Origin of the sequence: Rhizobium sp. BK060, assembly GCF_014193145.1 — a bacterium.
GTDB lineage: Bacteria > Pseudomonadota > Alphaproteobacteria > Rhizobiales > Rhizobiaceae > Rhizobium.
Window position 1 is genome coordinate 55,129 of sequence record NZ_JACHYW010000014.1, and the last position, 53,750, is coordinate 108,878.

Annotated in this window: 65 protein-coding genes, 2 tRNA genes and 1 pseudogene (2 of these 68 only partly in view); 36 read left to right on the plus strand and 32 right to left on the minus strand. The window is 60.9% G+C overall.

Annotated features, from left to right (window positions below; all coding sequences use genetic code 11):
• Positions 1-917: the 3' portion of a putative zinc-binding metallopeptidase gene (locus FHT71_RS16710; protein ID WP_132588485.1), read on the plus strand. Its footprint begins 148 nt before the window's first position; 917 of the gene's 1,065 nt are visible here — the last part of the coding sequence; its start codon lies beyond the left edge, outside the window; its stop codon occupies positions 915-917.
• Positions 918-931: 14 nt separating this feature from the next.
• On the opposite strand, the gene FHT71_RS16715 is transcribed toward FHT71_RS16710, so the two are convergent.
• From FHT71_RS16715 to thrC, 4 genes and pseudogenes are all read right to left on the minus strand, one after another.
• On the minus strand, positions 932-3,844 hold the full coding sequence (locus FHT71_RS16715; protein WP_007793064.1) for a sensor domain-containing phosphodiesterase: 2,913 nt from the start codon (positions 3,842-3,844) through the stop codon (positions 932-934).
• On the minus strand, positions 3,841-4,455 hold the full coding sequence (locus FHT71_RS16720; RefSeq protein ID WP_007793062.1) for a GNAT family protein: 615 nt from the start codon (positions 4,453-4,455) through the stop codon (positions 3,841-3,843). The genes FHT71_RS16715 and FHT71_RS16720 overlap by 4 nt, the downstream gene beginning before the upstream one ends.
• A gap of 28 nt (positions 4,456-4,483) precedes the next feature.
• On the minus strand, positions 4,484-5,782 hold the full coding sequence (locus FHT71_RS16725; RefSeq protein ID WP_007793060.1) for a pitrilysin family protein: 1,299 nt from the start codon (positions 5,780-5,782) through the stop codon (positions 4,484-4,486).
• Positions 5,783-5,785: 3 nt separating this feature from the next.
• A pseudogene (gene thrC / locus FHT71_RS16730) lies at positions 5,786-7,209 on the minus strand (threonine synthase).
• Between the two features lie 228 nt (positions 7,210-7,437).
• Here thrC and FHT71_RS16735 point away from each other — a divergent pair.
• A complete protein-coding gene (locus FHT71_RS16735; RefSeq protein ID WP_183721180.1) occupies positions 7,438-8,085 on the plus strand; it encodes a hypothetical protein in 648 nt (215 codons plus the stop codon).
• Positions 8,086-8,140: 55 nt separating this feature from the next.
• Entirely contained in the window at positions 8,141-9,061 is a 921-nt protein-coding gene (locus FHT71_RS16740) for a diacylglycerol kinase family protein (protein ID WP_132588487.1), read from the plus strand.
• Positions 9,062-9,088: 27 nt separating this feature from the next.
• Here FHT71_RS16740 and FHT71_RS16745 read toward each other — a convergent pair whose 3' ends face one another.
• From FHT71_RS16745 to FHT71_RS16755, 3 genes are all read right to left on the minus strand, one after another.
• Positions 9,089-9,985 (minus strand): MBL fold metallo-hydrolase, encoded by an 897-nt coding sequence (locus tag FHT71_RS16745; protein WP_132588488.1) that lies wholly within the window; start codon positions 9,983-9,985, stop codon positions 9,089-9,091.
• 203 nt (positions 9,986-10,188) lie between these two features.
• Positions 10,189-10,878: an HAD family hydrolase gene (locus FHT71_RS16750; RefSeq protein ID WP_007793046.1), complete on the minus strand. Its 690-nt coding sequence runs from the start codon at positions 10,876-10,878 to the stop codon at positions 10,189-10,191.
• A 120-nt stretch (positions 10,879-10,998) separates the two neighbouring features.
• Complete coding sequence (locus FHT71_RS16755) at positions 10,999-11,685, minus strand: helix-turn-helix transcriptional regulator (RefSeq protein ID WP_183720978.1); 687 nt, start codon at positions 11,683-11,685, stop codon at positions 10,999-11,001.
• Between the two features lie 73 nt (positions 11,686-11,758).
• Between FHT71_RS16755 and FHT71_RS16760 the strand changes: the two genes are divergently transcribed.
• The 4 genes from FHT71_RS16760 to FHT71_RS16775 all read left to right on the plus strand — a co-directional run bounded on the left by FHT71_RS16760 (position 11,759) and on the right by FHT71_RS16775 (position 14,386).
• Positions 11,759-12,088, plus strand: coding sequence for an NIPSNAP family protein (locus FHT71_RS16760; protein WP_183720981.1), 330 nt, complete (start codon positions 11,759-11,761; stop codon positions 12,086-12,088).
• A complete protein-coding gene (locus tag FHT71_RS16765) occupies positions 12,085-12,438 on the plus strand; it encodes an antibiotic biosynthesis monooxygenase (RefSeq protein ID WP_132588490.1) in 354 nt (117 codons plus the stop codon). Before FHT71_RS16760 ends, FHT71_RS16765 begins: the two co-directional genes overlap by 4 nt.
• Positions 12,439-12,610: 172 nt before the next feature.
• A complete protein-coding gene (locus FHT71_RS16770; protein ID WP_132588491.1) occupies positions 12,611-13,741 on the plus strand; it encodes a site-specific DNA-methyltransferase in 1,131 nt (376 codons plus the stop codon).
• Positions 13,742-13,918: 177 nt separating this feature from the next.
• On the plus strand, positions 13,919-14,386 hold the full coding sequence (locus tag FHT71_RS16775; RefSeq protein ID WP_007793030.1) for a DUF6790 family protein: 468 nt from the start codon (positions 13,919-13,921) through the stop codon (positions 14,384-14,386).
• On the opposite strand, the gene FHT71_RS16780 is transcribed toward FHT71_RS16775, so the two are convergent.
• Genes FHT71_RS16780 through mutY form a run of 3 tightly spaced genes read right to left on the minus strand, consistent with a single transcriptional unit; the run spans position 14,374 to position 16,445 of the window.
• Positions 14,374-14,739 (minus strand): nuclear transport factor 2 family protein, encoded by a 366-nt coding sequence (locus tag FHT71_RS16780; protein WP_132588492.1) that lies wholly within the window; start codon positions 14,737-14,739, stop codon positions 14,374-14,376. The two genes, FHT71_RS16775 and FHT71_RS16780, sit on opposite strands and share 13 nt — an antisense overlap.
• Positions 14,740-14,741: 2 nt before the next feature.
• The gene (locus tag FHT71_RS16785; RefSeq protein ID WP_007793024.1) at positions 14,742-15,350 is read right to left on the minus strand and encodes an HAD family phosphatase; all 609 of its coding nucleotides are present in this window, start codon (positions 15,348-15,350) and stop codon (positions 14,742-14,744) included.
• A gap of 3 nt (positions 15,351-15,353) precedes the next feature.
• The gene (mutY, locus tag FHT71_RS16790; protein ID WP_165933040.1) at positions 15,354-16,445 is read right to left on the minus strand and encodes an A/G-specific adenine glycosylase; all 1,092 of its coding nucleotides are present in this window, start codon (positions 16,443-16,445) and stop codon (positions 15,354-15,356) included.
• A 97-nt stretch (positions 16,446-16,542) separates the two neighbouring features.
• Here mutY and FHT71_RS16795 point away from each other — a divergent pair, with 97 nt between their 5' ends.
• The 4 genes from FHT71_RS16795 (at position 16,543) to ppdK (ending at position 24,532) form a co-directional block, all read left to right on the plus strand.
• The gene (locus FHT71_RS16795) at positions 16,543-17,031 is read left to right on the plus strand and encodes a DUF721 domain-containing protein (RefSeq protein ID WP_132588494.1); all 489 of its coding nucleotides are present in this window, start codon (positions 16,543-16,545) and stop codon (positions 17,029-17,031) included.
• 160 nt (positions 17,032-17,191) lie between these two features.
• Positions 17,192-17,884, plus strand: coding sequence for a DsbA family protein (locus FHT71_RS16800; RefSeq protein ID WP_183720984.1), 693 nt, complete (start codon positions 17,192-17,194; stop codon positions 17,882-17,884).
• A 78-nt stretch (positions 17,885-17,962) separates the two neighbouring features.
• Positions 17,963-21,424, plus strand: coding sequence for a chromosome segregation SMC family protein (locus FHT71_RS16805; RefSeq protein ID WP_183720987.1), 3,462 nt, complete (start codon positions 17,963-17,965; stop codon positions 21,422-21,424).
• Positions 21,425-21,808: 384 nt separating this feature from the next.
• The gene (gene ppdK / locus FHT71_RS16810) at positions 21,809-24,532 is read left to right on the plus strand and encodes a pyruvate, phosphate dikinase (RefSeq protein ID WP_132588497.1); all 2,724 of its coding nucleotides are present in this window, start codon (positions 21,809-21,811) and stop codon (positions 24,530-24,532) included.
• On the opposite strand, the gene FHT71_RS16815 is transcribed toward ppdK, so the two are convergent.
• Positions 24,459-24,740, minus strand: coding sequence for a hypothetical protein (locus FHT71_RS16815; RefSeq protein ID WP_007793005.1), 282 nt, complete (start codon positions 24,738-24,740; stop codon positions 24,459-24,461). The genes ppdK and FHT71_RS16815 overlap by 74 nt on opposite strands.
• A gap of 194 nt (positions 24,741-24,934) precedes the next feature.
• On the opposite strand from FHT71_RS16815, the gene FHT71_RS16820 reads away from it, so the two are divergent.
• Positions 24,935-25,180 (plus strand): hypothetical protein, encoded by a 246-nt coding sequence (locus FHT71_RS16820; RefSeq protein WP_007793001.1) that lies wholly within the window; start codon positions 24,935-24,937, stop codon positions 25,178-25,180.
• Position 25,181: 1 nt separating this feature from the next.
• Here the strand turns inward: FHT71_RS16820 and FHT71_RS16825 are convergent, their stop codons facing one another.
• Positions 25,182-25,568: a hypothetical protein gene (locus tag FHT71_RS16825; RefSeq protein WP_132588498.1), complete on the minus strand. Its 387-nt coding sequence runs from the start codon at positions 25,566-25,568 to the stop codon at positions 25,182-25,184.
• Positions 25,569-25,787: 219 nt separating this feature from the next.
• On the opposite strand from FHT71_RS16825, the gene FHT71_RS16830 reads away from it, so the two are divergent.
• Positions 25,788-26,696: a DUF1499 domain-containing protein gene (locus FHT71_RS16830; protein WP_132588499.1), complete on the plus strand. Its 909-nt coding sequence runs from the start codon at positions 25,788-25,790 to the stop codon at positions 26,694-26,696.
• 48 nt (positions 26,697-26,744) lie between these two features.
• Here the strand turns inward: FHT71_RS16830 and FHT71_RS16835 are convergent, their stop codons facing one another.
• The 3 genes from FHT71_RS16835 to FHT71_RS16845 are packed head-to-tail and all read right to left on the minus strand — an operon-like array spanning position 26,745 to position 28,413.
• Entirely contained in the window at positions 26,745-27,194 is a 450-nt protein-coding gene (locus FHT71_RS16835) for a DCC1-like thiol-disulfide oxidoreductase family protein (protein WP_183720990.1), read from the minus strand.
• A gap of 4 nt (positions 27,195-27,198) precedes the next feature.
• Positions 27,199-28,116 (minus strand): MBL fold metallo-hydrolase, encoded by a 918-nt coding sequence (locus FHT71_RS16840; RefSeq protein WP_132588501.1) that lies wholly within the window; start codon positions 28,114-28,116, stop codon positions 27,199-27,201.
• Entirely contained in the window at positions 28,117-28,413 is a 297-nt protein-coding gene (locus FHT71_RS16845) for a cupin domain-containing protein (RefSeq protein WP_132588502.1), read from the minus strand.
• Between the two features lie 162 nt (positions 28,414-28,575).
• On the opposite strand from FHT71_RS16845, the gene FHT71_RS16850 reads away from it, so the two are divergent.
• Positions 28,576-28,650, plus strand: a tRNA-Gln gene (locus FHT71_RS16850).
• A gap of 366 nt (positions 28,651-29,016) precedes the next feature.
• Here the strand turns inward: FHT71_RS16850 and FHT71_RS16855 are convergent.
• On the minus strand, positions 29,017-29,430 hold the full coding sequence (locus tag FHT71_RS16855; RefSeq protein ID WP_132588503.1) for a hypothetical protein: 414 nt from the start codon (positions 29,428-29,430) through the stop codon (positions 29,017-29,019).
• Positions 29,431-29,698: 268 nt separating this feature from the next.
• On the opposite strand from FHT71_RS16855, the gene FHT71_RS16860 reads away from it, so the two are divergent.
• A tRNA-Pro gene (locus FHT71_RS16860) sits at positions 29,699-29,775 on the plus strand.
• Positions 29,776-29,843: 68 nt separating this feature from the next.
• On the opposite strand, the gene FHT71_RS16865 is transcribed toward FHT71_RS16860, so the two are convergent.
• The 16 genes from FHT71_RS16865 to FHT71_RS16940 form a co-directional block, all read right to left on the minus strand.
• Positions 29,844-30,722 (minus strand): site-specific integrase, encoded by an 879-nt coding sequence (locus tag FHT71_RS16865; protein WP_348649308.1) that lies wholly within the window; start codon positions 30,720-30,722, stop codon positions 29,844-29,846.
• Complete coding sequence (locus FHT71_RS31705) at positions 30,719-31,105, minus strand: hypothetical protein (protein ID WP_246718016.1); 387 nt, start codon at positions 31,103-31,105, stop codon at positions 30,719-30,721. The genes FHT71_RS16865 and FHT71_RS31705 overlap by 4 nt, the downstream gene beginning before the upstream one ends.
• On the minus strand, positions 31,102-31,467 hold the full coding sequence (locus FHT71_RS16875) for an HNH endonuclease signature motif containing protein (RefSeq protein WP_183721183.1): 366 nt from the start codon (positions 31,465-31,467) through the stop codon (positions 31,102-31,104). The genes FHT71_RS31705 and FHT71_RS16875 overlap by 4 nt, the downstream gene beginning before the upstream one ends.
• 314 nt (positions 31,468-31,781) lie before the next feature.
• A complete protein-coding gene (locus tag FHT71_RS16880) occupies positions 31,782-32,063 on the minus strand; it encodes a hypothetical protein (RefSeq protein WP_183720999.1) in 282 nt (93 codons plus the stop codon).
• Positions 32,060-32,371, minus strand: coding sequence for a hypothetical protein (locus FHT71_RS16885; protein WP_183721002.1), 312 nt, complete (start codon positions 32,369-32,371; stop codon positions 32,060-32,062). The genes FHT71_RS16880 and FHT71_RS16885 overlap by 4 nt, the downstream gene beginning before the upstream one ends.
• Positions 32,364-32,921 (minus strand): hypothetical protein, encoded by a 558-nt coding sequence (locus FHT71_RS16890; RefSeq protein WP_183721005.1) that lies wholly within the window; start codon positions 32,919-32,921, stop codon positions 32,364-32,366. The genes FHT71_RS16885 and FHT71_RS16890 overlap by 8 nt, the downstream gene beginning before the upstream one ends.
• An 86-nt stretch (positions 32,922-33,007) precedes the next feature.
• Positions 33,008-33,541, minus strand: coding sequence for a hypothetical protein (locus tag FHT71_RS16895; protein WP_183721008.1), 534 nt, complete (start codon positions 33,539-33,541; stop codon positions 33,008-33,010).
• Positions 33,541-33,792, minus strand: a complete 252-nt coding sequence (locus FHT71_RS16900) for a hypothetical protein (RefSeq protein WP_183721011.1) — start codon at positions 33,790-33,792, stop codon at positions 33,541-33,543. Before FHT71_RS16900 ends, FHT71_RS16895 begins: the two co-directional genes overlap by 1 nt.
• Positions 33,789-34,124, minus strand: coding sequence for a helix-turn-helix domain-containing protein (locus FHT71_RS16905; protein WP_183721014.1), 336 nt, complete (start codon positions 34,122-34,124; stop codon positions 33,789-33,791). The genes FHT71_RS16900 and FHT71_RS16905 overlap by 4 nt, the downstream gene beginning before the upstream one ends.
• Before the next feature lie 4 nt (positions 34,125-34,128).
• Positions 34,129-35,184, minus strand: a complete 1,056-nt coding sequence (locus FHT71_RS16910) for a phage Gp37/Gp68 family protein (RefSeq protein WP_183721017.1) — start codon at positions 35,182-35,184, stop codon at positions 34,129-34,131.
• Entirely contained in the window at positions 35,177-35,731 is a 555-nt protein-coding gene (locus FHT71_RS16915) for a hypothetical protein (protein ID WP_183721020.1), read from the minus strand. Before FHT71_RS16915 ends, FHT71_RS16910 begins: the two co-directional genes overlap by 8 nt.
• On the minus strand, positions 35,721-36,065 hold the full coding sequence (locus FHT71_RS16920) for a hypothetical protein (protein WP_183721023.1): 345 nt from the start codon (positions 36,063-36,065) through the stop codon (positions 35,721-35,723). Before FHT71_RS16920 ends, FHT71_RS16915 begins: the two co-directional genes overlap by 11 nt.
• Positions 36,065-36,247 carry a hypothetical protein gene (locus FHT71_RS16925; RefSeq protein WP_183721026.1) on the minus strand — a complete coding sequence of 61 codons (183 nt, stop codon included), beginning with the start codon at positions 36,245-36,247 and terminating at the stop codon, positions 36,065-36,067. The genes FHT71_RS16920 and FHT71_RS16925 overlap by 1 nt, the downstream gene beginning before the upstream one ends.
• Positions 36,244-36,417 (minus strand): hypothetical protein, encoded by a 174-nt coding sequence (locus FHT71_RS16930; protein ID WP_183721029.1) that lies wholly within the window; start codon positions 36,415-36,417, stop codon positions 36,244-36,246. Before FHT71_RS16930 ends, FHT71_RS16925 begins: the two co-directional genes overlap by 4 nt.
• A gap of 74 nt (positions 36,418-36,491) precedes the next feature.
• Positions 36,492-36,689 carry a hypothetical protein gene (locus FHT71_RS16935; RefSeq protein ID WP_183721032.1) on the minus strand — a complete coding sequence of 66 codons (198 nt, stop codon included), beginning with the start codon at positions 36,687-36,689 and terminating at the stop codon, positions 36,492-36,494.
• Between the two features lie 265 nt (positions 36,690-36,954).
• Positions 36,955-37,641, minus strand: a complete 687-nt coding sequence (locus tag FHT71_RS16940; protein WP_183721035.1) for a S24 family peptidase — start codon at positions 37,639-37,641, stop codon at positions 36,955-36,957.
• 169 nt (positions 37,642-37,810) lie between these two features.
• Between FHT71_RS16940 and FHT71_RS16945 the strand changes: the two genes are divergently transcribed.
• From FHT71_RS16945 to FHT71_RS17045, 21 genes are all read left to right on the plus strand, one after another.
• Positions 37,811-37,990, plus strand: a complete 180-nt coding sequence (locus tag FHT71_RS16945; protein ID WP_246718017.1) for a hypothetical protein — start codon at positions 37,811-37,813, stop codon at positions 37,988-37,990.
• A gap of 205 nt (positions 37,991-38,195) precedes the next feature.
• Positions 38,196-38,687: a hypothetical protein gene (locus tag FHT71_RS16950; RefSeq protein WP_183721041.1), complete on the plus strand. Its 492-nt coding sequence runs from the start codon at positions 38,196-38,198 to the stop codon at positions 38,685-38,687.
• Entirely contained in the window at positions 38,684-38,917 is a 234-nt protein-coding gene (locus FHT71_RS16955) for a hypothetical protein (protein WP_183721044.1), read from the plus strand. The genes FHT71_RS16950 and FHT71_RS16955 overlap by 4 nt, the downstream gene beginning before the upstream one ends.
• Positions 38,917-40,269, plus strand: a complete 1,353-nt coding sequence (locus tag FHT71_RS16960) for an SAM-dependent methyltransferase (protein WP_183721047.1) — start codon at positions 38,917-38,919, stop codon at positions 40,267-40,269. Before FHT71_RS16955 ends, FHT71_RS16960 begins: the two co-directional genes overlap by 1 nt.
• Before the next feature lie 5 nt (positions 40,270-40,274).
• The gene (locus FHT71_RS16965) at positions 40,275-40,565 is read left to right on the plus strand and encodes a hypothetical protein (protein WP_183721186.1); all 291 of its coding nucleotides are present in this window, start codon (positions 40,275-40,277) and stop codon (positions 40,563-40,565) included.
• The gene (locus FHT71_RS16970) at positions 40,562-42,331 is read left to right on the plus strand and encodes a DNA cytosine methyltransferase (protein ID WP_183721050.1); all 1,770 of its coding nucleotides are present in this window, start codon (positions 40,562-40,564) and stop codon (positions 42,329-42,331) included. Before FHT71_RS16965 ends, FHT71_RS16970 begins: the two co-directional genes overlap by 4 nt.
• Positions 42,328-43,575 (plus strand): helix-turn-helix domain-containing protein, encoded by a 1,248-nt coding sequence (locus FHT71_RS16975; RefSeq protein WP_183721053.1) that lies wholly within the window; start codon positions 42,328-42,330, stop codon positions 43,573-43,575. Before FHT71_RS16970 ends, FHT71_RS16975 begins: the two co-directional genes overlap by 4 nt.
• The gene (locus FHT71_RS16980) at positions 43,565-44,230 is read left to right on the plus strand and encodes a transcription termination/antitermination NusG family protein (protein ID WP_246718018.1); all 666 of its coding nucleotides are present in this window, start codon (positions 43,565-43,567) and stop codon (positions 44,228-44,230) included. Before FHT71_RS16975 ends, FHT71_RS16980 begins: the two co-directional genes overlap by 11 nt.
• Before the next feature lie 702 nt (positions 44,231-44,932).
• Positions 44,933-45,142 (plus strand): hypothetical protein, encoded by a 210-nt coding sequence (locus FHT71_RS31710; protein WP_246718019.1) that lies wholly within the window; start codon positions 44,933-44,935, stop codon positions 45,140-45,142.
• A 61-nt stretch (positions 45,143-45,203) separates the two neighbouring features.
• Entirely contained in the window at positions 45,204-45,407 is a 204-nt protein-coding gene (locus FHT71_RS16990) for a hypothetical protein (protein WP_183721061.1), read from the plus strand.
• An 86-nt stretch (positions 45,408-45,493) separates the two neighbouring features.
• Positions 45,494-45,982: a hypothetical protein gene (locus tag FHT71_RS16995; RefSeq protein ID WP_183721063.1), complete on the plus strand. Its 489-nt coding sequence runs from the start codon at positions 45,494-45,496 to the stop codon at positions 45,980-45,982.
• Positions 45,969-47,675, plus strand: coding sequence for a terminase TerL endonuclease subunit (locus FHT71_RS17000; protein WP_183721066.1), 1,707 nt, complete (start codon positions 45,969-45,971; stop codon positions 47,673-47,675). Before FHT71_RS16995 ends, FHT71_RS17000 begins: the two co-directional genes overlap by 14 nt.
• Before the next feature lie 9 nt (positions 47,676-47,684).
• Positions 47,685-48,974, plus strand: coding sequence for a phage portal protein (locus FHT71_RS17005; RefSeq protein ID WP_183721069.1), 1,290 nt, complete (start codon positions 47,685-47,687; stop codon positions 48,972-48,974).
• Positions 48,952-49,806 carry a head maturation protease, ClpP-related gene (locus FHT71_RS17010; RefSeq protein WP_183721072.1) on the plus strand — a complete coding sequence of 285 codons (855 nt, stop codon included), beginning with the start codon at positions 48,952-48,954 and terminating at the stop codon, positions 49,804-49,806. The genes FHT71_RS17005 and FHT71_RS17010 overlap by 23 nt, the downstream gene beginning before the upstream one ends.
• Before the next feature lie 13 nt (positions 49,807-49,819).
• Entirely contained in the window at positions 49,820-51,241 is a 1,422-nt protein-coding gene (locus tag FHT71_RS17015; RefSeq protein ID WP_246718020.1) for a phage major capsid protein, read from the plus strand.
• An 80-nt stretch (positions 51,242-51,321) separates the two neighbouring features.
• Positions 51,322-51,762, plus strand: coding sequence for a hypothetical protein (locus FHT71_RS17020; RefSeq protein ID WP_183721075.1), 441 nt, complete (start codon positions 51,322-51,324; stop codon positions 51,760-51,762).
• A gap of 70 nt (positions 51,763-51,832) precedes the next feature.
• Complete coding sequence (locus FHT71_RS17025; RefSeq protein ID WP_183721078.1) at positions 51,833-52,360, plus strand: hypothetical protein; 528 nt, start codon at positions 51,833-51,835, stop codon at positions 52,358-52,360.
• Positions 52,361-52,371: 11 nt separating this feature from the next.
• A complete protein-coding gene (locus tag FHT71_RS17030; RefSeq protein WP_183721081.1) occupies positions 52,372-52,668 on the plus strand; it encodes a head-tail connector protein in 297 nt (98 codons plus the stop codon).
• Positions 52,668-53,054, plus strand: a complete 387-nt coding sequence (locus FHT71_RS17035; RefSeq protein ID WP_183721084.1) for a head-tail adaptor protein — start codon at positions 52,668-52,670, stop codon at positions 53,052-53,054. The genes FHT71_RS17030 and FHT71_RS17035 overlap by 1 nt, the downstream gene beginning before the upstream one ends.
• A gap of 37 nt (positions 53,055-53,091) precedes the next feature.
• Entirely contained in the window at positions 53,092-53,517 is a 426-nt protein-coding gene (locus FHT71_RS17040; protein WP_183721087.1) for a hypothetical protein, read from the plus strand.
• A 1-nt stretch (position 53,518) separates the two neighbouring features.
• On the plus strand, positions 53,519-53,750 hold the 5' end (the start) of the coding sequence (locus FHT71_RS17045; protein WP_183721090.1) for an HK97-gp10 family putative phage morphogenesis protein. It continues 236 nt past the right edge of the window; the window shows 232 of its 468 coding nt (coding positions 1-232); its start codon is at positions 53,519-53,521; its stop codon lies off the right edge, out of view.

Consider the following 53,750-nt stretch of genomic DNA (forward strand, 5'->3'; position numbering starts at 1 on the left):
CAGGCCGCCGGGATGGGCAGGTTCGCTTTTGCGCCAACGCCGGGCTCGACATCTGCAACTGGCTGATCGGTGCGGGGGATGACGGCGATTTCTGCCTCGCCTGCCGCCACAATCGACTGGTGCCGAACACCAATACGCTGGACGGCGTAGACCGCTGGCGAAACATCGGTCAAGCGCAACGGCATTTGTTTTATTCCCTCCTGCGGTTGAAGCTTCCGCATCCAGATCGGCAGCAGGATCCAGACGGCGGCATGGTCTTCGATTTCCTCGAGGACACTGTGCAGAGCGACGGCAACGTCGTTGCCGCGATGACGGGCCACAAGGAAGGGGTGATTGCGATCCGCGCGGCGGAGGCGGACGGCGTCACCCGCGAACTGGCGCGCACGTCGATGAACGAGCCCTATCGCACGCTGCTTGGCCATTTCAGACATGAAACCGGGCATTTCATCTGGAACAAACTGGTTCGCGACCGCAACGCCTTCGACGGCTTTCGCGCGATCTTCGGCGATGAGCGCCAGGACTACGCCGCCGCGCTGCAGAACCACTATGCGAATGGCGCGCCATCAGGATGGCAGGACAACTTTATCAGCGCCTATGCGGCTGCCCATCCCTGGGAGGACTTCGCAGAATGTTTCGCCCACTATCTCCACATTGTCGACGCCCTGGAGACGGCACACACCTTCGGCATTGCGATCGATCCACGTGGGCACGAGGAAATGGCGGCGGAGGTCGATTTCAATCCGTATCGGGCGCGCAGCGCCGAGCAGCTTGTCAGCGCCTGGATTCCGCTAAGCGTAGCGATCAACGCCATCCAGCGCAGCATGGGCCAGCCGTACTCCTATCCGTTCGTCTTGTCACCGCCTGTGGTGGCCAAGCTGGAATATGTGCATCAGCTTGTCCAGCAACGTGGCATCTGACGGCTGCGGGCAGCTTAGGCGCGCTTCGTCAGCGGGAACCGCTCCTTCAGCAGGCGCAAGACGGACTCCGATGCCATCGGCGGTCCGAAGAGGTAGCTTTGCCCAAAGGTGCAGCCCATCTTGGCGAGCTCGATCGCATCCTCGTTGGACTCGATCCCCTCGGCGACGACCTTCATGTCAAGCTCGCGGGCCATGGCGATCACCGAGCGGAGCACGGTCGCCTTCTTGTCGCTCGCATCGCACACCATCGTCTTGTCGAGCTTGATCGTGTCGAACGGGAAGCGCGTCAGATAGGCAAGGGAGGAATAGCCGGTTCCGAAATCGTCAAGCGCAAGGCCGAGCCCCATTTCTCGCAGCTTCTCGAGCACAAGGCGCGCCTGTTCCGGGTTCTCCATGACCATGGATTCCGTCAGCTCGAGCTTCAAACGCGAAGGATCGCAATGGGTCTTCGCCAGCACCGAGCGGACATCTTCATAAAGCTCGTTGTTCAGCAGCTGTGCGCTGGAGAGGTTGATCGAGACGAAGATCGGCAGCTCGCCGGTCTGGTTCTCCCAACCCATCAGGTCGTTCGTCGCCTGCTCCAGGGCAAAGATGCCCAGCATGTCGATGATATCGGATGTCTCCGCAATCGGAATGAACTCCGAAGGCGGGATGCTGCCGCGCTTCGGATGCTCCCATCGCATAAGGGCTTCGAAGCCAGCGATCTCCACGTCCTCCAGCCCGGCGATCGGCTGGTAGACCATCGACAGTTCCTTGCGCTCGATGGCGCGGCGCAGATCGGATTCGAGCTGCAGCCTGTCGGCGCCGAAATCGCGGAAGGCGGGCTGGAACGGCTCAACGCGATTGCCGCCGGCGCGCTTGGCCCGGTACATCGCGAGCTCCGCATCGCTGAGCATTCCAGCGGCGCTTTCCTGCTGATCGACGAAGGAGGCAAGGCCGATCGACGCCGTCAGGATGATCTCGCGATTGGCGAAGTTGATCGGCACCATGATCGCCTTGCTGATCGCGTCGGCGAAGTCTGCCACCTTCGTCGGGTCACGCTCGGAAGTCAGGATAAGGCCGAACTGGTCGCCGGAAAGGCGTGCGAGCGTGTCCTGCGGTTTGAGAAGACGACGCAGACGGCGCGTGAGTGCGATCAGGATGTTGTCGCCGGCGGCGATCCCGAGCGTATCGTTCACCAGCTTGTAGCGATCGATATCGATCACCATCACCGTCGGGCGCAGCGTTTCGCCGCCGGGTGCCAATGCAAGCACGGCCTGCAGGCGATCGAGGAACAACTGGCGGTTCGGCAAACCGGTCAGGTTGTCGTGCAGCGCGTCGTGCAGCAGTCGTTCGACTGAGTTCTTCTGTTCGGTGACGTCGACGATGGTGCCGACGCAGCGGATGATCTCGCCGTTGGAGCCGAGCACCGGCCGCGCGCGGATAAGCAGCCAGTGGAAATGACCATCTTCGGCACGGATGCGGAATTCGTGGTTCAGTCGGCCGCGGCGATGTTCGAGCAGGACGTCGAGGGTTGCCCGGAAGCGGTCGCGATCGTCGGGATGGAGCCGCGGCAGCCAGTTGCGGGCAGCGCCATGCATCGCGCCGGGCGGTAAGCCGAGCTTGACGGAAACATCCGGGATCGTGACGACGCGGTCGCGCGCCACATCCCAGTCCCAAACCATATCGCCCGAGCCTGTCAAAGCCAGCGATTGACGCTCCAGATCGGAAAACAGACCCTGCTGGAACGCGCCGCCGGCAAAGGCATGCTGCATAACGGTAAAGCCGATCAGCAAGACGATGAGAACAAGGCCACCGCCTAGAGCCGGCTGGATGATGTCGTTGTCGAGCCGGCCGGTGATCGTCAGCCAGGCTCCGAAGATCCAGACGAGGATCAGCGCCCAGGCCGGCACCAGAAGAATAGCGCGGTCATACCGGTTGAGGCCGAGATAGACGATCAGCAGAAGACCCATCGTCGCCGTCAGCGCAAACGACAGGCGCGCGATGCCGGCGGCGATTGCCGGGTCATAGATCGCGACGCCGAAGAGCAGCGCCAGGCCGAGCACCCAGGCGAGCGTGAGGTAGCCGAGATGCGTGTGCCAGCGGTTTAGGTTGAGGTACGTGAACAGGAAGATGACGAAGCTGGAGGCGAGGGCGACTTCGGCGCAGGCGCGCCATATTCGCTGGTCGGCTGAAGCGATGCTGATCAGCTTGCCGAGAAAGCCGAAGTCGACGCAGATATAGCCGAGCACCGCCCAGGCTAGCGCGGCCGTCGCCGGCAGCATGGACGTGCCCTTGACCACGAAAAGGATTGTCAGGAACACAGCGAGCAGGCCGGCAATGCCGAGCACGATGCCGCGATAAAGCGTAAACGCGTTGATCGTGTCCTTGTAGGCGTCCGGTTCCCAGAGATAGATCTGCGGCAGTTCCGGCGTCGTCAGTTCGGCAACGAAGGTGATCACCGCACCGGGGTTGAGCGTGATGCGGAACACGTCGGCCTCGTCGCTCGGCTGCCGATCGAGCGCGAAACCTTCGCTCGGCGTAATGGCGATGATGCGTTGCGAACCGAGGTCGGGCCAGAACAGCTTCGAATTCACCAGGCGGAAATGGGGCGCCACGATCACGCGCTCAAGCTGCTCGTCGGAGACGTTGGCGAGCGCGAAGACGGCCCAGTCGCCCTGGTGGTTGTCGGAGCTGGCACGTACCTCAATACGGCGGCGGATACCATCGGCACCGGCAGCCGTCGAGACTTGAAAGGCTTCCCCTTGGTTGGCGTAGATTTCCGTCGTGGCAGTCAGATCGAGCGCTGTATCGTCACGGGAGATCTTGACCGGTTCGGCTGCCTGAACATGGCCTGCCGCTAGCATGAAGGCTGACAGCAAGAGAGCTGCGATCACCGCGATCAATCGTCCGGCCGGTGATGAGAGCAGCATGCGATTGTTAGTCATCGGCTGTCGGTTATCCTGCCTTTATCGGTGTCGGTGGCGAGCAATGAGAACATCACATGGTCGTGCCACTGACCGTTGATTTTCAAGTATCCGCGCAGATAACCTTCCCGCTGAAACCCGGCTTTTTCAAGCAGGCGGATGCTCCGAGCATTGTCTGGAATACAGGCTGCTTCGATACGGTGCAACTCAAGCCCTGCGAAGATATAGGGTATAACCAATTGAAGTGCGGCGAACATGTGGCCCTGGCCGGCGTATGCCTCGCCCATCCAGTAGCCAATCATGCAGCTTTGTGCTGCACCGCGCCTGATGTAGCCGATCGTGATGCCGCCGAGCAGCGTCATATTCTGCTTGTGAAAGAGGAAGAGCGGGATGGCCTGGCCGGAGGCGTATTCCTGCTTGCCGCGGATGACGCGGGCGCGGTAGGCGCCCTCGGTCAACTCGTCGCGGCGCCATGTCGGCTCCCAGGGTTCCAGAAACTGCCGGCTGGCCGCCCGCAGCTTATGCCACTGGTTGAAATCCTGGTAGCGCGGTAGGCGCAGCACATAGTGCTCGTTCTCGAGTTCCACTGAATCCGGTTGCCGCGACAGGAACCGAAAAACCGATTTTGCCATCGATCACCCCCGGCACATGGATATCAGGTCAGACGAGGGCCTGTTTGCTCTGAGGAGCGGGCGAGGAAAGAGATGCGGCGATGTCTTCCATTGGAGCCAAATGTTCGAGCGGGCCGATGGCCGAGAGCGTCGGCACGGTGTCGAAGAACAGGCGTCCAGCAAGATCCGTCAGTCGCCCGACCGTGATGCCTTCCAACCGTTCCATCATCTCCTGGTTGGAGATCGGGCGGCCGTAAAGCATCATCTGCCTTGCGATCTGACCGGCGCGGGCGGCTGGACTTTCCTGACCCATCAGCAGCTGGGCGCGGATCTGGGCGCGGGCGCGTTCGATTTCCTTCTGCTCGATGGTTGCTGCCGACTTGTGAAGCTCGTCAATGATAACGGGCACCAGTTCCGGCAGGTTCTCGCCGCCGGTGGCGGCATGGATGCCGAAGATACCGGTATCGGAAAAGCCCCAGTGGAAGGCATAGATGGAGTAGCAGAGACCGCGGATCTCGCGCACTTCCTGGAACAGGCGGGACGACATGCCACCGCCGAGGATGTTGGCGAGAATCTGCGAACAGTAGAAGTCGCGGGCGTGATAGGCCTTGCCTTCGAAGCCGAGCAAAATCTGCGCATCCATCAGGTCGCGCGTCTCGCGGATGTTGCCGCCGATATATTTTGCCGGCTCCATCACGGGCGTTGCCGATGGAGAGGTGGGAAGGCTGGCGAAGCGATCCTCGACCATGCGAACAAACTCGTCGTGCTGGACGGCGCCGGTCGCGACGACGAACATCCGGTCGGTCGTGTAATTGCGGCTGAGATAGCCACGGATCTGCTGCGGCGTGAACGACACCACGGTTTGCGGCGTACCGAGGATCGCCCGGCCGAGCGTCTGGTCGCGATAAGCGGTTTCTGAGAACTTGTCGAAAACGACGTCGTCAGGCGTGTCGTTTGCGGCGTTGATTTCCTGCAGGATGACCTGCTTTTCGCGCTCGAGTTCTTCCTCCTCGAAGGCTGATTCCGTCAGGATATCGGCAAGGATGTCGACGGCAAGCGGCACATGGTCCTTGAGAACGCGGGCATAGTAGGAGGTCGTTTCCGTGGAGGTCGCGGCATTGACCTCGCCGCCGACATCCTCGATCTCTTCGGCGATTTCACGCGCGCTGCGGCGCGCCGTGCCCTTGAAGGCCATGTGCTCGAGCAGGTGGGCAATGCCATGCTCGTCTGTCGTCTCGTTGCGCGATCCTGATTTGATCCAAACTCCCAGCGCAACGCTTTCCAGATGCGGCATGGTCTGTGTGACTACTGTCAGCCCGGATTTGAGCCGGGTGCACTCAACTGTCATTGGTTATCTTTCTGCGCCTGCTTTACTTAGGCCCGACTATGCTCGCCGATGAAGGTCTCAATGGCTTTGAGCTCAGGCTTCACGATCTGAAAGCGCTCCTCCTTGTGCATCAGATCAGCAAGCCACGTCGGAAGCGCGGGGTCAATACCGGAGGCGGATTTTACGGCGGCCGGGAATTTCGCCGGGTGCGCGGTGGCAAGCGTAACCATCGGCGTGTTCGGTTTCTCGTGCTTTGCCGCAACGAAGACGCCGATCGCCGAATGCGGATCGAGGAGATAGCCGGTTTCGGCATGGGTTTTCTTGATCGTTTGGGCGACCTGTTTCTCGCTGGCGCGGCCGGCGCGGAAGTCCTTCTTGATGAAGGCAAGGGCCTCCTTCGCAATCTCGAAGCCGTTGGATTGCTTCAGACTATTCATCGCCGCGCGGACCTTGGAAGCGTCGCGATCATAGGCCTCGAACAGCAGACGCTCGAAGTTCGAGGAGATCTGGATGTCCATCGAGGGCGAGGTTGTGGCCTTCACCGCCTTCATCTCGTAGCGGCCGGTCTTCAGCGTGCGCTCCAGGATATCGTTCTCGTTGGTGGCAACGACAAGTTTGCCGATCGGCAGGCCCATGCGCTTTGCGCAGTAACCGGCAAAGATGTCGCCGAAATTGCCGGTCGGCACGGTAAACGAAATCTTACGGTCCGGGCCGCCGAGCGCGATTGCCGTCGTGAAGTAGTAGACAATCTGGGCCATGATGCGGGCCCAGTTGATCGAGTTGACGCCAGAGAGTTTGACACGATCGCGGAACGGCGCGTCGTTGAACATCGCTTTGACGAGGTTCTGGCAATCGTCGAAATTGCCTTCGACGGCAAGCGCGTGAACGTTGGAGGCGGTGGAGGTTGTCATCTGACGCTGCTGCACCGGCGACACCTTGCCGTTCGGGAAGAGAATGAAGATGTCGGTGCGTTCGCGGCCGGCAAAGGCGTCGATGGCGGCGCCCCCGGTATCGCCGGAGGTTGCGCCGACGATGGTCGCACGCTCGCCGCGCTTTTCCAGCGCGTAGTCCATCAGCCGGGCGAGCAGCTGCATGGCGACATCCTTGAAAGCCAGCGTCGTGCCGTGGAAGAGTTCCATGACGAAGCTGTTCGGACCGGCCTGCACAAGCGGGGCGATCGCCGGGTGGCGGAAAGTCCCATACGCCTCGTCGATCATCGAACGGAAGGTCTCGCCCGGAATCTCGCCATTGGTGAAGGGCAACAGGATGGCGAAGGCAATCTCCTGATAGCTCTTGCCGCGAAGCGCCCGAATTTCCTTTTTTGAGAAATGCGGCCACTTGCGCGGCACATAAAGGCCGCCATCGCGCGCCAGACCCGCCAGCAATGCATCGCAGAAACCGAGGGAAGGGGCTTCGCCGCGGGTCGAGATATAATCCACTGTCGTCATCCTTGATGTGCCGGCCGGAGAAAGTCCGGGTTGGAGGGAAAGTATGCCTCGCGCCGCATCTCGCTTGCCCTGCCGGCCATCGCCTGCAATCCCGAAATGTGCATCAAAACGGTTCTTACCCAATCGATTTTTGTTTGCGCCGCTGATATAGACCATCGCAAACTGTCACGAAAGGCCTGCCATCAAGTGATTGGGCCTGCCAAAAAACTTTGTGGAGAGGGTGGAATAATCGTGCTTGGCAAGGTCTCGCGTCTCATCGTTTCAGCTTCGCTTGCGGCAATTCTTGCCGGTTGCAACTCCCTTGGCGTCGGCGGTGGCTCGGACAGCGCAACGGCACCGGCCCAGTCGAATAGCAATGGGCAGATCATGCCGCTGGCGCCAGCCAACCCGTCGTCCAACGATCCTTCGATCGGTACCGCCAAGACCGCGTCGGGCGCCACTGCCCCGGTTGTCCAGGGCGCGTGCCCGCAGATGTTCATGAAGGACAGCGACGCAATCTTCCGGACTTATGCCGGCGGAGCCAGGACCGGTGATGCGGAGAAACTCGCCTACCAGGCATCGATCGGCGACTACAGCCGCCAGTGCAGCCTCAACGACACGAACCTGACGATGACGGTGGTTGCCCAACTTCGCGTTCTCGCTGGTCCGAGCGGTTCGTCTGGCAAAGTCACGCTTCCGGTCCGTATCACGGTCTACGACGGCGAGGATGCGCTCTATTCGGAAGTGACGAACTTCCCGGTCGAGGTCGGCTCCGGCGCCACGCAGGCCCTGTTCCGCAAGGACGGCATCAAGCTTCCTGTCGGCTCTGGCGCGCTGGTGCGCGTAAACATTGGTTTCGATCAGGGACCGGTGTCGACGAAAAAGAAGAAGGCCTGAAAAACGTCCTTATTTCCGCTTCGCTATGCTGGCTGGCGCGGGGAGCGCAGACCGCTTGAAAATCGGTATCGTTTTGAACCCGGCGTCCGGCCGGCGCGGAAAGAAATTGTTCTGGTCGACGCTGCGGCGCGCCATCGAGGCGAGATTCACCGATCTGAGCCTGCGTGAAACCAAGGGCTTCGGCGATGCCGAGCGCTTCGGGCGCGAACTGGCGGATGATGGCGCCGACCTTGTGATCGCCGTCGGCGGCGACGGGACGATCGGCGAGGTGGCCGGCGGCATTCTGAAATCGCAGCGGCCGGCTACGGCCTTCTCGTTCATCGCCACCGGGACCGGCTGCGACTTCGCCCGCAATTTCCCGATATCGCGCGACCCTGCCAAGATCGCCGAAGGGCTGATGTCTCCGTCCGTGCGGCAGATCGATGCCGGGCTGCTGACCTGCGACGATGAGGACGGCGACACGGTGACGCGCCACTTTGCCAATATCGCAAGCTTTGGCGTGTCTGGTCATATCGTGCGTGCCGTCAACGAGGCGCGCCCGGGCCAACGCCTGCCGGGACCGATGGTCTTCCTCTTCCACAGCCTATTGCAGATCCTGCGCTACAAGCCGCGCAATATCCGCCTTCGGCTGGATGGCGAGGATGTCTATGACGGTCCGATCACGGCGGTCGCCGTTGCCAACGGCGCCTGGTTCGGTGGTGGCATGAAAGTGGCTCCCGACGCGGATGTCGCCGATGGCCTGTTCGACGTAGTCATCATCCGCGGCGCCGGCAGGCTGAAGGTGCTGTCGCTGATGAACGGCATCTATGGCGGCGGCCACGTCAGGAGCCCGCTTGTCAGCATCCATCGCGCCAGGCTCGTCGAGGCATGGCCGATCTGCAAGGAGCCGATTCCCATCGACAGCGACGGCGAGGCACCCGGGAAACTTCCGGCGCGCTTTGAGATGCTCGCCGGCGTCCTCGGCCTGAAAATCTAGCGATTGCGAGGGCTAGCGAGGGAGTGATCATGAGACCTGTGGTGCTTGCGAGAAACAACCCACTATGCGTGCTTGAACTGTCGCCCCGAGGTTGGTTCCGTGACACCTTTCATAGAATTCCACCACCCGCGGCGGCATGTCGGCCGGGATCGCCACGAAATCCTGAAGTCGAAGGTCCATCAATTTGGCCAGCTCGGGGTTGGATAGTTCCCGCTCGTTTAGGTTTTCGACGCGGGCAGCCAATTCTCGGAAGTATGACAAGTTGTCGTTCACAGTGGAAGGCGAGAGCGTCCTTCCGTGGGCAGGGATGACAAATCTAGCGTCCAAGTCACGTATTCGTTCGAGGGATGAGCAGATCAGCCGGAGATCACTGGCGGTTTTGCTCCAGACCTCCGGAATAGGGTATTCCACCGCGTCGACAGCCAGGCAGACACGGATTTCCGGAATCCACACCGCAATATGGTCAGGCGTGTGCCCCGGTGTGTGAATTAGCTCGAGCGTGAGATCGCCGCCATGAAGGGTCATCGAACCTGAAAAGGTGATGTCAGGCGCTATGAGCTCGACGTTTTGAAACCGCGAATCCTCGCCTATCTTCTCGTTCAGAACTTGGAGGGAGGAGGGGTCGTTCAGACGTTCACGTGCAGCAGCATGGGCGACAATAGGGGCTTTCCCGGCAATCGCAGCGTTGCCCCAGAAATGATCCCAGTCCATGTGCGAATTTACGACGATCAGAGGACGAGCGCGCACGTCCTCATCAAGGAGATCCAATGCCATCCGACATAGCTCAGGCGTTCCGAGAGTGTCGATCAGGACGTTAAATCTCTCGGTGCGCACGAAGATGGCGTCAACCTCGTCTCCCGCCCTGACGATGGTGATCCGATCGTCAAGCTCGGGATAGGAACATAATTCCACGGAAATAGTCATGCGAGACGGCCTCCATCAGACAGAGATCACTCCGATAGCTGAATGGTTCCGATCTGTCTCGGTGCAGAGAGCGAAATTCTACTGTCCGATAAGGCACCCCATCCCATAGCAAAATCGGTGGCAGCGTTTCGACGCTGCAACCGACTTTGGAGTTGGACGCCGGATAGGGCCGGGCGAGCGCCTGCGCTCGAGAGCAACCGACGTTACAGAACGCCTTCCCACTCGGCGAGCGCGGCAACGACGCCGGGCAGGTCGCTCATGCGGGAGATGGCTGTTTCGGCGCCCGCATCGGTCAGCCTGTCGGCATGCGCCGGATAGGTGTGTGATGCGCCGGTAAAGCCGATGACGCGCATGCCTGCTGCACGCGCGGCGTGGACGCCGTGAACGGAGTCTTCGACGACAACGGCGCGGTCAGGCGAAACGCCCATCTGCTTGGCGCCATGCAGGAAGACGTCCGGCTTCGGCTTCACGCGATCGGGACCAAGGTCCTTGGCCGAGAAGATATGCGGCGCAAACAGCGGCTTCAGGCCCACCTTGCCGAGCATCATGTCGAGCCGCGTGCTGCTGGAGTTGGAGCAGATGCAGCGCTTCAGCTGCAGACGCGAAAGGGCGGCTTCAACACCCGATATCGCTTGCACGTCCTGCTCCAGACGCAGGTCGAGCAGCTTCTCGGACTTGTCAAGCAGAGACGCGGGGATCGGAATGCTGGCCTCGCGCTCGACCTGGAAGAGAATGTTCTGCCAGGTCATGCCCGCGAAGCGCTCGCCCATTTCCTCGATGCTGATTGGGTAGCCCGCTTCGGTGAGAAGCTTGGATTCCACATCCGCAGCGATGATTTCCGAATCGACCAGAACGCCGTCGCAGTCGAAGATGATGAGGTCGAAGCCGTCCATTTATTCGCGCCTTGTTTGGGATGATGCCCCTTTACACGATGCCTGGGCGAAGCTCAACCGATAGCAAGGCATGGCTGGATTGCGCGCCGCGGGCGGCTTGGATTTTGCGGTCGTTCGCGGCTATTTGGTGGCAGTAAACAGCGCGAGAAACTGCCGTTCGCCTTCTGGAGAAAAAACGACGGAGCGGCTTTCGGCGGTGCGGCGGGCCCAGCCTTTGTCGAGAAAATTGGAAAGCAGGGCCTTGCCGAGGCCGCCGGCGAGATGCGCCCGTCGCTCACTCCAGTCCAGGCAGGAGCGACAAAGCGGCCTTCGCGACGATTTCAGAGCCTGCACGTCTATGCCGATGCACGTCAGCTCGCTTTCACCGGTCTCCGTCAATGCAAGGCCATCGCCGAATGCGTCGATCGCGCCTCGAGCGATCAGGCTGTCGAGCATTCGCACGCCGTAATCGCCGGCGAGGTGATCGTAGCAAATACGCGCCTTGCGCAATGCCGGCTCCTTTGGCCCCGGCTTGTGGCGCAGATGGCCGCGCCCGGCGGCAAAGCCCATGATGCTTTCCAAGAACTTGCCAACGCTGTCATCCGCCAATGTGAAGTAGCGATGGCGGCCCTGCTTGCGCTGCACCAGCAGGTTGCCGGCCTCCAGCTTGGCGAGATGCGTGCTCGCCGTCTGCACAGTAATGCCACCGGCGGCAGCGAGCTCTGTCGCCGTCAGCGCTTTACCGCCCATCAGTGCGGTCAGCATGTTGGCACGGGCGGGGTCGCCGATCAGCGCGCCGATCTGGGATATGTCAGGTCCTTCCTTCATACTTCGATCCTAACCGAAGCATTGTCGTCCCGCAATGTGCGAAAACTGTCTCCAGACAACATTGGAGACGACGATGATTACCTGCTTCATCCGCTATGAGATCGATCCCTTCAAGAAGGAGGCCTTTGCCGAATATGCCCGCAATTGGGGCCAGGCGATCCCGCGCAACGGTGCCGATCTCGTCGGCTATTTCGCCCCGCATGAAGGCTCGGCAACGACCGCCTACGGCGTCTATAATATCGATAGCCTCGCCGCGTATGAAGCCTATCGCGCCCGCCTTGCTGCCGATCCGCTCGGCAAGGAAAATTACGAACTCGCCAAGCGCGAACGTTTCATCCTGAAGGAAGATCGCATCTTCCTCAAAAACGCTTCCCTTCCTCACGCAAAGCTGGTGATGCCATGATCGCTGTCATCTTCGAAGTCTTGCCCTTCATGGGCGAACGCCACACCTATCTCGATCTCGCCGGTGAACTTCGCGGTGAACTGGAAAAGATCGACGGCTTTATCTCGATCGAGCGCTTCGAAAGCCTCACCAATCGCGGCAAGCTGCTTTCGCTCTCCTTCTGGCGTGACGAGGAGGCGGTAAAGACGTGGCGAAACCTCGAGGCGCACCGCGCTGCCCAGCACGCCGGCCGCAACGGCGTCTTTGCGGACTATCGGCTGCGGATCGGCCACATCGTCCGCGACTACGGCATGAACGAGCGCGCCGAGGCACCGGCCGACAGCCGCAAGGTGCATGACGTCGCGGCTTAGCTGCGCCAGTCGGAAAGGGTGGGCAGGCATCGTTTGGCGGCCGACCCTTTCTACCGCCGAACCGGCGCTGCGACTTATTTTCCCGAAATCGCTCATCCCTTCAGGCTTTGGTAACCAAACTGAGTAACCATAACGGACAGTAAAAGCGTAATGTGTATGAGCGAGTTTCCAGATGGCGTCAGTATTTCCGCTTGCCGATCTCAAGGCCTCCGCAAAGCCGGACTCCTGGATCGACACGATCATCAAGGGCGATTGCGTTGCTGCCCTTGAAGCCCTGCCGAACCACTCCGTAGACGTCATTTTCGCTGATCCACCGTACAACCTCCAACTTGGCGGCACGCTGCATCGCCCCGATCAGTCGCTGGTCGATGCTGTCGATGACGCGTGGGATCAATTCGCTTCCTTCGAGGCCTATGATGCCTTCACCCGCGCCTGGCTGCTCGCCTGCCGCCGCGTCCTGAAGCCGACGGGCACGATTTGGGTTATCGGCTCCTATCACAACATCTTCCGCGTCGGCGCCACGCTGCAGGATCTGAACTTCTGGATCCTCAACGACATCGTCTGGCGCAAGACCAATCCGATGCCGAACTTCAAGGGCCGTCGCTTCCAGAACGCGCATGAGACGATGATCTGGGCGAGCCCGAACGCCAAGGCCAAGGGCTACACCTTCAACTACGATGCCATGAAGGCGGCCAACGACGACGTGCAGATGCGCTCCGACTGGCTGTTCCCGATCTGCAGCGGCAATGAGCGCCTGAAGGGCGACGACGGCAAGAAAGTGCACCCGACGCAGAAGCCGGAAGCATTGCTCGCCCGCGTCATCATGGCCTCCTCGAAGCCGGGCGACGTCATCCTCGATCCGTTCTTCGGCTCGGGCACGACGGGTGCCGTCGCCAAGCGTCTTGGCCGCCACTTCGTCGGCATCGAGCGCGAGCAGGATTACATCGATGCGGCCTCCGCCCGCATCGAAGCGGTCGAGCCGCTCGGCAAGGCCGAGCTCACCGTCATGACCGGCAAGAAGCAGGAAGTCCGCGTGGCTTTCAACGTGCTAGTCGAAAGCGGCCTGATCAAGCCCGGCCAGGTGCTGACCGATGCGCGCCGTCGCTACAGCGCAATCGTTCGCGCCGACGGTACGGTGGCCTCCCGTGGCGAGGCCGGTTCCATTCATCGCCTCGGGGCAAAGGTCCAGGGCCTTGATGCATGCAACGGATGGACATTCTGGCACTTCGACGACGGGCAATCCCTGCGCCCGATCGACGAATTGCGGTCCGTGATCCGCAGTGATCTGGCAAAGGCGGAATGATGCGCGCCTTCACCTGATCGAGACTTCCTTCTTCCGGTGTTTTGTACCTCCAGTTACGGAAGAAGGCCTGGCGCCCGGGGATCAACACCCCGGGCGCTCTTCATTTTGGCTCGCGCAGCAGCGCAATTCCGTGCCATGTATCGGTGACTGATGATCCGAACAGGCAGGGAACTGGCCATGTATCTTGCGATCATACTGTTGCTGATGTTTGTTTCGCCGCTGGGCTCGGTGGTCGCCGAAGCGCAGTGGGGCACAGACGCCAACCTCGTCTTCATGATCGGAAAATGGTTCGTCTTCTGGGGCGTCGGCCTGCGATTGCTTGTGGCCAGCCTGAAGCAGATCGTCAATCCGGCCTTTACGGCCGAGACGATCTTTGGCGTCACCGATCACAAGGCCCAGCCACTGGTCCAGGAGATTGGCTTCGGCAACCTGTCGATCGGCATGCTTGGCCTGCTCAGTTTCTTCGAGCCGCAGTGGATCGTCCCTGCCGCGATCACCGGTTGCCTGTTCTTCGGCCTTGCCGGTCTCAAGCATCTTCTCGAACCAGGGAGGAACAGGTCGAGGACCATCGCGATGGTTTCCGACCTGTGGCTCTTTTTCGTGCTCGCCTTCTACCTTTCGGCAGCGTTCTTTCAGAACGCCTGATAGTCGGTTACCTCGACGTGAGTGATACGACCATCTTCATTGAAGGTGATCGTCTCTTCGCCCTCCCGCACCAGCGGTTTGCCCGTCTTGCTGTGCGTCGCACGAACCGACCAGACGGCGCGGCCGGCATTCGGGCTGACCTTCTCGACCAGCGTGTCGATTGCCGTCTGGTCCGGGTAGTCGTCGAAATACCTGCGAAAGGCGACCATGATATCGGCTCGCCCGGACAGGCTGCCGACACCGTTGGAGACATAGGTCGCATCTTGCGCGAAGCAGTTCTCGATCGTATCGAAATCGAGCGCATTGATGGCGCCGTGGAAGCGCTTGATTTCTTCAGCCGGATCGAATGCCATGATCAGACCCTCACGCCACGCGCTGCAAGATCGGCACGCAGCTGGTCGGCGCCGGTGAAGAGAACCGCATCCCAGCCGGCGGCTTTGGCGCCCTCGACGTTGGGGGCGGAGTCGTCGATGAAGATCGTCGCCGCCGGATTGAGGCCGAAGCTCTTCGCATGCGTTTCGTAGATCGCGATATCGGGCTTGATCAGGCCGACGTCGCCGGACACCGTGACGCCGCGCGGCTTAGTAAGGAACGGGAAGCGGACCTGCGCCTCGCGGAAGGTGTCGGATGCGAAGTTGGTCAGCATCGTCACATCCTGGCCATCGGCAATCAGGCCTTCCATGATCGCGACGCTGTCGTCGTAGGAGTGCGGGACCATCTCGTGCCAGTGGTTCCGGAACGCGCGGATATGCTCCTCACGATCCGGATGAACTTCGATCAGCAGGGCTTCGGCATCGGCCCAGGTGCGGCCGCGGTCCTGCTCGACGTTCCAATCATGGGTGCAGACATTTTCGAAGAACCACTTGCGCTCGCCCTCATCGGGAATGAGGCGGCTGAACGGAATATTCGGATCGTAATGGACGAGAACTTTTCCGATGTCGAAAACAATATGATCAATGGGCATCGATTAATCCTTGGCATGTTTGAACGCGAGCGGAATAGCTGCGGTGATTGCTTTTTTCATGACAGTCGGCAACGCCTGCGAGTCAAGATTTGTAACCGCTTCCCACCAACCGTTATCCGTTTGAATTCGCGAGGGGATCGCGACGCGGTAGATGGAAAGCCTGAGCTCGAAATGGGTGAAGACGTGGGTCACGGTCCCGCAGGGCTCCCAAGCCGCCGGGAACGGTGCAGCACTGGCCGACGTTTCTCCGTTCTGCCTCGCCGTCCAGTCGGTCGTCGGCACTTCGGTCATGCCGCCGAGCAGGCCGCTCTCGATGCGCCGCCGCAACAGAACGTCGCCATCCGGCGTAACGGCGATGAAGGCTGCGCCTCGCCGTATAGGCTTTTCCCTCTTGGCGGCCTTGACCGGAAAGTGTTCGGGATCATGCAGACGCAGCGCCTCGCAGGATCCCCTGAGGGGACAGAGTGAACAGGCGGGCCGCTTCGGTGTGCAGATCGTCGCGCCGAGATCCATCATCGCCTGGGCGAAGTCGCCGGGCCGATCTTTCGGGGTTAGCAGAGCCACCTTCTGCTTCATCAGTGGTTTGGCAGCAGGCAGTGGGGTGGCGATCGCGTAGAGGCGCGAAATCACCCGCTCGACATTGCCGTCCATGACGGCTGCCTGCCGGTTGAAGGCGATCGCCGCCACTGCAGCGGCCGTGTAGTCGCCGATGCCGGGAAGCGATCTCAGTCCTTCCTCGGTGTCTGGAAAGACGCCGTCGTGTTCGCGCGTCACGGCCTCGGCGCACTTCTTGAGGTTGCGGGCGCGGGCGTAATATCCGAGTCCGGCCCAAGCAGCCATCACGTCTTCGCTAGCGGCGTCGGCAAGATCGCGCACCGTCGGCCAGCGCGCCAGGAAATTGGTAAAGTAGGGCTTTACCGCCGACACCGTGGTCTGCTGCAGCATCACTTCGGAAAGCCAGACATGGTACGGATCGGCCTTGACGCCGCGCGCCGCCATCGGCGGGGAAACGCGCCATGGCAGGTCGCGATGGTGGCGGTCATACCAATCGAGAAGGGGCTTGGCGGCGGGCGCGTCCAGTGTTGTCGATGTCATCATTTGCCGTCGTCAGGGGAAGTGCCCTATACTTGGCGAAGCAATGCCGCGCGATCAAGGCAGTGGTGCCGGATGGCAGCGCGATGTGAAGGTTTCGATGAGTTATCCACGCAAAGGTGAAAAGCAAATCTCCGAATTGGCGAACGGGCTGATCGATCCGGTGCTTGCAAAGCGCGCCGGCATCAATACGGCGCTGCTCGGCTCGTGGAATGAAATCGCCGGTGAGGAATTTGCCGATTGCACCCGGCCGGAAAAGATTGCCTGGGCGCGCGGCAATGATGACGGAGGCTTCCGTCCGGGCGTGCTCACGATCGCCTGCGAGGGCGCCCGAGCACTGTTTTTGACCCATGCGCAGGGTGAGCTGATCCAGCGCGTCAACAGTTTCTTCGGCTTCGCCGCTGTTCATCAGATCCGTATCGTCCAGAAGCCTGTCTATCAGGCGGTCAAGCGCTCCCGCACTCCGCCGCCATTGAAGGGCGCGGCAGCCGCAAAGTTGGAGGACATGATGGAAGGCATCGAGGGCGACAAGCTGCGCGAAGCGGTAAAGCGTCTCGGCACGGCCGTGCTGGGGAAGCGCGGCCGCTAGTGCCTTACAAGTATTGCCGCGGCAATTCTGTCCGCAATTTAATCTGGCGGTCCAACCAAGGTCACAATTCTTTGAAGAAAGTTGGCGAAGCGTGCCTTGTTCAGGGCTTCGAGCCGTTATATCGCACTGTCAGCCACTACTCTCATTCATGGGGAACTTCATGCCGATTTCCGAAATGCAACTGACGAAACGCCAGCTTCTGGGCGGCGTGGCTGCCGCGACGGCGACCCTGGCGGTTTTCAGCACCGCGCATGCCGCGACCGAAATGCCCAAGCCCGACGGCGACGTCGACATGGCTGCCGTGCTGAAGCCAGGCGAGCTGCCGGAAATGGCACTCGGCAAGGAAGACGCCCTGGTCACGATCGTCGAATACATGTCGATGACCTGCCCGCACTGCGCCCACTTCCACACGGCGACCTTCGACGAGATCAAGAAGAAGTACGTCGATACGGGCAAGGTGCGGTTCATCATCCGCGAATTCCCGTTTGATCCGCGTGCGGCCGCTGCCTTCATGCTGGCACGCTGCAATCCTTCCAAGCCGGAAGAATTGAGCACCGCCGAACAGTATTTTCCGATGGTGGCCATGCTGTTCAAGCAGCAGCAGACCTGGGCCGCTGCAGACGATGGCCGCGCTGCACTGCTTCAGATGTCCAAACTTGCCGGATTTACTGAGGATAGCTTCACGAAGTGCTTGACGAACCAGAAGCTGCTGGATGAAGTGAACGCAACGCGGGAAAGGGGTTCCAAAGAGTTTGGCGTCAATGCCACGCCGACTTTCCTCATCAACGGCAAGCGCTATTCTGGAGACATGACGGTTGACACCATGTCGGCCCTTATCGACAGCCTGCTCTAAACTGAACCGTATCCGATCGACGGGCGACGGCAGAGGCCGTTCGCCCGTTGTTTGCCTTGTGCGGCGCGGGGGCGCTGCATGAAGTTCAACAAGCTTCGCGTCGTCGGCTTCAAGTCCTTCGTCGAACCCGCCGAATTCATCATCGAGCGCGGATTGACCGGTGTCGTCGGCCCGAACGGTTGCGGCAAGTCGAACCTCGTCGAAGCGCTCCGCTGGGTGATGGGCGAGAATTCCTACAAGAACATGCGTGCGTCCGGCATGGACGACGTCATCTTTTCCGGCTCGGGGAACCGTCCCGCCCGCAACACCGCCGAAGTCGCGCTCTATCTTGACAATGCCGAGCGCACGGCGCCTGCCGCCTTCAACGATAGCGACGAGATCCAGGTCACGCGCCGCATCGAGCGCGAGCAGGGATCGATCTATCGCATCAACGGCAAGGAAAGCCGCGCCAAGGATGTGCAGTTGCTCTTCGCCGACGCCTCCACCGGCGCCCGTTCGCCGTCGATGGTGGGGCAGGGGCGGATCGGTGAGCTGATCTCGGCAAAGCCGCAGGCCCGCCGCCAGCTGCTGGAAGAAGCAGCCGGCATATCAGGCCTGCATTCGCGCCGCCACGAAGCCGAGCTTCGCCTGCGTGCCGCCGAAGGCAATCTCGAACGTCTCGACGACGTAACCTCGCAGCTTGAGAGCCAGATCGAGAGCTTGAAGCGTCAGGCGCGTCAGGCAAGTCGCTTCAAGTCGCTGTCCGCCGATATCCGCGCCCGCGAGGCAATGCTCCTGCATATCCGCTGGGTTCAGGCCAAAGAGGCGGAAGCGGAAGCCGACAGTGCGCTCAATCAGGCAACCGTCGTCGTCGCCGAAAAGGCGCAGATGCAGATGGAGGCCGCCAAGGCCCAGGGCATTGCGAGCCTCAAGCTGCCGGAACTGCGCGAGGGCGAAGCGCGTGCCGCCGCCGCGGTGCAGCGTCTGCAGATCGCCAAGACTCAGCTTGAGGAGGACGCTAACCGCATCCTGCGCCGTCGCGACGAACTGACCCGCCGCCTTGCACAGCTCGGCGAAGACATCCGCCGCGAGGAGCGGCTGGTGGCAGACAACGCGGCAATCCTGGCGCGGTTGGATACCGAAGAAGCCGAGATCGCCGAGATCCTTGCCGACTCCGGCCGTTTTGCCGAAGAGACCCGCGAGGCCTTCGAGGAGGCAGCCGCAAAGCTTGCCGACAGCGAGCGTATTTTTACCGCGCTGACGGCCGAACGTGCCGAGGCTGCAGCCGGACGCAACCAGCTTGAGCGCGCCATTCGCGACCTTGCCGATCGCAAGATGCGCCTTGAACGGCATATGGATGAGGCCAATCGCGAGCTCTCCGCAATCGGCGAGACGATTGCTAGCCTGCCCGATCCGGACGAGAAGCGGGCCGTGGTGGAGGTAGGCGAGCAGGCTGTTGCCGAGGCGGAAGCCGCGATCCAAAGCGTCGAGCAGGCCTTGGTCGCTGCCCGCCAGGCAGAAGCTCTCTCCCGATCGCCGGTCGATCAGGCGCGTGGGAAGCTGAACGCCATCGAAACCGAAGCCCGGACCATTGCACGCATGCTCGCTGCCGGCGCCGCCGCAGGCGAATTTGCGCCGGCCGCCGATCAGCTGCGCGTCGACCGCGGCTTTGAAACGGCGCTCGGCGCAGCGTTGGGTGACGACATCGAATCCCCGCTTGATTCCAAGGCGCCGGCTCATTGGTCTGGCAATGGCGACGGTGTCGCGGACCCGGCGCTGCCGGCCGGCGTGACTCCGTTGGTTGACTACGTTCGCGCCCCTGCCGCGCTGATGCGTCGCCTGAAACAAATCGGCCTCGTCTCCGCTTCGGATGCTGCGGCGCTGATGAAGGATCTCAAGCCCGGCCAACGTCTGGTGACCAAGGAAGGCTCCGTCTACCGTTGGGACGGCCACGTCACCGGTGCCGATGCACCGAGCGCGGCCGCGCTGCGGCTGGCGCAGAAGAACCGGCTCGCCGAACTGGAAAGCGAAGCCGCGCTTGCCCGCGACATACTCGCTGAAGCAGAGGAACGCCTGGCTGGTGCGGCCGATGCCATTCGCCTGCAAGAGCGCCGCCTTGCCGAGGCGCGCGAGAAGAGCCGTATGTCTGCGCGGCAACTCGCCGAGGCGCGTGAAGCACTGGCAGTGGCCGAACGAGCCTCCGGCGATCTCATCCGTCGCCGCGATGTCGTTGCCGAGGCTGTCAGTCAACTCCAGATCCAGCTTGAAGACATCTCAGTCCAGGACGAAAACGCCCGAATCGAGCTGGAAGATGCCCCTGATTTGACGGCGATGGACGAACGGCTTCGGTCGCAGCAGGCCGAGGTCGCGACTGATCGTGGTGCGCTCGCCGAAGCGCGGGCACGCCACGAAAGCCTCAACCGCGAAAACGAGGCCCGACAGCGCCGAATCGTGGTCATCGGGCAGGAACGCGCGACCTGGCGTCAGCGCGCTGCGAGCGCCGAGGATCACATCGCTACGCTTCGCGATCGCGAAGAAGAGGCGCGCGAGGAGGCCGCCGAGCTCGAGATGGCTCCCGATGAGTTCGACGACAAGCGACGCGCGCTGTTGAACGAACTCCAGAAGGCCGAGGAAGCGCGCCGCCATGCGGCCGACGTGCTTGCCGAAGCCGAGCTCGTCCAGCGCGATGCCGACCACAAGGCGGCGACTGCTCTCTCCGAACTCGCCGAAAGCCGCGAGCGTCGCGGTCGCGCTGAAGAGCGCCTGGTCTCCGCTCGTGAAAAGCGGCAGGAAACTGAGGCGCGAATTCGCGAGACCCTGAACGTTGCGCCACATGAGGCGCTTCGGCTCGCAGGACTGGAGCCGCTGCAGACAGCGCCCGACCTTCGCGAGGTCGAACGCGAACTCGAACGTCTCAAGATAGAACGCGAGCGACTTGGCGCGGTCAACCTGCGCGCTGAGGAAGAGCAGAAGGAACTGAGCGGGAAGCTCGAGGCGCTGATCAAGGAACGCGACGACGTGATCGATGCAATCCGCAAGTTGCGTGGCGCGATCCAGAGCCTCAATCGGGAGGGGCGCGAGCGCCTGATCGCCGCCTTCGACGTCGTCAACGGCCAATTCCAGCGCCTCTTCACCCATCTTTTCGGCGGCGGCACGGCCGAACTGCAGCTGATCGAATCCGACGATCCGCTCGAAGCCGGTCTCGAAATCCTCGCCCGTCCGCCGGGCAAGAAACCGCAGACGATGACGCTCCTTTCAGGCGGCGAGCAGGCACTGACGGCAATGGCGCTGATCTTTGCCGTCTTCCTGACCAATCCGGCGCCGATCTGCGTCCTAGACGAAGTGGACGCCCCATTGGACGACCACAATGTCGAGCGCTACTGCAACCTGATGGACGAAATGGCTGCCTCCACCGAGACGCGTTTCGTCATCATCACCCACAATCCGATCACCATGGCACGCATGAACAGGCTGTTCGGCGTGACGATGGCGGAGCAGGGGGTCTCGCAACTTGTGTCTGTCGACCTGCAGACTGCTGAACAATTGCGTGAAATCGCATGAGAAACGCCCAAAAAAAGTCTGCCGGATTGGGCCGTCTCCACCATTCAGGTAATGTTTTCCTACCGATCTTGTATTAGAGATTGCTTCAGGTCGCCGTCGACTTACCGCGAAGTGATGTCGGCTGCGTAGTTTTCTATGCGACGCGATCGGGGCAAAATGCTTTTTGGCTCTGACAGTCGTATGGCGGAACCCCCCGTCCGGTTTTCCTGGCCGGACGGACATAAGGCTTTGCGGGACTTTGTTGCAGTCCCGCAAAGCTTTTTCTCCCTTCAAACGCTTCAGTCTGTCGCAGTTATTGTGCGTCGCAACATTTCGGCCGCATTTGTCGATTTTCATTTCAACACCAACGGATTAAGTTGATCCGGATTTGGTATTGGGGGGAATATGACCAAGTGGGTCTATACATTTGGCAACGGTGAGGCAGAGGGTGGTGCTCTCGACGGCGAGCGTTTGGGCGGCAAAGGCGCAAATCTCGCGGAGATGTGCAATCTCGGCCTTCCTGTCCCTCCCGGTCTGACGATCATCGCCGAAGCCTGCTCTGCCTACTACAAGAACGGGCGACAGATTGCCGAAGAGCTGAAAGAACAGGTCCGCGCCGGCATCGAGCGCATCGAGCAAATTACCGGCCGGCGGTTCGGCGCGGGTGATCGGCCGCTGCTGCTGTCCGTGCGCTCGGGAGCGCGCGTTTCGATGCCGGGGATGATGGACACCGTCCTCAATCTCGGCCTCAACGACGAAACCGTGCAGGCGCTCGGCCACGACGCCGGCGACGCGCGTTTTGCCTGGGATAGCTACCGCCGTTTCATTCAGATGTATGCCGATGTCGTCATGCGTCTCGATCATGAAGTGTTCGAGGAAATTCTCGAGGATGAGAAGGCGCGCCTCGGCTATGAGTTCGACACGGAACTGACCGCCAACGAATGGCAGCATGTGGTCTCGCTCTACAAGAGCATCATCGAGGAGGAACTGGGCGAGGAGTTTCCCCAGGATCCCGAGGTGCAGCTATGGGGCGCGGTCGGGGCCGTATTCTCCAGCTGGATGAGCGCCCGCGCTGTCACCTATCGCCATCTTCACAATATCCCCGAAGGCTGGGGAACGGCAATCAACATCCAGGCCATGGTCTTCGGCAACCACGGCAATTCATCCGCGACCGGCGTTGCCTTCACCCGCAATCCGTCGACGGGCGACAAGTCGCTCTACGGCGAATTCCTCGTCAATGCGCAGGGAGAGGATGTCGTTGCCGGCATTCGCACTCCACAGAGCATCACAGAGGAGGGCCGTATCAGCTCTGGTTCCGAGCGGCCGTCGATGGAAAAGCTGATGCCCGACGCCTTCAAGGAGCTCTCGCGCATCTGCGCCGAGTTAGAAGAGCACTACCGCGACATGCAGGATATCGAGTTCACCATTGAACGCGGAAAGCTCTGGATGCTGCAGACGCGTGCCGGAAAGCGCTCAACGCGCGCGGCGATGAAGATCGCCGTCGACATGGTGGATGAGAAGGTGATCACGGAAGAAGAGGCCGTGCTTCGCATCGAACCCTCGTCCCTTGACCAACTCCTGCACCCGACGATCGACCCGCGCGTGTCGCGCGAGGTCATCGGCACGGGCCTGCCGGCGTCTCCCGGCGCGGCGACCGGCGAGATCGTCTTCACGGCCGAGGAGGCCGTGACGGCGTCCGAGGAGGGGCGCAAGGTCATCCTGCTGCGGGTCGAGACCAGTCCCGAAGACATTCATGGCATGCATGCGGCCGAAGGCATTCTGACGACGCGTGGGGGCATGACTAGTCACGCCGCCGTTGTCGCGCGCGGCATGGGCATCCCCTGCGTCGTCGGCGCCGGCAGCATGCGCATCGACGCCCGCAACGAGCGGCTGATCGGCGTCGGCATTACGCTGAAGAAGGGCGACGTCATCACCATCGACGGTTCGGCCGGACAGGTCCTGAAGGGCGACGTACAGATGATCCAGCCGGAGCTTTCGGGCGATTTCGGGCGCATCATGCAATGGGCTGATCGGGCGCGTCGTATGACTGTGCGCACCAATGCCGATACGCCGGCTGACGCGCGTGCAGCCCGTTCCTTTGGTGCCGAGGGCATCGGCCTTTGCCGTACCGAGCATATGTTCTTCGAGGGCGACCGCATTCATCTGATGCGCGAGATGATCCTCGCGGAGGACGAGACCGGTCGCCGTGCCGCGCTGGACAGCTTGCTGCCGGTGCAACGGCATGATTTCACCAGCCTGTTCAACGTCATGCATGGCCTGCCGGTGACGATCCGTCTGCTCGACCCACCATTGCACGAATTCCTGCCGAAGACGGACGAGGAGATCGCCGACGTTTCCGCCGCGATGGGCATGGACGCCGCGGTGCTGCGCCAGCGCGTTGATGCGTTGCATGAATTCAATCCGATGCTCGGCCATCGCGGCTGCCGGCTGGCCATTTCCTATCCTGAGATCGTCGAGATGCAGGCGCGCGCGATTTTCGAGGCGGCGGTCGCGGCAGCCCATGAAACGGGTGCTGCCGTTGTGCCCGAGATCATGGTGCCCCTGGTCGGGCTGCGCTCAGAACTGGACTACGTCAAGGAGCGCATCGACACCATTGCCGGCGACGTCATGGCGGAGGCCGGCATGCGGATCGACTACCTGGTCGGCACGATGATCGAATTGCCGCGCGCAGCCCTCAGAGCCCATATCATTGCGGAAGCGGCGGAGTTTTTCTCCTTCGGCACGAACGACCTGACGCAGACGACCTTCGGCATCTCGCGCGACGATGCTTCCGCCTTCATTCCGACCTATCAACGCAAGGGGATTATCGAGCACGATCCCTTCATTTCGCTGGATTTCGATGGTGTCGGGGAGCTGATCCGCATCGCCGCCGAACGCGGCAGGCGCACACGCAACGACATGAAGCTCGGAATCTGCGGCGAACACGGTGGCGATCCCGTATCCATCCATTTCTGCGAAGAGATCGGATTGGATTACGTGTCCTGTTCACCCTTCCGTGTGCCGATCGCTCGGCTTGCAGCCGCGCAGGCGGTCATTACCAACGATATTGCCGCCAATACGGGCGCCCGTAGTAGGACGGGTCTAGCTCGAACGCCATACCCATCATGAGCCTGTCGCTGTCATAGCGGTACTGCGCGCGGCGGTAGAGATCGATGCGCTGGAGGCAGCCTGCAAAGCCATCCGTGCCGCGTTTGAAGCCATAGCGCAAGCATTGGTCTTCGTCGGCGGCGCGCTGCTGCTCCGGCGTCAGCGTCTGGCACGCCGAGAGGCTTATGGCAGCTGCGGCGAGTGCGAGAGATAGAACGAGGATACGCATCGGTGTGTCTTTGCAACGAAAATTTCTCACAGTCAGATGACGCTAATCGCGGCTTACAGTCAACTAAAAGAGTGGCTTAGGGTTACGAGCTACCTTTGGGATCGCTGCTCGCCGACCGACCGGAGGCGCGAATGGCTTTCGCGCGTCGGGGATCGTCTGTAAGAAGAGGGCTCGCACGATATTGGAAGGCAAGCATGGCACTGCGCGATCGATTCTCGAAGAAACTGACCTGCCCGCAATGCGGCAATAGCGGCTTTGCCGAAGCTTCCGAGATCGATGATCCGAAGCGCAAGCATCCCGGCTTCAGCGTCGATCATCTGCCGCGCGGCTTCTTCATCCAGCGCGCGTCCAATCACCAGGAAACCAGCATGATCAAGTGCGAATGCGGACGCAAGTTCCCGTTCCGCAGTCTGGCGGAAGCGGCGGCTGAGCGGCTCTAGGTCAGAACCGCTCGAGGACCTTGACGAAGGCTTCGGCGAAGCGGACAAGGTGGGCCGTCGCTGGGTCCGGCGCTTCCATGCGGATTTCCGTGCCGCTGTGGTCGAGCACAGCGAGAACGACGCGCATCTGCTCGCCGGGCGAGGGGATGCGAAGCACGGCGATGCGCTTGCAGTCGTCCATCAGGCCTTCGGCCGGAAGATCGAAGAGAAATTCCCCGCCGGCCTTAGCCGATGCCACGCGGACCGTCTCGCAGAAGTCGGATTTGCCATCATATCCGTCGAGTGACAGTTCCAGTTCCAGAAGCTCTATCGGCAGAAGCGGATCTGCATGATCGGCTGCCCCCAGCGCCGGCGACTGGGTTCCCGATGCGAGCTCCGGTGCAATCATTGCCCTTCTCCTGTTAGTCGGTGTGCGACGCAAACCACACAACTGCAGATCAAGGAATATCAGAAAATGCTCACGCACGCCATTGTCGTCTTCCCCGTGGATTGCGTCCCTCCGATCGCGACAACAGTTTCAATTTAGGCGAATCTTGCACTAAACAAGTCGAGGGCGATTTTGCGCGTTCATGCGGGACGCGCCGCTTGCGAGTAACCGGTAAGTTTGATGGCAATCCGTTTCGACCGCCCCGTTTCAAGTGCCGCCCGCTTCGCGCGGCGCTTCGGGGCATTTGCGCTGGTTCTCTGCCTTGCGGCTCTGATTGGTCACCGCTTCGCGGGCCTTGTCACGCCCTACCTGGTGCTGGTTCTGCTCGTCTCCGCGGGCTTTGCGCTCCTTGCGGCGCTGCTTGCCCTTGCCGGGCTGCGCAGCCTCTGGCTGACCGGTGCCGAAGGCGGGCTTGATGCGCTGAAAGCCCTTATTTTCGCCGCCCTTCCGCTCGCGATAGGCGGGATTGCCGCCGAACGCTATTTTGTGCTGCCGGCAATCTATGATGTGTCGAGCGATCTCGTCTCGGCGCCCGACTGGCTGAAGACCCCGAACGCCGATCAGATCTGGCTGAAGAGGAAGCCGGATGTGACGCCGGAGGATCGCGAAAAGCAGCTCGAGGCCTACCCGGAACTCACAGGCCGCCGCTATGACGGCGCGATCGACCGCGTGCTCGAAGCGGTGAAGAAAGTCGCCAAGCAGAACGGCATCCGGATCACCCGCGCCGAGGGCGACAGCGAGCCAGACCGCGATCTCGAAGACCGGCCGGCGAAGCCGCAGGCGGACGACGGCGCGGTCGCCGAGGCTCCTGAGGCTGTGCCGATCCCGACGCCGCGTCCCTATGACGACGATGTGGCGCAGCTCATTCGAAGGGCGAACGGCGTGACGCTGCAGGGCGAAACCCGCACCCTCGTTCTCGGCCTGCGTTTCGACATCGTCATCCGCCTGCGCGAGGAAGCGGAAACCACCCTCGTCGATGTTCGCGTCGCCTCGCGCTACGGCCCGCACGATCTCGGCCTCAGCGCCGATATCGCCGAGGATTATCTGAAGGCTCTCGATTCCGAATTGCTCGGCATCGCCGGCAGCTAGTTTCGTCCACCCTTTTGTGACCAATGAACGGTTTTTGCCGCCGGACAGCTATCCCAGGAAGCGGTCCCTCTGCTCCGGGCTCGGCACGAAGCAGGTCGCGCGTCGGCCGGCAATGCGCAATCGGTTGCGGGCGACAAATTCGTAAAGCCTGTCGGCAAGTCCCTGCGGCAGCAGCCGCAGGATCTTCACCAGCGACCAGGGAAAGCCGAGCCCCGCAGCCATGCGGATCGTCCCTCTCGACTTGAAGTGGGCGCGCCCGTCTTCGATCAGGATGTTGGTCTCGTAGTCGCGCCCGTCCAGCCCATAGTGCCGGTAAAGCGCTTCCCCGAGCGGCGACTGCGCAGCGAGGAAGCGGTAACGCTCCGCCTTGTCATGCTTCAGAACGAACTGGATCCAGGCAGAACAGGACACGCATTCGCCATCGAAGACGATGACAGGCTTGTCGTCGGCAAAGGCCGGCACGGCGGCGTCGGTGCGATAGCTGTAGGCGTCGCGCACGAGGCTACCTCCGCGTCGCAGGTCGGTACGATCCCAGCAGCGCAGGCGGTCCGTCCGTCTCGATCTCGCCTCGCTCCACCAGATCCTCGACATGGGCAAGAACCGAGAGGGCGGCAGCGCCATGCAGGCGCGGATCGGTCTCGCGATAGATCACCTTCACCATGTCAGGAATGTTCCTGTCGCCGGCGCGGATCCGGTCGAGCACGGCGCGCTCGCGCATTCGCCGGTGCGTCTTCAGGGCGCGCAGGAAGGAGACCGGCTTCCGCACCGGACCGCCATGTCCCGGCAGCAGGATGCGGTCGTGGCGCTCGATCAGCCGGTCGAGGGAGGTCATGTAGTCACCCATGGAGCCGTCTGGCGGCGCGACAATTGACGTCGCCCATGCCATGACATGATCGGCGGAAAACAGGATGCCCGTTCCCTCCAACGCGAAGGCCGCATGGTTGGCGGTATGGCCGGGCGTCAGCACGCCGGTCAGGCTCCAACCGTCGCCCTCGATCGTTTCGCCGTCGCCGATCGCAATGTCCGGCCGGAAGTCCAAGTCCGAGCTCTCTGCGAATAGATTTACCTCTCCCTGGTATAGGGGGCGGGCGGCGCGGTGCGGTCCCTCGGCCACGATCTGCGCACCGGTTGCCGCCTGCAGGCGGCGCGAGAGGGGCGAGTGATCGCGATGCGTATGGCTGACGAAAATATGCGTGACCTCGCGCCCGTCGAGCGCTGCCATCAAGGCCCGGAAATGCGCCTCGTCCTCCGGTCCGGGGTCGATGACCGCCGTGGAGCGATCTCCGACGATATAGCTGTTGGTGCCGTGGAACGTGAAGGCGCTCGGATTGTTGACAGTGATGCGCTGCACGCCTGACGCAACCGGCACGGCCTGGCCGTAGGCGGGCTCGAAGGCCAGGTTGAACTCGGGACTTGCCATTTACTTGTATTCAATCTCGATGAAGGACATCGGCTGATCGCCGGCATTGACGACATTGTGCTCCGTGCCGGCATCGCGTCGGTAGGCCGCGCCTTTGGCGACATCGACCCTGCGGCTGCCGTCCTTTTCCTCCAGAAGAAACGGGCAGTCCGTCATCGGCACGACGACGTAGCCCATGCCATGCGTATGAACGCCCGTGTCCGCACCCGGCTCGAAATCCCAACGGGTGATCCGAACCACTGCATCGTCGAGCAGCAGCGTTGCGAGGGCAGGCGGGCGGGCGCGGTACTGGCTCATCGTCACTCCGGATCGTCTTGGATGGCTGACCCGAGACCTAGCATGGCGGTGCAAAAAGCGCACAGAAATATGCCGCGGCCCGAAACTTAATGATTGTGACGGCAGGCGAGCTTTGCTAAGCAGGCGTCGATTTGGCAAGCGGTCTCCGCTTTCAAGCTCTGGTGGGGCGTCGCCAAGCGGTAAGGCACCGGTTTTTGGTACCGGCATTCCCAGGTTCGAATCCTGGCGCCCCAGCCATTGAGTATCTTGTTGCTTTCTTCAGGAACAAAGGCAGCGGACTGACCTGAGCGGCATCTCGCTCTTTGCCGGTCGCGCGGATATGGTCCTCTTCCGGCCATCGCAATCGGTATGGACGACGGTGAGAACGACCAGATTGTCGATTGCGCCGATGCTGATCTCGCGAACTCGCGGTAGTTGAAACGGCTGTCGATCACCGTGAAGACGAAACTTTCGAAAGTCCGGCTGGCTGTCTCGAAGTTCACGCCGTGCCCATCGAACATGCGAATTGAATGTTATGGCAAATTGCATGTACGGACAACGGCCGACACAAACAGACAGGCGGCCTTTCGGCCGCCTGCATTCAAATCGAAACCGCGGCCTAAATCACTGCGCGGGCTGCGCCGGCGCCAGGAATTCGGCGCAATAGGAGGGGCCGTTTACACCCGGGATGTCGCCGACGACGCGGATGCTGCGGATTGTGTAGTCGGAGCTGGTGACGATTTCCGCTTGGCAGCGCAGGTACTGCGTGCGTGCGGGCGAGATCTGCTTGCCGCGCTTGCCGTCGGCGCCTTCCGCGTATTTCGCCGGGACGCGAACCGTCTTGTAGCCGCCCTTCCAGGTGTAGGTGACGCCGGAGCCGTTCTCGACATCGTTGATCGGCGGGCCGAATGCGGCAAAGAACTTGCCGGCCGATTGGCCCACCCAGCGGCTGGAGATCGGATCGGCGGAAGTCGGAATAGTCGTGCAACCGGCAAGCGCAATGGCAAGCCCGGCCGCGGCAAAGGTGCGGAGTGTCATTCTATCGTCCCTGAAATTGTCACGCATTCAACGGCGGGAATCACTGGCCTGCAGCGGTTTCCGCTTGTCCCGCCGAGCGCTTTAGCGTGGAACCCGGCAAAAGAAAATCGGCCCGCCTTCGCAATTGCAAAATTTGCCGTGAGTGTGGCTTTTTGTTCCGGAAAGCGCCTTTCTGCCGCCGGCTTGCGTCTTCGAAAAAATGCGCCGGCTTTTGAATTTTGGTGCTTGCGCAACGGGATGGGCCGGTCTATAGAGGCGCCGCTGGTCACGGAGTGTAGCGCAGTCTGGTAGCGCACCACGTTCGGGACGTGGGGGTCGAGTGTTCGAATCACTCCACTCCGACCAGCTTTTTCAATCACTTGGCCCGAGAAGTGCGATAGGCCCTAACAGGGCCGCACAGTTTCCGCACAGCTTCAATACGCATTTGCCGCTTTCTGCTGGAATTGCGGGTCGTTGTGCAGGTACGTCCGCTCGAATTCATCCGTGGTGATCCCGAGCGAAGATGCAGCTTCCTGTACGTCCACGCCTGCATTCGCCAGCCATGTCGCACGGGTGTGTCGAAGGATGTGCGGCGTGACGTCTTCACCAAGCCCGGCTTCCGCGCGCACGGCGCGGAACGCCTTGTGCGGCTTGATGACCTTGGCGCCGTAGTAGTTGATGACATGAAGGCAGGGTGTCTTCTTGTCGATCTTCTTGTCTGCCTCGTGCCAGTAGCGCAGCAGCGTCAGCAGCCGCGGCGGGATCTTGACGGGCGTCTTGCGCTTGTTGTGCGCCACGCGCTCGCCCTGGGCCTTCCGATAGAGGATGCCTTTTTCGAGATCGACCCATCCGCCCGAGGTGTTCGGCATCCACTGCAGGCTGAGCATCGCGCCCAACCTCGTTCCGGTGTAGACGCCGATCAGCAGCAACCGAACAATGTGCTTGCACTGCTTGAGGCCTTCGGGTCTGTGCCCTCTGGCCGCGCGGATCATCGCGGCGACTTCCTGCCTGGTCAGCCAGCGCTCGCGCGGTAGGCATTTGTCCGGCAGGGTGATCTTCGGCACGACGTCGAGCGTGTATTCGCCGTGGTAATAATTGACCGCGGCTCGAAGCACTTCGAGATCCCGGCGGGCGCCGGAGTCGGTCCCGCGCTCGTCGGCGAATTCCCGGCAGACCTTGCCCCTGATCTCGCCGACTGTCATTTCGCCGAAGAACTCGTTCAGGCGCCCAATCCGGGCCTTGGTCTCCACTGGCCGCGATGAATCGTCCGCCTTCTCGTCGTAGTAGACGTTCAGCACGTCGCCGATCGTCACTTCAGACGCACGACCTCCGCGCTCTGGCTCGTATTTGGACGCGAGGTATTCCTGGAGCTTTTGACCTGCTTCTGCAGCTTGATCCTCAAGGCATCCTGTGCGGATATTTGTTTCACCGTCCCTGATGATCCAGACTTTCCGTCCGCCGTCCGATCTGAGATAGAGCCTTGGTGGCTTTCGCTTTTGCGGCATTTTTCCATCATCCTTTTCACTCCGTTGTGAGTGACGAAGTCCTTGTTGGCGATCCGGATGAATTCCAGATTGCCTTTCCTGTGCTCGGTGCGCAGGGCGGATTTCGTCAGGCGACCACGGAAGAACAATTTGCATGCTTCTTCAAGGGTGACCGGATCGTCATCGCGAATTTCGTGCACGGCGGCGCTCATCTAGCTTCCTCGCAACTGAAGGCCGGGCCTCCATTGTGACCAATCATGCCACGCTTGGCCTGCTCGCGACGGCGGGCATTTTCCTTCCGGGTCACCATCTCGACGTGTCGAGGCTCCGGCCGAACGCAAAGGCGATTGCGGCATGCGTGGTCCAACTCCTTTTTTCCGGGGACGTAGCCGTGTTCATTGGTCCACATGACGATGTGAACCGCTACGGTCTGTCCTCCCAAGCTCATACGGGGGTATCCAGCGCCGCGACCTTCCGTTCCAGAAGTTGGGCCGGTCCATATCCAGCAGCCCGTCGCATCATCGATGCGGACCCGAGCCATGATCTTTTCGCGGATCGCGTCGCGTCTGCTCATTCGCGCCCCATCATCGCCTTCATGGGCGCAGCGGCTTTGATCCTGCGGGAGTGGATCTCGTACGCCCTCGGGAGCGAATAACTCAGCGCCTCGTGGCTGCTCCGCCTCAATGGGAGCGGGGGTGACCGGTTCCAGCCGCTGGGCACCGCAAGTCAGTGCGAAGTAGGCGGTTGCGCCATCGTCTCGCTTGACGTCGCAACGCTGGCGACCATCCGTCGACACTACCTCGACGATGTCTCCGAGCTTCGCGAAACCCGGAGCGCCCATGCCAACGATCTTGAGCTTGTCGCCCGGCTTGACCTTCGAATAGTCAATCATGAGCGCTCTCCCGGCGCGAAGATCCGCCAATCGACACGGCTCTTGCAGACCGAAGCGGAAGGAGTGTCGGTGTGTACGATCGACGCGACGAAAAGCCTGCCCGTCAGCAGGAGGCGCAGTCGGTCGGCGAGGCTGAAGTCGAGGCGGATGTCAGTTCGCATCCATCCCTTAAGCTGCTCAATACCTTCAGGCTCGTCGCCAAGGTGGTAGCGGAAGCCGGCCTTGCGCAGCAGCCGCTCTTTCAGGGTCGGCTTATGAAACATCGCTGTGCTGGTCATGCTCGCCCCTTCGCTGGAAAGTGCTTGAGTTCAAAGACTTGGATGAACGCGCGCAGTTCGGCGTCGATCAGCGACATGCGATCGAGATCCTTTTCGGTCGGCTCGGCATCAGGTTCGAGGATCGTCATGATGCTGGCGAACAGGTGTTGCGCGCCGGCAAAGAAGGCGTTTCGCATCTCTTCCAACTGCGTTGGAGAGGCGTCGAGCGGGACAGCGGCGATCCGCAGGCTGACCCATCCAGCTTCGATCAGCTGGCCCTTGTCGGTCAATTCACGCGCGAGGCGTTCGAGATAGGCGCGGTCAGCCATTGTTACCGCCCTCCGACATTGCAGCGGCTCGATCAACGCGCTTGATTTCTGCAACGATCTGCGCCGCCGCCTGCGTTAGAAGGCGCTTGTAGTGCTCGACGCTTCCGGCACTAGTATTCATCGCGTCATTGAGGCGAGCAATGACGCCCCATTCCGCCCAGATGATTTCGCCGCCGCGATGCTTATCATCGTGGGCATCGTCATAGCCCTTGGCGATCTGGCGGTAGCGCTCGGCGACGATGGCGCCGACCACGCCCGCCATTTGATCGGCGGGCTGCTCGCGGCCGTAGTCGGAATAATCGGTGTTATCCCAGACCGCGCCTATGCCGCCGCACTCAAAGCAACCCATGCCAAGATGGCACTTGAGCACGTCGCTCCATTCGCCGGTTGGGTGACCTTCATTGAGGTTGTGGCATCCGGAACAAGAACGCCAGGCGCCAGCGCCATCGGCCAATTGCTCGGCCACGCCGTTCAGCTCGATCCCAACCACACGTGGCAGGGGTGATGGGGCCTCGTGCCTTTTGATCGCCGCATAAACTTCTTCGATCACCGAAGCATCTTCGATTGCGCCGTCAAAAACCTCGTCGATTATCCTTCCGAGTAGTTCTCGGCTTATATTTTTCTGCCTCTCAGCCATTAGGCTCGTCCTCTCGTTTCTGTTCGCTGCGCCTTCCTCCAGCTTTCGAACGCATCGACGAACTTGCGCCAGCGGCTGGCCGCTGCCTGATCCGCGCTCAGTTCCTTCATCGACTGGATGGCGAGGATCGAGCGGACGCGGGTTTTCACGCGCTCGATGTCGCCTGCGTCCTGCAGCTCGTGCCGCTCGATGAGAAACTGTCGGAAAAGTCGGTCGCCGCATTTCATGGCGCACTCGGCGGCATAGTCCTTTGGCCTCGGCAATTGCCGGCGCAGCTCGCGCACCTCGGCGGCGCAGCGGCCGAGCAGGTGCAGCAAGAATCCGATATCGGCATGTGCGTTGAAGATGAAGATCCGGTCAGGGCCGCCCGAAAGTTCGCTGAAGGTCGCGATGCGATCGAACCCTTCGCCGTCCATCGCCGGCACGGAAACATGCGTCTGCTCGCCATCGGCATACATCCGCCATTCCTGCGAGGCAGTCTCGTGTCGGCTTCGGACCTGTATCAGGCGCTCTTTTTCCTCGGGCGTCGCCATCAGGGCGCCATCCTCAGTTGGCCGCGCCGTCCCATCTCGACGAGGTCAAGCAGCTGTTCACCGAACCCTTCCGCGACCGTGTACGCATCTGCGTGCGTCGGCGCATGGCTGTTGATGGTTGCGGCTAGCAGCGAGCAGATGGCAGGAAGCGCGTCGGAAACTTCGACGCCGGTCAGCACGGCAATGATGGCGTCGGCCACCTCGCCCTGATGGTCGGTGAGGACGCGATGATAGGTCTGGCTTTCCGTCACAGCCCGCGCTCCTGCAGGGCGGCCACATGCATCGAGATGCGCGGTAGGGAAAGGCAGCGTAGCGCCGTGCCGCCATTTTCTCCGGCGATCATTTCGCGGATAAGGACCACGCGATCGGCCTGGACCGTGACACTCTCGCGCACCGAGTGACGGGTAATACGGCGGGACGCCGACTGGCGGGGCGCCTTGTCGAGGTGGTCGATACCGAAGCGGATCAGGGTCGTGCGAACAGTGTCACGGTGTACGCCGTAGCGCGCGGCGATCTGGGCCTTGTCCAAGCCAGCTTCCAGGTGTGACTTGAGGATGGCTGCGTTCGGCAGTTTGACGGCCATGGGACTACTCCTGAAAATGTGCTGGGAGGGGAAGAGGTGGAAATTCGTCGTGCTGCTGGCCCGACAGAAGGCGGCCGGAACGGGATTTCGGCACGCGGAACATGCCGATCGGTTCACTCATGCCGTTGCAGCTGGGTTTCGCCTGCCGCCCGTCGATGTCGAGCCAGACCGCATCGTTGGTGACCATGCTGCTTTCGAAATGGCCGTTCTCGTGGCTGGCGATTGCCCAGTTTCCCCACTGCTTGAAGTGGAACGGGACGCCAGCCGCGGCGCATTGGTCGCGGAGAGCGTAAGCCCAATGCGGGTGCATCGGTCTGGCGCCCGCTCCGCTTTCACCGCCTGCCACAACCCAATCGAGGGAATCTAACCAAGTAAGCCAAGCGTTGGTGGGGAGGTCCGTTTGAAGTTGGCCTAGGTCGATGTAGCCGAGCAGCGGCTCGGCGCTGATCCAGCGGATTGCCGCCGGCGTGTCGAGCAAGAGCGGAATGCGTTCGTCGGCGCGCCTCTGATCTTCGACCGACACGCCGAGCCATACATTGGCAAGCGGCTTACCCATGCTGTCGAAAAGGTCCAGTCTGTCCACGGCGTCCTGTTGATGATCTTCGTCAAATCCGTGAGAAATCTGCTCATGCAGGACGTCGGATGCGCGTCCGAAGTTGGACCGCCTGCCCGCGAAATACTCCCGCATCCGCTCTGGCCGCTTCGTCAGCACCTGGAAGACATGTTGCGGGGACAGGGCCATGACGGCAAAGACCTGGTCGATCCATTCGTCCGGCACGCCTTCGGCGAAGAGATCGCCGTGGGCGCAGACGAAGATCATGCGCGGACGCTTCCAGCGGAGAGGTTGGTCAAGCCATTCGGCATTGAAGCGCACTTCGCCGGTCCAGACCGGGCCAGCCTTCGTGTCCTTCGTCAGCCTTTCACGGCTCGGATGGTGCTTGAGCCGCGTTCCGGCGAGCTTCATGGCGTAGCAGTTTGTACAGCCAGGCGAGACGACGCTGCAGCCGGTGATCGGGTTCCATGTGGCGTCGGTCCACTCGATCTTAGTGTTATCAGCCATTGGCGCGCAGCTCCTGCAGCCTGGCTTCGACCTGCTCCAATTCGTCGGAACGGCGATCGTAGGCCTCCGGGAAGTCTATGCGTAGCTCGCTCATGCGCTTTCGCAGGAAGCGCGCTCGCTCTTCCAGTTCGGCAATCTCGACGTCCTTGTCCGTTGCGCTCGTTGCCGTGCCCGGCAGAGGTTGCCCAGCCTTCTTGCTGGCATGCTTGGCCCGAAGCTTGGCGACCATTGCCGGCGCGCTAACGCGTTCGAGCTCGTCCTCTGCGGCGATCATAAGTGGGCACTGGATCGCCGTCGCGAGTGTGGTGAGGGTCAACATCGTGCCACCGACTTCGGCGCGCGGATTTCCTACGGGGCGGCCGAAGACGTAGTCGACGAGCTTGTGCGCGTCGTCTGCCGTGCAGCCGGTTGCCTGCGCCAATTCCAGCGCCTCCTCGACAAATCGATGCGCCCGTTCCGGCACATCGTTGGCGACGTTTGCGTCGAACGTGGAATGCATCCACTGGTCGACACGCTGCTGATAGGATTTATGGGATTCAGCCTGCATGTGGTCCCTCCTCGTAGGCTCGAATGCGCGCCTCGATGAGGTGATAAAGCTCGCGGTTTTCGTTGCTGGAGCCTGCCAGCTCGATCAGCGGCTTGAGGCCGAGGAGCGCGGAATGGAGCGTTTCGCCGCAGATCGCGGCGTCGGAATTCATGAGGTTATCGCCGCACATCAGGCGACGCGCGGCGTTGGTGAGTTCGGAGGTGACGACGGCAAAGGCGTCGGCCGCCTCAACGAGGTGGTCGAGCTGATAGTCTCGCATCTCGCGCTGGATTTCCGTCTGCACGATGCGCAGGCGCGTCGCGCCCTCCGGAAGGGGGAACGTGACGATGGTCATCACATGTCCCTCCAGGGCGAATTGTCCCACGTGTCGTCGACGCGCAGAGAGCGCAGGCGACGCCATTCCACAAAGCGGCGGACGGCCTTCGGAAGTTTGCTGATAAGCAAGGCGGTGCCGAACAGAATACCAGCGCAGAAGGCGGCGCCAAATCCAGCAAGGATAGCCGTAGTAGGTGTCATGCCGGCACCTGCAGAATGGCCACGATCGGCATGACGACCGCGAGGATGAACAGCAACGCGAACTCGGCGCGGCGCTGATGCTTAACAGGCATCCGCGTCACACGCAGGAAAAGCGATCCCGGTTCCGGCAGCGCCATTGCTACCGGACGAACTGTCCGAATTGTCTGCATGGTAGGAGCCCTTTCGCTTCCGTTTGGGAACCCGCTCCGTTCCTGGTCGGAGCGGTGACCGAAACCGGAAGGTTTCAGGCGACGCGGCGCACGGCGCGGCGGGAATGGATCTGCGCAGCCTGCTGGCTGTAGGCGTCGATCTGCGCGTCGGTATAGCCGAGATCCCGGAAGTCTTTGCGCGTCAGCCCTTCGCCGCGCTCAAGCGCGAGGTCTGCCATTTCGTTGGCGATGTTGCGGGCGATCGCTGCGGGGTAGGTGGTGTGTGTCTGCACGGTTGCTCTCCTTCGCCTCCCGGTTTCGCCGCTGCTCCGGGAGGAGGAGGGAGCAGCGGCGCGCCCCGTTTGGGCGGCCCGGATCTTGGGAGGAGGAGTAGACCGGACTGAGCGGACAATAATGCGGACAAATGCCCGCTGTCAACGATGTGTGCGGCTATTTAACCGCATTGATGCGGATGTGTCTGAAAAGGCGAGGCAAAAATTGAAAGAGCGGCGAAGTGATTCGCCGCTCTTTTGCGTTCGTCAATAGGGTTTAATGAGGCTAAACGCCGTACAGTTCGTTGACCGAAAGCACCTTGTGAATCGCGACGATCGTCGATCGCGGAATGTCGATTTCGGCGCTCGGATTATGCTTGCGGATGGTGACCATCTCGGTCGCGCGCTTGCTCAGAATACCGATTGTGGCTTCCATCGCTTCGCTGTCGCCGAGCTGGACCTGGATTACCACCGCATCGCCAAAGCGCGGCGGCTTGTCCGGATGCACATAGATGAGATCGCCAGGCTGAAACTGCGGTTCCATCGAGGTTCCCTCGACGTAAAGAGAATAGACATTACGAGCGTTCATCAACGTATGCGGGCGCCTCACGTAGTCAACCGGCTCGGATGACAGCTGAAATGCACCTCTAAGATGCGACCCTGCAGCGGTCCCCATGACCGGCACATCTTTCGCCATTTCCATCGGCAGTGGCAAGTGGGCAGCTGCGGGGCGCACGTCGGTTTTTACGGTTGGGACGACAGTGATGGCGCGAGCATCGTTAGACTCACCAAGCAAGACTGTCATCGGAACGCCGAGGCCGTCCGCGATTTTCTTCAGAGTCTGACCGCGCGGGGAGGCGCCGCCTCGCTCGAACAACTTGCGAAAATAGCTCCGCTCCAAGCCGCTCTTGAGGGCTGCTGCCTCCCACGTAAGCCCTTGCTCGGCAATGATATCTTTGAGGATGTCTGTCACAGATTTCTCCATGTGCGGATTATCAGCCGCAGTACGAACATTGGAAAGCGGTTATTTGATCTTGACAGATGCGGCCATTTGACCGCATTTTGCCACCATGACCCTACGAGAGCAAATTATCACTCTGGCTGATGCCTACGCCGTAGCCTCTGGCATCGGGCGGAAGCGCATGTCGACCATCGTCTTCAACCGCGGCGCCAAGCTCGACGACATTGTCAACGGTGGCGACCTTGCGACCGGCACGTTTGAGCGTGCTCTCCAGTGGTTCTCCGACAATTGGCCAGACGGTGTTGCCTGGCCGGATGCAGGTCCCCTGCCTCGTCCAGAGCGGACGAAGGAGGCCGCATGATTTCTCGTTGTTCCCTGCGCGGTCTTCACCGCCGCGCCACCTCGCGCCGGACTGCACGACTTCCGCTTTCCGGCGCGCTTTCTCTTCGATGTTTCCAGGCATGCGGACCTCCGTGATCTGCTGACGGCCTGAAACTCACATTTTCGACCAGTTCCCACTACGGGAAAAACCGCACGGAATTCCCGGCGCGGGAAAGGATTTCGTCATGTCTTCGGAAGCATGGTTTCACCGCGTCAAGGCCGCCCAGCGCGATCTTATCAAGCTGGTCGGCGGGATCGATCGCGCAGCCGAAATCTCTTCGGTATCGCCCAGTCACATCGGCCGAATGAACAATGCGCGCGACACGGATCTGATGCCGCTGTCGGTGGTCTACGCGCTGGAATGCGAGTGCGGCATCCCCGTCGTGACACAGGCCATGGCGGAACTGAGCGGCCGCCGACTGACGGACCCGGAGAGCACATACAATGCCAATGTAAACGTGCTCACGTCGTATTCCGACGTGATGCAGAAGGCGGCTGCGCTCATGTCCGCTGGGGCGACGGCAATGGCTGATGGTCTCGTCACCCCCGCCGAGGCGCATGGCATGGATCGCGAGGCGGCCGCAATCGAGGGGGCGCTCCCTCCGTTCCGGCAGGCGCTTGCCGTCATCAAGGCGGCCGGGGGCTCGAAGGCCGAATTGAAGGTGGTCGGGGAATGACGGCGATGGAACCCGGCCTCGGCAGATTGGGTCGCCGCCTCTTGTACCGCGTAAGGCTCCACGCCCGGCAGAACAGCCGGGCGTATCCGCTTTCGCTGGATCGCGATCTGCGCGGCGCCGTCTCAGCGATTGACGGTGGCTATCTCGTCCGCCTTAGCGACGATCCGCACTTCGTCACCATTACCGAAAAGGGGGGCGCCTTTCTCGACCTCCTGATGAGGTGCGAGTGATGAAGCTGAGCGACAAGTCAAACGAGATGCTGCGGCGAGCTGTTGTGGATGGCGTGATTGATTGTCCGGAACCCCGAGACGTGTTGTCCGCAAACAGACTGAACGGCCGTCAGCTCCTGTCGCGAGATCCGAAGCTCGGCACGCGCTATTACCCGACTGACAAGGCGCGGGAATACGTTGCTCTGCTCGACGAGCTCGGCGAGCACGACGATACGCCGGAAGCCCACGCGAACGCTGTCATTTCGATCGTAAATGCCGACGCGTCCGGCCTTGTTCAGGTTGTCGATCGAGCGCGCATGCTTCTCGACGAGGGCGACGCCATGGCGGCGAGGTTGCTGGCGTCTGCCGCGTATGACCAGGCGAAAGCGGGAGCGCAATTCGCGGCGCGCGTCGGCGCCAAGGATCGGCTGGTGCAGAAGGCGCGGCGGCTGCAAGCAGAGGCCTTGCTGATCGAGGCGCGCGCCAAGATCCTGCTCGCGCAAGAATGGGATCGCGCCGTCGCCGATGGAAAGACCCTCAAGGGTCGCCCGAAAAGCGTTCCAGACGAGAACTCTTTTACGGCGGAGGAGGCGGGGCTGACCCGCAAGGAAATTCACGAGGCGCGCAAGCTGGCCGATGCCGAGCGGAAAGCGCCCGGCCTCGTCGAGCGGGCCATTCAGGCTCGTGTCGCGGCAGGACTCGAGCCATCGCGTGCCAACCTCAGGGCGGCGGTCGGAACCGCGACGGCGACGAAGGAAGAGCGGGGCCAAAATCTCTACGAAACGCCACCGGAGGCGATGCACACGCTGCTCGCGCTTGAAACCTTCACCGCGACCGTGTGGGAGCCGTCCTGTGGAAAGGGCGCCATCGCGCGCATGCTGGAGGCGGCAAGCTATGGCGTCGTGTTGTCCGATCTCGTCGACTACGGGACGGCGGACAGCTTCGGGGAGGTGCAAAGGCAGGTCGACTTCCTGACGACGGAAGGCGACCCGGAAGGCGCGAGCAGCTACGACATCGTCACCAACCCGCCTTACGGGCAGGTGCTGAACGCCTACGTGGCGCATGCGCTGCGCGTCCACAAGCCGCGCAAGATGGCGCTGCTGCTCAACCTCAACTTTGTCTGCGGCTTCGACGACGAGGACCGAAATTTCGCAATGGACGAAAACGCGCCGGTGCGGATCTACGTCTTCACCCGTCGCCTGCCGATGATGCACCGCGATGGCTGGGATGGGCCGGAGTCCTCCAGCCGCATGAACACCGCGTGGTTCGTGTGGGAGCTGCAAGAGGATGGCACTTATGGCCGCAGCGGTTCCAGGCTGATCCGTGTCGACTGGAAGGACTATCTGCCACCGGCGGGAAGCGAGGCTTCGTGAGCGGAATGCTTCCCCTGGTCGACATCCTGTCGGACCTGCTGACGCATGCCGAGCGGGCGGAGTGGCTGACGCGCGTGCCTGACGGCGTGGTGTTTCGCGACCATATGGACATCCGCAAGGTGCTTCAGGCGGCCGGCTTTGGCGCTGGCGTCGCCTATCTCGATGCACGGCTCGCGGCCGTGAACTCTGTGCGGCTGCCGGACGGGGCGCTGCCGCAGACGCGCATTTTCGCGCTGAACCTAACCCAAATCGATCTGAACATAGCGGCGCGGGCGGGCGCCACGGGGGCTGAATGAATTCGATTCCAATTCCGAGGAGCTTCGGGCTCGACAACCGCATGACCGTGGTTCTCTTCGCCGGCATGGGCGGCGGATGTGATGGGCTAGAGGATGCCGGATTTCATGTGCATCTTGCGGTCAACCACGATCCGCTGGCGATCGCCATGCACGAGAAACGGCACCCGCATACGCGACACCTGCGCTGCGACGTGTTCGAGGTCGATCCGGTCGAGGCGACGCGCGGCCGCGGCGTTCGTATCCTGCATGCCTCACCGGACTGCACTCATTTCTCTGTCGCCAAGGGCTCGAAGCCGGTCAGCAAGCGGCGCCGGTCGCTTGCGTGGGTCATTCCGCGATGGGCCGGTACGGTGCGTCCTGAAGTCATCACCATGGAGAACGTGCGGGAAATCAAGACTTGGGGCCCGCTGATATGCAAGCGCGACAAGAAAACGGGCAGGGCGATGCGTCGGGACGGCTCGATCGCTGCGGAAGGAGAGCGCATCCCCGTGCAGGATCAATGGTTGATACCTGACCCTAAGCACAAGGGCAGGATCTGGCGCGCCTGGCTGAAACACATGCATGGCCTCGGCTACAGTTTCGAGGACAGAATTCTTGTCTGTGCCGACTACGGCATTCCGACCATTCGCAAGCGCTTTTTTGGCGTAGCCAGGTCTGACGGCGGGCCGATCTATTGGCCAGATCGCACCCACGCGCCGCGGGACAAGGCAAAGGCGCTTAAGCTCAAGCCGTGGGTCGGAGCGGATACGATTATAGACTGGTCGCTTCCTGTTAAATCTATCTTCGATCGCAAGAAGCCGCTTGCGCCGGCAACCTTGCGGCGGATAGCGCGCGGGGTAATGCGCTATGTCGTCAACGCGAAGCATCCGTTCATCGTCCCGATCACGCACACAAAGGGGACCAACACCTCGCGCTCCTCCGCGCTGCCGCTCAACACGTTGACGACTGCGAAGGGTGGCGAGCTGGCGCTCGTGGTGCCGTCCATTGCGGGCGTCGGCGGGCGAATGGGGCAGAGCGTTGAACGATCGGTAGAGGAACCGATTCAAGCCGTAACGACGAAGGCGGATTCTGTCCTGGTCTCGGCACACCTGTCGACGATGCGGAATGCACAAAAGCCGTTCGGGGCGGCTGACGAGCCGCTGCACACCCTGACGGCCGGCGGCGCCGGCGTAGCAGTCGTCGCGGCTTTTCTTGCGCAGCACAACAATGACATCCGGCGCGAGGGTGGTGTGCACCCCGGCAGGGGCGCGACAGAGCCGATGGCAACACTTACCGTCAATCCGCAGCAGGGCGTCGTGACGGCGGCGCTGACGCGGTTGCGTGGCAACGACAAGGATGGGCAGGATATCTGCCATCCGTTGCCAACACAAACCTGCGGCGGCGGGCACGAGATGCTGATCATGCCGTTCCTTCAGGCTTACTACGGCAGTGGCTCGGAAGGCGGGCGTGCCGACGATCCGCTACGGGCGCTGACAGGTTTGGCGCGGCATGGGCTGGTCACGGTCGAGGTCAACGGCCAGACGATGGTCATCACGGATATCTGCATGCGGATGCTTGACCCGCTGGAGGGTGCAGCGGCGCATGGCTTCGACCCTACGAGTTTCGATCACGTCATCGAGTTCACTGACGAGCGCGGCAAGCGGGTGAAGCGCAAGCCGAGCAAAAGGGAGTTGGGCCACTTGGTCGGCAACAGCGTGCCCAAGAAGATGATCACCCTGCTGGCAGAGTGCAACGGCCGCTACGAGTTCGTGGAGGCGGCGGAATGAGCAACCCGCGTTTTTCGATCATCCCGGCGTGGATCGTCACAGACAGCCGATTGAAGGGCAGCGACCTCAAGGTTCTTTGCCTTCTGGGCACTCATACCAACAAGGAAGGCTGGTGCCGGCGCAGCCAGGTCAAGATGGCCGAGCAGCTCGGCTGTGGGCGTTCGACTGTGCAGGACTCCCTCAACCGTCTCGCCGACATCGGCGCGGTCGAAAAGCGCAAAGTCGACAGTGCGGACGGTCGCGACAGCGCGCATTGGTATCGCGTCATCCTCGATCGCGCGGTTTCCAGCAATGCATTTGGTGCATGGGACGCGGACGACGAAGAGGAATTCGGTCCTATTTCCGAGCGCTCCGTTGGGGCGCCCCCTGCCGGTATACCGGCACCCCCTGCCGGTCCTGAGGCGGCACCCCCTGCCGGTTCTGGACCGGCACCTATTAACGACAGTTCTCTAACTTCCAATTCTAACGAAGAAGAGAGAGAGCGCGATCGCGATGATGAAGGGGAAGAAAATCCCAAGGCGCTGGAAAAGCGATTCCGGAAGTGGTGGTCGACATGGCCAACTTATGCAACCGACACGGAAGCCACGACGCGACGCGCCTGGCTGGATCTGACGCCAGACCAGCGGAAGGCCTGTGAGGAACGCACTGCCGATTACCTCGCCGCGGCAAAGGCTGCAGGCCGGAAGTTCTCGAAAGCAGCAGCGACCTATCTTTCGGAGCGCGCCTGGGAGCGATTGGGCGAAAGAACCGGCTCCACGGCTTCGGCCAACGCTCCAGAGCCCTACACAGCGTATTCGAGGGCGGGGCGTGCACTACTGCTGGCTGAGCTGCTGAAGCCTGAGCGTTGCCTGACGCTCAATCCGATCGAGCAGAAGATTATCGATGACAAGCCGGAGAAGCGCGACCTGATTTGGCGCGACAAGCGCGAAAAACAGGGATGGCCCGAGGCCTCCAAGCTCATTGACACGACGATGCAGCGCAAGCGCTTCAGCGTCCCCGCTCGAATCGTGGCGATCGGCCAGAGCTTCGACAAGGTGAAGGTAGGCGGTGAAGTCTGGCAATCTTGGCAGCGCCTGCACCATCGGCGTTGCTGGCCATGGTTGCCGGCTCCCGAGGGGCTGGAATGGATGCAGTTCCCACGTCTGCCAGATGCAATCGAGGATCTGGACGAGGCCTGCGAACTGGCACTGAGCGAATTTGAGACGGCACTGAGAGAGGGCAGGGACAATGATCATGCAGCGTAAAATCACCATGGCCGAGAAGGTCGACATGAACCGCCTGATGCCTGCGCTGGAGCAGATCGTCAGTCTGCGCCGAATCAACGCAACGATGCTTTCGATGGCTTCGAGGGCAAACGTCGCGCGAATCACCGCTTCTGAGCAGGTGAAATCCCATTGGTACTGCCTCCGCGTGATGACCGGCCGCGAGTTCGCTGTGGAAAAACTGCTCGACGTGGCTGATGTTGAAAGTCTCGTCGTTCGCTCGAACGCCTATAAGACGGTCAAACGTGGACGGGTTCGCATGGTCCCGGAAAGGCCTGTCATCACCGGCTATGTACTCGTCCATTGCGTTTCATCGGCTGCTGCGATGGCTGGATTGCTGTCCGTTAAGGACGTGATCGAGGTCGTTGGCGGGGCGGAAACGCCCTATCGGGCGGATGCGGATTCTATCGCTCGATTCAAGGCGATGGCCGAGCAGGGGAAATACGATCACAAGGTCAAGCCGAAGGTCGATTTCCTGCCTGAGGAGATCGTCCGTGTCTGCGATGGACCATTTGCTTCGTTTCACGCGGTTGTGGTTTCTGTCGACTTCGAGGCGTACCTCGCGAAGGTCGAGGTTGAGATTTTCGGACGCAAGACGCCGGTGGAACTGGATCTTGCGCAGATCGAAAAAATCTGACTACAAATCGCCTCGGACGATCTGAGATCCCAGCGTGGGCCCAAACAGTCGATGGCTCGATCATCGGCGAATGAAGCGAAGGCTTCAGGGTTGCTTACCGGTCAGACCCCGCCTTGACTGCCTCGACGATGAGGCCACCGATTCAAGGCCAGTGCTACAGCTATGAGATGCGGCGATCTGCGATTGAGGCGACCCTTGGTGGTCGCCTTTTTCGTTCAAGGGATATGAGCTGTCGTGCTGGGCTCATGAAATCCTAGATCAGGAGATCGCAAAGATGACGCTGGAGAGAACGTCTATGCGAATGCATGGGGTGGATCGAAGGCAATCTTCCGCTGCACCTATGACAAGGCGGTAGCTGAGGACCTTTCGTTCTCGAAAGCAACGCCGAGTGGGTTTGCCGAATACAATATCGACAATCCTGCTGCCGCTGCGCAGCTGGTGATCGGCAAGCAATACTACGTCGACTTCACTCCAGTGGAATAGAATGCGAGGGCGGCCTTAGTGGTCGCCTTCTGCGTTCATAGAGGTATGGGCAAGCTCACATCTCTGAAGCCACGGCTAAAGACGCTTGGCTCTCGCCTCTCTCCAATATCGCCATCGACACGACAAGAAGCGGAAGCGCAGCGCAGTCGTGAGCGTGACCAGAGTCAACCGTGGCGCGCCTGGTACAAGAGCAACAGATGGCGGAAGCTGAGAGAGGACGTGCTGAGGCGTGACCTCTACACCTGTCAGCAGACCGGTGTTCTCTGCATCGGCAAGCACCCCGCCGACAACAGCCCAGTGGTTGACCACAAGATCCCGCATCGCGGTGATGAGCGGCTGTTCTGGGATGTGAACAACTTGCAGACGGTGAGCAAGGCTTACCACGACAGCGAGAAGCAGAAGCAGGAGCGGGCTCGGCCCGGCTGGTGAGATGGCAATCCCTAAGCCAAGTGAAGCAAGGCTCGTAGTTCGCCATTACGAAGATGGCAGGATGCGAGTTCTGCTAGATGGAAAGCGTATCCCTGGTGTGACTGGCTTCGAGGTGTCTCAGCAGTCAGGAGCGTATCGCTCGGAACTGAAGATCACGATCATCGGGCTCGCCTTTCGGGTCGAACAGGCAGACGTCAACAGCCGCGATGACAAGAGCGGGATCAAAGTCCGCATGAATGACGAAGCGGAGGCCGGCGAGGCCTGACCTTCCCCGCCGGGGGGGTGGGTCGAGAGTCTGGAAGACCCCTTCGGCCCGGACCCGCGCCCCTCTCATTCGGAGATTTTTTTCTCGTGAGTACAAGTTTTGACCTCCTCGGCGACCCTATCCCAGAGGGTTGGGGCAAGCGCGGAAGACCGCCCCATCTCGCGACGGAGAAAAACCGCAACAAAGTCATGCTCTTACTGGCGATGGGCTGGAGCAACGCTAGGATTGCAAACGCCCTTGGCATCACGCAGCCGACTTTGCGGAAGAATTATTTTCAGCAGCTCCGCTCCCGCGATCTGGCGCGTGACCGGCTCGAAGGGGCACGGCTCGACCTCGCCTGGGAACTGGCCAAGGGTGGAAACGTCGGAGCACTCAGGGAGTTCGGAAAACTGATGGAGCGGAACGATCGGATGGAGATCGAACGCGAGTTGGCTTCCGAGAGCAAGAAGCAGGAGAAGGCCGAGCCACAGGAGCGCATTGGCAAGAAGGTGATCGACGAGCGCCGCGCTCTCGATGCCGACGCCGATCTGATGGCCGAACTGGAAAGAGAAGCGTCACAGAATGCACATCACTGAGGATCTTCCCCGCTTCGCATGTCCCGATTGGTGGGAGCGAATTCAGGCGGGGCAGACGCCAATGCCAGATGTGCCGCTCAACAAGGAGAAGGCAGCGAAGGCGCTGGCATTCTTCAACCGACTGCGATTGCCGGACGTACCCGGCAACCCCACGCTGGCGGAAGCTTGCGGCGACTGGTTTCGCGATATCCTTTGTGCGTTTCTTGCCAGCGAAGATCCCGATACCAGGCAGCGCCTCGTTTGGGAGCTGCTATGCCTGGTCCCGAAGAAGAACTCGAAGACGACCTACGTTGCCGCGCTCGGTCTTACGGCTCTTTTCATGGAGGAAGCTCCCAACCGGCAAATGCTGATAGTTGCGCCGAGTCAGAATATTTCCGAGCGGTGTTTTGGACAGGCGCAGCTAATGATCCAGAACGATCAGAAGCTCAGCGAAATCTTCAAGGTGCAGGAGCATCTCAAGTGCATCACGCGGCGCAAGACTGGAACGCAGCTTGACGTGAAGTCCTTCGACACGTCGATCGTGACCGGCGAAATTCCCATTCTGACGATCATCGACGAAGTGCACGAGCTGGGGAAGGTGTCGAAGGCTGCTCGCGTCATGCAGCAGATCCGGGGAGGCGGAATCACCAAGCAACGTGGTCAGGTCATGATGATCACGACGCAGTCGGACGAGGCTCCAGCAGGGATATGGCGCACGGAACTAGACAAGGCCCGAGCAATCAGGGACGGAAAGGGCGGCGCCTCGCCCATCATGCTTCCGGTCCTTTATGAATTTCCGCGCGAGCAGCAAGTCGACCAGGACTACTGGCGGAACCCAAAGAACTGGAAGCATGTCCTTCCTAATCTTGGTTTGTCGATCGATCCTCAAGCGCTGGTCGACGACTATGAGAACAATGGCAAGGTCAACAAGGAGACCGAGCAGATCTGGGCCAGCCAACACCTAAATATCGAGATCGGCGTTGGACTTGGCGGCGATGGCTGGTCCGGCGCCCTGCACTGGTCAGCTTGCGTCGATAGCTCCCTGACCGATCTCGACGTTCTGTTGGACAGATCTGAGGTCTGCACCATAGGTATCGACTGGGGCGGTGCCGACGATCTGGCTGCTCTCTACATCATTGGCAGAGAACACCACACCAAGCGCTGGCTCGGGTGGGGGAAAGCCTGGGCCAGAAAGACCGTGTTCGAGCAGCGAAAGAGCATCGCGCCGCGCTTGCGGGAGTTCGAAGAAGCAAACGATCTGATCATCGCATCCTCTGGCGAAGAGCAGGCCGCATCCGCGGCTCTCATCTGCCGCAAAGTCGCGGACAGCGGCAAGCTGCCTGAGCAGAATGGGATCGGGCTAGACAGCGCCGGCATCGCACTGCTTCTCGATGCACTGGAGGATGAAGATCTTGAACAGCCGCTCGTCCAGGCCGTCATGCAGGGATGGAAGCTGCAAACAGCGATCTCCTCTGTCCCCCTGAAACTTGAAGATGGGCGGTTCTTGCACGGCGATCAACCGATCATGGCTTGGTCGGTGGGCAATGCGAAGCAGACGCTAAAAGGCAGCAACTACGTTGTCACGAAAGAAGTATCTGGTGCCGCGAAGATTGACCTTCTGATGGCTCTCTTCAATGCGGCGATGCTGATGTTCCTCAACCCTGAGGCGGCTGGCCGCTCAGTTTACGAGACACGCGGTCTGCGGATCGCCTGAGGGCTCTAAATGTCAATCTGGTCAAAATGGTTTGGTGGCCGCGAGGCTAAACCGGCCGCATCTAACTCTGGATATCAGCCAGCGGGCGGCGGAACCGTCATCGTCACATCAGACCAGCTTGAGGAGGCGCTTCGAAATGGCAATGTGAGTGCTTCTGGCGCTACGGTAAACAGCGAAACAGCGATGCGTTCGGCGGCGGTTTATGCCTGCGTAAGGCTGATTGCTGGAGCTGTTGCGACCCTTCCGCTCGATGTCAAGCGCCGCACGAATGCTCGTACTCGTGAGGACGCGTCCGATACGCCGTTGTGGCGGCTGCTTCGGCGCAAACCGAACCGCTGGCAGACGCCTTCGCAGTTCCGTCGCATGATGCAGGCCCATCTGCTGCTCCGCGGAAATGCCTATGGCCTGATTGTCCGATCGGTGAACCGGTCTAGGGATGTGAAGGAAATCATTCCGATCCATCCTGACAGGGTTCGGTGCAAGCAAAACGACGATTTGTCGCTGACCTATACGTATACGACCCTGGCTGGCCGCCAGGTCACCTTGGTTCAGTCCGAAGTCTTTCACCTGGTAGGGCTGACCTTCGATGGTGTTCACGGTGTCTCGGTGCTGACATATGCACGGGAAGCTATTGGCGAAGCGCTAGTAATGACCGAGCACGGCGCCACTATGTTTCGCAATGGGGCGCGTGTTTCTGGGGTCCTCACCCATCCCGGCAAGCTTGGTGACAAGGAATTCGAGAACCTCAAGGCCAGCCTCGACGAGTTCCGTGCCAGCGGTGAGCGTGACGGCAAGGCGATGATCCTCGAAGAGGGCATGAAATTCGAGCGGGTCGCAATGACGTCCGCCGATGCCCAGTGGATCGAGAGCCGGAAATTCACCCGCGCCGAGATTGCCATGTTCTTCGGCGTGCCGCCCACGATGATTGGCGACAACACCGGGAGCGACTCCAACTGGGGAACCGGCCTCGAGCAGAAGTCCAACGGCTTTGTCGCCTACACGTTAGAGGATCACCTCACGACGTGGGAAGAAACAATCTTCCGCGATCTCATCGCCGATGAGACCAGTGATCTCTACGCCCGGTTCAACAGGGCCGCGCTCGTCCGAGGCGATATCAAGACTCGCTGGGATGCGTACATGAAAGGCAGGCAGATGAAGGTTCTGTCGGCAAATGACGTACGCGAGCTCGAAGACATGAATCCGGTTGACGGCGGCGACGTCTACGAAAACCCGCTGATCAACGTCGACACCAAAACCACCGAAGAGGAACCGGCTAATGAGCCTCCGAACGCTGCCTGAGGCGCGCACTTTTGCTCGTCCGCAAAATTTTCAGTGGGATGCTCCTTCTGATGTCATGGCGCTTTGGGCTGAACGTCCATTGGCGGCGGACGGAAGCGATTCTGACACGATCACCATGTTTGACGTTATTGGAGAGGACTACTGGTCCGGTACCGGGGTGACGGCAAAGCGGATATCGGCGGCCCTTCGCGCGATCGGCGACAAGGATGTGCGCATCCAGATCAATTCGCCTGGTGGCGATCTCTTCGAGGGAATTGCCATCTACAACATGCTTCGCGCTCATAAGGCCAAGGTGACGATCGAGGTACTTGGGTGGGCCGCGTCGGCAGCGTCCATTATTGCCATGGCCGGTGATGAAATCCGGATGGGCGTTGGCACCTTCATGATGGTTCATAACGCGTGGGGAGTAGTGATCGGAAATCGTCACGACCTCGCGGAGGCTAGTTCGCTTTTCGAAGGATTCGATAGCGCCATCGCCGATATCTACGGAGCTAGAACTGGGGCTAAGCGGAAAGACATCGTGGCGCTCATGGATGCGGAAACGTTCATGGGCCCATCCGAGGCCGTGAAGAACGGTTTCGCCGACGTCATCGATGATAGCCTAAGCGCTGGCGATGGGGACACCAAGAACATGGACCGGCGGTTGATGGCTCGCCGCCGGACTGAAGCTGCCTTGGCGAAGGCAGGCTTCACAAGAGACAAGCGCTCCGAGATCCTTGATGAAATCGGTGTGAACACGGCCCCGCGAGATGCAAGCCGTCATAAAGCCGCGCGCGATGCAGGCGTCCCGAATGCTGCGCTTCAGCAGTTGATCAACACCTTCAAGATATAAGGACTATATCACCATGACGAAACGTCATCTGATTGGTGGCCTGCTTTGCCTCGCGCTGGCGGCCACGTTCGTAATTACTCATCTCTTTAGCGAGGCAATCGCACCAGTGCTTCATGCGCTAAGCGATCCTCATGCGCTCGGTGCATCGATGGCAATGACGATCATGCCGCCTCTCAACAGCCGTGCGCGTGGCATTGTCGGTCTTGTCCGCGGCGATGCAGGCGGTCAGACGGAAATCTTCGAAGAGCTTAAGCGCACTGTCGAAGCCTTCAAGGCGGCTCACACGGAAGAACTGAAAGGCATCAAGGCCAAATTCGCCGACGTCGTCCAGACCGAGCAGGTGAATCGTATCAACGATGAAATCACCAACCTCACGAAGGCGCTCGACGACTGCAACGCTATGATTGCAGCACTGAAAATTGGCGGCGCTGGTGACGATGACGAAAATACCGGCGCAAAGAAGGAGCATGCGAACGCCTTCGACAAGTGGTTCCGGAAGGGCGTCGATAACAACCTGTCGGATCTCGAAGTGCAGGCGTCCTTGACCACGCAATCCGATCCTGACGGTGGGTTCCTGGTGCCGAAGCAGACTGAGGCAACGATTGACCGTGTTCTCGGTCTCGCCTCTGTGATGCGTCAACTCGCCACGGTCATGCCGATTGGAGCTGGCACCTACAACAAGTTCATCAGCATGGGTGGTGCCGGAGCAGGATGGGTCGGCGAAGAAGACGCGCGCCCGGAGACGAATACGCCCAAACTTCGTGAGCTGGTCTTCACGGTTATGGAAATGTTCGCGAACCCGGCAACGACGCAGAAGATGCTTGACGATGGCATCATCGATATCGCCGCCTGGCTTGCCGATGAAGTTCAGCAGACATTCTCTGAACTGGAAGGAGCCGCGTTTGCGACGGGTGACGGGGTCAAGAAGCCACGTGGTTTCCTGAGCTACAGCACGGTCGCCAATGCCAACTGGGCATGGGAGAAGATCGGGTACATCCCAACGGGAGCTGCCGCCGATTTCGCAGTAACCGCCCCGATCGATGCGTTCATCGATCTATACTATTCGCTCAAGACCGGCATGCGCAACGGTGCGGCCTGGCTCATGAACGACCAGACGATGGGCAAGGCCCGCAAGTTCAAGGACGGCGACGGGAACTACATCTGGGAGGCTCCGACCGCCGCGGCTGAGATTGCCACCATCCTCGGCAAGCCAGCCTATACCGACGACAACATGCCGGCTGTTGGCGCCAATGCCTTCCCCGTCGCATTCGGCAACTGGAAGCGTGGCTACCTGATCCTCGATCGTACTGGTATTCGCGTTCTGCGTGACCCTTACACGAACAAGCCGAAGATCCACTTCTACACTACCAAGCGTGTGGGCGGCGGCGTCGCAAACTTCGAAGCTATCAAGCTCCTGAAGTGCGCCACGAGCTGATTGCCGGTCTGTCTGAATAGCTCGCATTGGCGGACGCTTGTCGTCCGCCTTCCCTTCTTCACCTTTCGAGGATTTTCCAGATGAAAGACCTTCATTCTCATATCACGTTGGTAAGCGTGATCGGCGCTGTCGTTCTTGCGGCCGACAATACTCCCAGCGCAATCGACCTGCAGGGCTACGAGTCCTGTGAAATCGTTCTCGCCATCGGTATCGGTGGGATTACATTCGATACGACGAACAAAATCGAGTTCAAGCTCACTGAGTCCGACGACAACGTGACCTACAGCGCGGTCGATGTTTCTGACATCCTTGGCGTCTCCAGCGTCGGTACCGGCGGTATCATCAAATCTCTAACCAGTGCGCAGGCGGCCGCCACCGTCTCCCGCTTTGGTTACAAGGGCGGCAAGCGATACCTGAAGCTGCTGGCTGATTTCTCCGGCACGCATGGCACAGGCACGCCGATTGCGGCTACCGCCATTCTCGGCGACGGCTTCGGGAATCCGCAGGCCGACCAGGCGTAGCGCGGTAGGATGGGCGCCATTTAAGGCGCTCATCTGGATACCCCCCACGAAACGAAAAGGAGATGCCGCTATGCGCGCACAGGTAACAAAGCAATTTCCGGGTTGCACCGATGGCAACCCGAAGACCCGCGCCATCCTCGTCGGTGAGATCATCTCTGGTGACTTGGCTACCGTTGCCGTCGGTAACGGCTGGGCAGAAGAGATAGACGGCGATGCCAGCTCTTCATCTAGCGACGATGCCGGTTTTCAGCTTGCTGACGAGACCTACACGGAACAGCGCAGTCTCGCGAACGATCGGATCGCGGCCATCCATGCGGAAGTGACTGCCGCACGGCAGGCAGCCGAAATCGAAATCGAGAATATCCGTGCGGATGTCTCGAATGCGCGCAAGAGCGCAGATGTCGAATTGCAGAAGATCAAAGCCGAACTCGACAAGGCTAAGTCTGACAGCGGTGAGAGCGGTTCCGCTGATCTGGAAAAGCTAACGGTCGACGAGTTGAAAACCTATGCGGCTGACAAGGGAATCAATCTCGCCGATGCGAAGTTGAGGGCCGAAATAATTACCGCAATCAAGGCTGCTGATCTGCCCGCAAAGTAAGGACCATTGTCATGGGAAACGTCGTCGTCCTGACCACCGGACCGCTTTATACTTTGGCGGAAGTCAAGGAGCACCTGCGCGTCGACAACAGCGACGACGACGCGACCATACAGATCTACATGGATGCAGCGGAGACCGCTGTTCTTCAATATTGCAACATATCCTTGGTCCCCATTGGCCGGGAGAACGTCTTCAAGACGGCGGCGCTGATGTATGTCTCAGCTCTTTTTGAAGACCGATCCGGATTGGACGGCTTGCCGCGATCAAGCCGGCTTTTGATCGACCCGTATCGTTGGCTGAGAGTATGATGATGGACAGGCGCGGTGCTGGAATACTTTTCGAGCGGGTTGCTTTCGACCAGCGCGCGATGCAGCCGGACGGCTTTGGCAACGAGCAAGAGAAGTTCGTCGAGCAATTTCAGCGTCGCGCGGGGTTCACCTACATGCGCGGTGGCGAGACCGTGATCGCTTCTCGACTCGAGGGAAGGCAGCCGATTGTCGTTCGCGTGCGCCGCGACAGTAACACGCTGCTCATAACTCCAGACTGGCGCATGCGAGATGTTCGGAACGGTGCATGGCAAGGCACTGGCGCCGATCAGTATTGGGAAGGGCCAATCTACGCGGTGCGTTCGATCGCGCCCACCGATGACCGCCAGTTCCTCGACATTATGATCGAGAGCGGCGTGGCGGCTTAACGCATTCCCTCACCAACCAAGATAAAGGCTTAGGACAATGGCGGATATTTCCATCACAGCCAGCGCGGTAGTTGCTGGCAATGGTTCACAGAAAAGAACAGGCGTTGCCGGGGCGGCCATTGCGGCCGGCGACATCGTCTATCTCGACGCCACGACGACCGGCAAATGGCAGCTTGCAGACAGCGATGCTGCTGCGGCAGAGGCGCGAGGCCAGACGGCAAATCTGGGTGTCGCCCTCAATAGCGCAGCGGCCAATCAGCCGATCTCGGTCTTGACCGAGGGACCGGTTACGGTTGGAGCGGTGCTCACCGCTGGCACCGCGTATTACCTGTCGGATACGCCCGGAAAGCTTTGTCCGGTCGCAGATATCACCGGCGGCGACTATTACACGCTGATCGGCCTCGCGGCGTCCACAAGCGTGCTTAACGTCGATCCGCAGTATTCAGGCGTCGCGAGCCCGTAACATGGTCCGTGGTGTATCGGACATGCGGAAAAGGTTCGAGGCGATACCCAAGCGCCTCGAAACAGCTGCAGCTGCTGCCATGGAAAAAGGCGCGCAAGAACTCGTCGACATGATGAAGCGCCTGGTGCCGGTCGACAGCGGAGCGCTTCGAGACAGCATCGGCTGGACATGGGGCGATGCCCCGGAGGGCGCCAAGGTTATCACACAATCAAACGCCGACAGCCGTGGACTGA

Bases quoted from the DNA above. Each gene is read 5' to 3' on its own strand.
- FHT71_RS16715 (WP_007793064.1), bottom strand. From the start codon at position 3,844: ATGACTAACAATCGCATGCTGCTCTCATCACCGGCCGGACGATTGATC.
- FHT71_RS16720 (WP_007793062.1), bottom strand. From the start codon at position 4,455: ATGGCAAAATCGGTTTTTCGGTTCCTGTCGCGGCAACCGGATTCAGTG.
- FHT71_RS16725 (WP_007793060.1), bottom strand. From the start codon at position 5,782: ATGACAGTTGAGTGCACCCGGCTCAAATCCGGGCTGACAGTAGTCACA.
- FHT71_RS16745 (WP_132588488.1), bottom strand. From the start codon at position 9,985: ATGACTATTTCCGTGGAATTATGTTCCTATCCCGAGCTTGACGATCGG.
- FHT71_RS16750 (WP_007793046.1), bottom strand. From the start codon at position 10,878: ATGGACGGCTTCGACCTCATCATCTTCGACTGCGACGGCGTTCTGGTC.
- FHT71_RS16755 (WP_183720978.1), bottom strand. From the start codon at position 11,685: ATGAAGGAAGGACCTGACATATCCCAGATCGGCGCGCTGATCGGCGAC.
- FHT71_RS16760 (WP_183720981.1), top strand. From the start codon at position 11,759: ATGATTACCTGCTTCATCCGCTATGAGATCGATCCCTTCAAGAAGGAG.
- FHT71_RS16765 (WP_132588490.1), top strand. From the start codon at position 12,085: ATGATCGCTGTCATCTTCGAAGTCTTGCCCTTCATGGGCGAACGCCAC.
- FHT71_RS16770 (WP_132588491.1), top strand. From the start codon at position 12,611: ATGGCGTCAGTATTTCCGCTTGCCGATCTCAAGGCCTCCGCAAAGCCG.
- FHT71_RS16775 (WP_007793030.1), top strand. From the start codon at position 13,919: ATGTATCTTGCGATCATACTGTTGCTGATGTTTGTTTCGCCGCTGGGC.
- FHT71_RS16780 (WP_132588492.1), bottom strand. From the start codon at position 14,739: ATGGCATTCGATCCGGCTGAAGAAATCAAGCGCTTCCACGGCGCCATC.
- FHT71_RS16785 (WP_007793024.1), bottom strand. From the start codon at position 15,350: ATGCCCATTGATCATATTGTTTTCGACATCGGAAAAGTTCTCGTCCAT.
- mutY (WP_165933040.1), bottom strand. From the start codon at position 16,445: ATGACATCGACAACACTGGACGCGCCCGCCGCCAAGCCCCTTCTCGAT.
- FHT71_RS16795 (WP_132588494.1), top strand. From the start codon at position 16,543: ATGAGTTATCCACGCAAAGGTGAAAAGCAAATCTCCGAATTGGCGAAC.
- FHT71_RS16800 (WP_183720984.1), top strand. From the start codon at position 17,192: ATGCCGATTTCCGAAATGCAACTGACGAAACGCCAGCTTCTGGGCGGC.
- FHT71_RS16805 (WP_183720987.1), top strand. From the start codon at position 17,963: ATGAAGTTCAACAAGCTTCGCGTCGTCGGCTTCAAGTCCTTCGTCGAA.
- ppdK (WP_132588497.1), top strand. From the start codon at position 21,809: ATGACCAAGTGGGTCTATACATTTGGCAACGGTGAGGCAGAGGGTGGT.
- FHT71_RS16815 (WP_007793005.1), bottom strand. From the start codon at position 24,740: ATGCGTATCCTCGTTCTATCTCTCGCACTCGCCGCAGCTGCCATAAGC.
- FHT71_RS16820 (WP_007793001.1), top strand. From the start codon at position 24,935: ATGGCACTGCGCGATCGATTCTCGAAGAAACTGACCTGCCCGCAATGC.
- FHT71_RS16825 (WP_132588498.1), bottom strand. From the start codon at position 25,568: ATGATTGCACCGGAGCTCGCATCGGGAACCCAGTCGCCGGCGCTGGGG.
- FHT71_RS16830 (WP_132588499.1), top strand. From the start codon at position 25,788: ATGGCAATCCGTTTCGACCGCCCCGTTTCAAGTGCCGCCCGCTTCGCG.
- FHT71_RS16840 (WP_132588501.1), bottom strand. From the start codon at position 28,116: ATGGCAAGTCCCGAGTTCAACCTGGCCTTCGAGCCCGCCTACGGCCAG.
- FHT71_RS16845 (WP_132588502.1), bottom strand. From the start codon at position 28,413: ATGAGCCAGTACCGCGCCCGCCCGCCTGCCCTCGCAACGCTGCTGCTC.
- FHT71_RS16855 (WP_132588503.1), bottom strand. From the start codon at position 29,430: ATGACACTCCGCACCTTTGCCGCGGCCGGGCTTGCCATTGCGCTTGCC.
- FHT71_RS31705 (WP_246718016.1), bottom strand. From the start codon at position 31,105: ATGAGCGCCGCCGTGCACGAAATTCGCGATGACGATCCGGTCACCCTT.
- FHT71_RS16875 (WP_183721183.1), bottom strand. From the start codon at position 31,467: ATGAGCAGACGCGACGCGATCCGCGAAAAGATCATGGCTCGGGTCCGC.
- FHT71_RS16880 (WP_183720999.1), bottom strand. From the start codon at position 32,063: ATGACCAGCACAGCGATGTTTCATAAGCCGACCCTGAAAGAGCGGCTG.
- FHT71_RS16885 (WP_183721002.1), bottom strand. From the start codon at position 32,371: ATGGCTGACCGCGCCTATCTCGAACGCCTCGCGCGTGAATTGACCGAC.
- FHT71_RS16895 (WP_183721008.1), bottom strand. From the start codon at position 33,541: ATGGCGACGCCCGAGGAAAAAGAGCGCCTGATACAGGTCCGAAGCCGA.
- FHT71_RS16905 (WP_183721014.1), bottom strand. From the start codon at position 34,124: ATGGCCGTCAAACTGCCGAACGCAGCCATCCTCAAGTCACACCTGGAA.
- FHT71_RS16910 (WP_183721017.1), bottom strand. From the start codon at position 35,184: ATGGCTGATAACACTAAGATCGAGTGGACCGACGCCACATGGAACCCG.
- FHT71_RS16915 (WP_183721020.1), bottom strand. From the start codon at position 35,731: ATGCAGGCTGAATCCCATAAATCCTATCAGCAGCGTGTCGACCAGTGG.
- FHT71_RS16920 (WP_183721023.1), bottom strand. From the start codon at position 36,065: ATGACCATCGTCACGTTCCCCCTTCCGGAGGGCGCGACGCGCCTGCGC.
- FHT71_RS16925 (WP_183721026.1), bottom strand. From the start codon at position 36,247: ATGACACCTACTACGGCTATCCTTGCTGGATTTGGCGCCGCCTTCTGC.
- FHT71_RS16930 (WP_183721029.1), bottom strand. From the start codon at position 36,417: ATGCAGACAATTCGGACAGTTCGTCCGGTAGCAATGGCGCTGCCGGAA.
- FHT71_RS16945 (WP_246718017.1), top strand. From the start codon at position 37,811: ATGTCGACCATCGTCTTCAACCGCGGCGCCAAGCTCGACGACATTGTC.
- FHT71_RS16950 (WP_183721041.1), top strand. From the start codon at position 38,196: ATGTCTTCGGAAGCATGGTTTCACCGCGTCAAGGCCGCCCAGCGCGAT.
- FHT71_RS16955 (WP_183721044.1), top strand. From the start codon at position 38,684: ATGACGGCGATGGAACCCGGCCTCGGCAGATTGGGTCGCCGCCTCTTG.
- FHT71_RS16960 (WP_183721047.1), top strand. From the start codon at position 38,917: ATGAAGCTGAGCGACAAGTCAAACGAGATGCTGCGGCGAGCTGTTGTG.
- FHT71_RS16965 (WP_183721186.1), top strand. From the start codon at position 40,275: ATGCTTCCCCTGGTCGACATCCTGTCGGACCTGCTGACGCATGCCGAG.
- FHT71_RS16970 (WP_183721050.1), top strand. From the start codon at position 40,562: ATGAATTCGATTCCAATTCCGAGGAGCTTCGGGCTCGACAACCGCATG.
- FHT71_RS16975 (WP_183721053.1), top strand. From the start codon at position 42,328: ATGAGCAACCCGCGTTTTTCGATCATCCCGGCGTGGATCGTCACAGAC.
- FHT71_RS16980 (WP_246718018.1), top strand. From the start codon at position 43,565: ATGCAGCGTAAAATCACCATGGCCGAGAAGGTCGACATGAACCGCCTG.
- FHT71_RS16990 (WP_183721061.1), top strand. From the start codon at position 45,204: ATGCGAGTTCTGCTAGATGGAAAGCGTATCCCTGGTGTGACTGGCTTC.
- FHT71_RS17000 (WP_183721066.1), top strand. From the start codon at position 45,969: ATGCACATCACTGAGGATCTTCCCCGCTTCGCATGTCCCGATTGGTGG.
- FHT71_RS17005 (WP_183721069.1), top strand. From the start codon at position 47,685: ATGTCAATCTGGTCAAAATGGTTTGGTGGCCGCGAGGCTAAACCGGCC.
- FHT71_RS17010 (WP_183721072.1), top strand. From the start codon at position 48,952: ATGAGCCTCCGAACGCTGCCTGAGGCGCGCACTTTTGCTCGTCCGCAA.
- FHT71_RS17015 (WP_246718020.1), top strand. From the start codon at position 49,820: ATGACGAAACGTCATCTGATTGGTGGCCTGCTTTGCCTCGCGCTGGCG.
- FHT71_RS17020 (WP_183721075.1), top strand. From the start codon at position 51,322: ATGAAAGACCTTCATTCTCATATCACGTTGGTAAGCGTGATCGGCGCT.
- FHT71_RS17025 (WP_183721078.1), top strand. From the start codon at position 51,833: ATGCGCGCACAGGTAACAAAGCAATTTCCGGGTTGCACCGATGGCAAC.
- FHT71_RS17030 (WP_183721081.1), top strand. From the start codon at position 52,372: ATGGGAAACGTCGTCGTCCTGACCACCGGACCGCTTTATACTTTGGCG.
- FHT71_RS17035 (WP_183721084.1), top strand. From the start codon at position 52,668: ATGATGGACAGGCGCGGTGCTGGAATACTTTTCGAGCGGGTTGCTTTC.
- FHT71_RS17040 (WP_183721087.1), top strand. From the start codon at position 53,092: ATGGCGGATATTTCCATCACAGCCAGCGCGGTAGTTGCTGGCAATGGT.